Consider the following 55,228-nt stretch of genomic DNA (forward strand, 5'->3'; position numbering starts at 1 on the left):
CGCGCTCGGTGGCGGCCCGCGGTGCGCGGTCCAGCTCGCGCAGCGTCGGCAGGAAGATCGCGACGACCCCGAGCAGCACGATCGGCAGCGACAAGGCCAGAAACGTCGTCTGCAGCCCGGCGGCATCGGCCAACGGGCCGGCGACGATCAACCCCAGTGGGCCGGCGGCATAGGCGAGCGACCCCATCACCCCGACCACCCGGCCGCGCAGATGCCGTGGTGCGCGGGTCTGCATGACGAAGTTGTAGATCGGTTGGATCGGTCCGTAGGCGAAGCCGGCGAGCGCGGACAGCAGCAGGATCACCGGCAACGGTGGTAGGAACGCGATCAACGACATCGCGATGCCCAGCGTCAGCACGGCGGTCAGCATCGTGACCCGTCGGCTCATGAACTTCGATGTCACCGCGTAGCCCAGGGCGCCGACCAGACCGCCGATACTCAGCGCCATCAACACCCACCCGAGCTGTGCCGGCTCGTCGCGGTCGGTGAAGTACTTCGGAAACAGCACGCTCTCCATCGGCATGTACAGCCCGAACACCGCGAGATCGATCAGCGCCAGCAGCCGCAGCACCCGCAGGTTCCATACGAAACGCAGCCCCTCGACTACGCCGTCCCAGACGCCTTCGGGTAGCTCACCGCGGTCCGGCTTGCCCGCACCCTCCAACCGGAGCGCCGCCATCGCCAGGATCGACAGCACGAACACCGCGGCGGTCACCCACATCGTGTTCACCCCACCGATGGTGGCGATCAGCAGCCCGCCGATCCCCGGGCCGACTATGTAGGCGAGGTTGAACACCGCCTCGTAGGCACTGTTGGCCCGGTCCAGGGTCCACTCGGCACGTTCGGCGGCTTCGGGCAGCATGGTCTCGCGTGCCGTCATGCCCGACGGGTCGAAGAACGCGCCCAGCGCCGCCAGGCCGGCCAGCACCGCGACGTTGAGCGCCTCGACGCCGAACGTCAACGCCAGCACCGGCACCGCCGCCACCGACAGCGCAGAGAGCGCGTCGGAGATCATCGACACCCGTCGACGACCCAGGTAGTCGACCGCCGCGCCAGCGATGATCGTCGCCACCAGCAACGGCAGCGACCCCGCCATGGCGACAATCGATGCGTCCACCGCAGACCCGTTGCGCTGCAGGACAAGCCATGGGAACGCGATAAGGGAGATGCCGTTGCCCGCGCCGGCCGTCAAGGCGGAGAACAGAATCAGCACCATCGGTCCGCGCTTGCTGTTCACCAGAGTATCTAACATCGCACAGGGCCGGTCGGCACCTGATTTTGCCGCCCGTGCACAGTGGTGTTGTGAAGTTGGCCCATCCGCGTACTGGAAAGCTCTTCGATTCCCCGGTGCCACCCGGTAGCGGTTGGCCCGGTGACACGGCGACCCCGGACACCGCGGTGGCTACGACGGCTGCTCAGGTGGCGTCGATGGCGGTCGCCGCGCAGACCATCGAGGAGTTGGACGCCGCGATGTCGGTGTGCCGTGCCTGTCCACGGCTGGTGCAGTGGCGCGAAGAGGTGGCTGTGCTGAAGCGGAAATCCTTCGCGGGCGAACCCTATTGGGGGCGTCCCATACCGGGGCTGGGGGCAAAGCGGCCGCGGGTGATGATCGTCGGGCTGGCGCCCGCGGCGCACGGCGCGAACCGCACCGGCCGGGTCTTCACGGGCGACCGCTCCGGGGATTTCCTCATCGCCGCGATGCACCGCACCGGGCTGGCCAATCAGGCGCTGTGCGTGGACGCGGCGGACGGGTTGCGGCTCAACGAGACCCGGGTAGCCGCTGCGGTCCGATGTGCGCCTCCGGGTAACGCGCCGACGCCTGCTGAACGGGCCACCTGTGCGCCGTGGCTCGATGCCGAATGGCGGCTCACATCCCCGACCGTGCGGGTGATCATCGCGCTGGGTGGGTTCGCATGGCGAGCAGCACTACAGATGGTGCGCACCGGAGGGGGAACGGTGGCCAAGCCCGCGCCCCAATTCGGCCACGGCGCAACGGCGAAGCTGGGCGACCTCACGCTGATCGGCTGCTATCACCCGAGCCAGCAGAACACGTTCACCGGCAAGCTCACCGCGCCGATGCTCGACGACGTGTTCCGGCAGGCCGCCGCTCTAGCATCCGTCGGATAGTCGCGAACTGCGCGTCGGCCAGCCCGCCCAGCTCGGTCTGCGCGATCTCCTCGTAGCGGGCCACCGTCCATTCGTCGAACACCTGCAGAACCCGAAACACCAGCGCGATTTGCAGCGCTTCGGGCAGGTCGTCGCGCACCGCGCCGGACCGCCGCCCGACATGCAGCACCTCGGCCACCCAGGTGTGCACCGCGGCCAGGGTGTCGTTCACGGCGGCCTTCGCCGCAGCGGGAGCTTCGCCGTAGAACATCCGGCCCAACGTCAGGAACTCCTGTTGGCCTTGGGAGAGGTCGACCAACTCGGCGAAGAACTTCTCGAGCTGCTCCCAGAATGTGTCCCCGCGAAATTGTTCTGGATGGGGAACAGCGATATTTGCGCCGACCGAATCGACTAATTCACCGACGACGAAATCGAATAGCTCAGCTTTTGACGAAAATACGTAGTAGAACGAACTCTTGCTCATCGCGCAGCGTTCGATGATGCGGTTCAGCGACGCGTCTTCGTAACCAGCCAAGGCGAATTCGGCTGCAGCCACGTCGACGAGACGCCGGCGTCGCTCCGGTGGCATGCGCTTGAGTCGGCTGGCGGTCACACCTAATCCTAACTGAGTGGACCGGATGGTCCAGTCAATGGTAGCGTGGGAATATGTTCAGTCCGACCACCCTCGAAAAACAATATGCTCAAGCCGCCGGGGACACGCTGCGCGTGCTCGTCGTCGGCGCGGGCATCGCCGGCCTGACCGCCGCGCAACTGCTGCGCCGCGACGGCCACCAGCCGGTGCTCATCGAGCGGGGTGACCAGGGCTCGTCGGCCGGCTACATGCTGGCGCTGATGCCCATGGTCGACGTTGTGCTCGACGATCTGGGGGTACACGAGCGCTACCGGGCGGCCAGCACGCCGCTGAAGCGCTACGCCGTGCACGGGCACACCGGACGCAAGCTGCGGGAGGATTCGATGTCGGCGATCCTCGAGAGGTTCGGCGACTATCGGGGCATCGCCCGCGGTGTGCTCATCGACGTGCTGTCCGGCGACGGGTGCCCGGTCACCTTCGGCTCCACGGTCATCGAGCTGACGGAGAAATCCGAAAACGTCGAGGTGTCGGTGCGCACCCCTGAGGGCACCCACCGGCTGGCCTTCGATTTCGTCATCATCGCCGACGGAATGCATTCGGAGACCAGGGGATTGGTACTTCCTCCGCAGTCGACGGCGGTGGTCGACACCGGATGGGGTGGCTGGGTGGTTTGGGCTCCGAGCAACGACCCGGCCGGTGACCCAGACCTCGGCGAAGAGTGGTGGGGCGCAGGATTTTTCGCCGCCCTGTACCCCGTCAAAGACGAAGTCGGCGTGTTCGTCGGCGGCCCGCGCGCCGATACGGCGGCGGGACCGGCCGCTTTCGTTGCGCAAATCCGCCGCCAGCTCGACGAGATCAGCCCACGGCTGCAGCGTGCACTGCAGGCGGTGCTCGACGATCCCGAACCGTACTACTGGGCGTTGACCGACTGTCGGGCGCCGACGTGGGCCACCGGGCGCACGGTGCTGCTCGGCGACGCCGCCGCAGGGTTTTTACCCACCGCCGGGATCGGAGCGGGTATGGCGATGGAGTCGGCGTGGACGCTGTGCCAACTGCTGCGCCAGTGCGACGACATCGACCTGGCGGACCTGCTGCGCGGCTACGAACGCGTCCAGCGTCCACGCGTCGAGGCCGCCCAAGACAACTCGCGCCGCCTGGCCTCGCTGATGTTTCGCCGCAGCAGGCTGTTGGCGGTGGCTCGTGAGGTGGCGATGCGCTTCGTCCGCGTGGAACGGGCACTTCGTCCGATCCAGCGGTTGCTGCAGGAGCAACCCGATGCGCACGCGCTGTTCAGGGCGGCCAGGGAACGTATAGGTGCGTCATCGCGTTGACGTAAGCATGCGGCTTTCTGTTCTTGACCTCGTACCGGTTCGTACCGATCAGTCGACCGCTGCTGCGTTGGCGGCGTCCACGCAGCTGGTGCAGACTGCCGACGGCCTCGGCTACACGCGTTTCTGGGTCGCAGAGCACCACAACATGCCGTCGGTCGCGGCGACCAGCCCGCCGGTGCTGATCGCGCACCTGGCTGCCCACACGACACATATCCGGGTGGGCTCGGGTGGTGTGATGCTGCCCAACCACGCACCGCTTGCCGTGGCCGAGCAGTTCGCGTTGTTGGAGGCCGCCCATCCCGGGCGCATCGACCTGGGTATCGGCCGGGCACCCGGTTCGGACCCGGTGACCTCCTGGGCCCTGCGCAACGCCGCCGGTCGCGATGATCGCGACATCGAAGCGTTCCCTGACTATCTCGACGATCTCGTCGCGCTGATGGGTCAGCGCGGCGTGCGGGTACCGATCCCCAACGAGCGCTACATCCTCAAGGCCACCCCGGCCGCGGTGACGGTGCCGAAACTGTGGCTGCTGGGCTCGTCGATGTACTCGGCGCACCTGGCCGCGGTCAAGGGGTTGCCGTACGTGTTCGCCCACCATTTCTCCGGTAAGGGCACCGCCGAGGCGCTCGAGGCGTACCGATCGAGGTTCCGCCCCAGCGATCACACTCCTGAACCGGTGACCTTCCTGACCGTCAACGCGGTGGTGGCTGAAACGCCGGAGGAGGCAAGGGCTTTGATGTTGCCGAACCTGCACATGATGGCGCAGCTTCGCACGGGCCAACCCCTCGGTCCGCTTGAGATCGTCGAGGACGCCGAAGCGGCGACGTTGACGCCGCACGCGCAGCGGATCGCCGAAGACGCCTTACAGCGTGCGGTCGTCGGCACCCCGGCGCAAGCAGCCGAGCAGATGCGCGCCTTGGCCGCCGAGTTCGACGTCGACGAGATCATGGTCAACCCGGTCGCCTCCGCGCGACGCGGCACCGACCCGGCCACCGCGCCCGCGCGCGACAAGACGTTGGAACTGCTCGCCAAAGAACTGTTCTGACACCAGGCATCGACTCTGCGGTGAGGGCGTGAATGCCGCGGAATTTGCGCCCTGTGTGCAGAGTCAACCTCGAGGCGTCAGAACGACGACGGGAATCTGGCGCGACGTCCGCTTCTGGTAGTTCTGGTAGCGGTCGGCGTTGTTCTCGTTGACGATGCGCCACAGCCGCGGGTAGTCGGGATCGTCGGCAAGCACCGGCTTGGCCGTCACCGCGAACCGCTTGGGCCCGACGTTGATCTCGACGTTCGGGTCGGCCTTCAGATTGTGGTACCAGCCCGGGGATTTGGGATCCCCACCCTTGGACGCGACAACGAGGTAACTGTCACCGTCCTTGGCGTAGGTCAACGAGTTGGTGCGCTGGATCCCGGTCTTGGCGCCGACGGTGTGCAGCAGCAGGTTGGGCGGGGTACCGGGCAGGATGCGGTGCCCGATGCGGCCGTTGGTCCTTTTGTAGATCTTGTCGTGCAGCCTCAGCATCGGCAGGCCGATGTATCGCTCCCACAGGGGCATGCTCATGTGCTCAGTCTTGCGCAGCCTCGTCGAGTTGCGCCAGTGCCTCCCGCAGCAGCCGTCCGCTCTCCTCACGGTCGGGATCGTGGCGCAGCAGCATGCCCTTGGCAAAGGAGAGCTTGTCGCCGGAGCGACGCGGCAACACGTGCAGGTGAATGTGGAACACGGTTTGGAACGCGGCCTTTCCGTCGTTGATCACGACGTTGTTGCCGTCGGCGTGCAGCCCGGAGTTTCGGGCGGCCCGCGCGATGCGTTGGCCGAGCTTGACCATCGCCGCGACGGTCTCCGGCGGGGTGTCGGTCAGATCGACCGTGTGACGCTTGGGAATGACCAGCGTATGACCCCGGGTGAACGGTCGGATGTCGAGCACGGCGAGGTAGCCGTCGTCCTCGTAGATCCGGATGGCCGGGGCCTCACCGGCGACGATCTGGCAGAACACACAAGACATTCCGCCACGTTAGCGGTTATGTGTTCGCCGTTGCCCACTCGGCCAGCCGGCGGTCGCGTTCCTCGGGTGAGACGTCCTCGACCCGAGTCATCACCGTCCAGCGCTGGCCGAATGGGTCGAGGATCGACGCGAACCGGTCACCGGTGACGAAGGTCTGCGCGGGCTCACGAACGGTGGCGCCCGCGCGCTCGGCCTTGACGACGACAGCGTCGACGTCTGGGCAATACAGCGCGAGGCAATGGGTGGCCGCGGCGCTGGGATCGGGTGCGGCGATGTCATAGGCCTGCGCGGGGTCACCGAGCTGGAGCCGGCCGTTGCCGAAATCCAGTTCGGCGTGCACCACGCCGTCGGGGCCGTCCATCCGGTCGACGACCGTCGCGCCGAACACCGACACGTAGAAGTCGATGGCGTCCGCCGCGCCGTCGACGCACAGGAACGGGGTCAGGCTGGTGTATCCCTCAGGAATCGGTTTCACGCTCATGTCGGCAAGTCTCGTAGCCTGACACGCATGGGTGCTTGGAAAAATGCGACAACCGGTGCGCCCATGCGCGGCGTGGTCGGCCGGGCGCACACCGCGTCGACGTTCGACCTGGACAAGTGGGCTCCGTCCGATGCGACGGCCCGGTTCGTCGAATACTTCTGGTCGGTGCAGTGGGACCTTCGTGACCAAGAGCCGTTCGACAGCACGGTGATCACCTTTCCTTCGATGCACATCACCCACGAGTGGGGAGATGACAGCCCACGGCACGGCTTCTCGTTACCGAACACGTTGGTGCACGGCGTGGTCGAACGGGTCTTTCACACGACGATCGCCGCGCGCGGCACCGTCGTCGGCGCGCGGTTCTTGCCCGGCGGGTTCGCCGCCCGGTTCGGCCGCGACGCCGCCGAGTTCACCGGCCGCATAGCGCCGGTCGACGCCGAGTTGTTCGACGAGCCAATCGATCTCGACGATGAAATCGGCGCGGCATCGAAAGGTCTGGACAATGCGATCGGTGCGTATGACGGACCGCTGAACCCCACGTACCAAGCCGTGACCGCGTTGCTCGACCGGATCCGTGACGACGGTCAGCTACACCGCGTAGAGCAGGTGATGCAGCTTTCCCCGTGGAGCCCCCGAACGACGCAGCGCATCGTCCGCCGTTATGTCGGAGTGCCCGTCAAGTGGGTGTTGTGCCGCTACCGGCTGCAGCACGCCGTGCTGGCGATTGAAAGCCACGCCGACGTGGACTTCGCCGACCTCGCGGCTCGCCTCGGCTGGTACGACCAAGCCCATTTCATCAACGACTTTCGCGCCATGCTGGGTTGCACACCCGGCGAATACGCCACCCGTTACGGGGCCTGAGCCGCTACGCTGCCGCGGATGGACACCCGTGAGCTCGCTTTCGCAGGTGCCGCCGAACAAGCCAGGCGACTGGCGGCGGGCACGATCACCGCTCCGGAGTTGCTGGAGCGCTACCTGAACCGCATCACGCAGCTCGACCCACTGCTGAGGACCTATCGCGTCGTCCTCGCCGACTCGGCACGCCAGGAAGCCGGTGTCGCGCAGGATCGGCTCAACGCGGGGGAGCGGCTTCCGCTGCTTGGCGTGCCGATCGCCATCAAGGACGATGTCGATGTCGCCGGCGCGACGACGACGTACGGCAGCGCGGCCCACGGCCCCGCGCGTACCAGGGACGCCGAGGTGGTGCGAAGGTTGCGTGACGCGGGCGCGGTGATCATCGGCAAGACCGCGGTGCCCGAGATGACGATCTGGCCGTTCACCGAGACCATTACGTACGGCGCGACGCGCAATCCGTGGAACACCGACTACACCCCGGGTGGTAGCAGCGGAGGCAGCGGCGCGGCGGTCGCGGCGGGCCTGACGGCGATGGCGCTGGGATCCGACGGCATGGGGTCGATCCGCATCCCCTCGACGTGGTGTGGATTGTTCGGCATCAAACCCCAGCGGGATCGGGTGCCGATGGCGCCGCACGACGATGCGTGGAACGGGTTGAGCGTCAACGGGCCGATCGCCAGAACCGTCGAGGATGCCGCGCTGTTCCTTGACGTGGCGGCCGGCGAATCGGGGTTCGTCGCTGCGGTAGGCAAGGAGCCGGGTCGGCTGCGGATTGCGTTGAGCACCAAGGTTCCACCGCCGTTGGTCGCACCGATCGGCAAGGCGCAGCGGGCCGCCGTGCACGAGGCTGGTGCGCTGTTGCGCGAGCTCGGCCACGACGTGATCGTCGCGGATCCGCACTATCCGCGCACGGCGGTGGCCCACGCGTTGGCCCGCTACTTCAAAGGCGTCTACGACGACGTGCAGACGCTTCCGCACCCCGAGCTGCTCGAAGCGCGCACCCGGGCGTTCGCCAGGGTCGGCGGCCTGATCTCCGATCAGCGGATGCGTCGTATCCGCGGCACGGAAAGCCAACTCGCCGAACATGTCCAGTCGATCTTTGACGATGTCGACGTTGTCCTCACGCCCGGCACCGCGACCGGACCGTCGCGCATCGGCGCCTACCAACGCCGAGGAGCGATGTCGACCCTGACCCTGGTGGCCGCACGCGTACCGTTTCAGGCGATCTTCAACGTGACGGGACAGCCCGCGGCCGTCGTGCCGTGGGATGTGGACGGCGCCGGTGTGCCGACGTCGATTCAGTTGGTCGGCCGCGCGTTCGACGAGACCACGCTGCTGTCGCTGAGCGCACAGATCGAGAAGGCGCGGCCGTGGGCGCACCGCCGCCCGCCGGTGTCCTGACCCCAATTTTTCGCGAGCGTGCGTGTTCCCCGCGCTTCGCGGTGGGCCCAGCGGGCCGACACGCCGTCAAAATGCGCGAGTTTGCCGCACGCTCGCCGCAGCTAGCCGCGGATGACCGAACGCCAGGCCGCCAGTTTGTCTTCGAAGCGCATCGTCTGCGCGGGGCTGGTCGACGGCAGCCGGTGATTCCGCAGAGCCGGTGCGGCGCCGACGAGACGGTGGTAGTTCTTCTCCGCTGCCGCTCCGTTGAACAGCACCCGGGCGATACCCGGATACTCGGCGAACAGCTTCTGAAAATCGTTGGGCACCATGCTGTTCCGTTCCACCGCGGAATCGAGGCTGCCGACCCGCCAGCAAGACCGCAGCACATCCCACACCGCTATCCCGTGCGCGGTCAGCGCGGCGATCCGCTCGTCGTACGGATCGTCGGCGCCGAATCCGAAAATCTCACCGCTGATCCGCCAGAACGCGTTGCGCGGGTTGCCGTAGTACTGCTGCACGGCCAACGACATCGCGCTCGGCATGTTGCCGAGGATCAGCGTGTGCGCGCCCTCCGCGATGATCGGTGGGAACCCGTGCAGCAGCAGCGTGGCCATGAGTCGAATATGACACGGCGCCGGGGTATACGTTGGGCCGGTGGCCGATGATCTCGACATCGCGGCGTCCGGGCTGCTCGATGGCCTCGACGGCGACGCCCGCACCGAACGCGCCGAGCTGATCGAATGGCTGTCGGGCCAGGGTTTCACCGTCGAGCAGATCCGGGGCGAGGTCTCGCCGATGCTGCTGCCGGCAGGCCGTCTCGTCGGCAACGACGGCGTGCACGTCTCGGCGCGACAGATCTGCGAAGAAACCGGTATCGACCTGGAACTGCTGGAGGCCTTGCAGTCCGCCCTGGGGCTGCCCCGCGCCGATGACCCCGATGCCGTCGTGCATCTGCGCGCCGACAGCGAAGCGGCTGTGCGCGCGAAGGTCTTCCTGGACATGGGGTTGAGCCGAGAGCAGGTGGTCTCGGTGGCCAGGGTGCTCGGCCACGGCCTCGCGCAGACCGCCGAAGCCATGCGTGAAGTCGTGCTCGAGGCGGTGATCACCCCCGGCGCCACCGAACTGCAGCTCGCGCAGGCCTACGAGAGCCTGGTGCGGCAGGTCTCGCCGCTGTTGGGCCCGCTGTGCGACGACGTGCTGCACATCCAGCTGCGGCACACGTTGGAAACCGAGGCCGTCAGCACCGCTGAACGCGCCGCAGGCGCATTGCCCGGTGCACGCACGATCGCCGTGATGTTCGCCGACCTCGTCGGTTTCACCCGCCTCGGCGAGGCGGTGCCGCCGGAGGAACTGGAAACCCTGGCCAGCCGGCTGGCCAACCTGACCCGCGACGCGGTCACACCGCCGGTCCGGTTCGTCAAGACCATCGGGGACGCGGTGATGCTGGTCAGCACCGATCCGGTGGCGTTGCTCGACACGGCGCTCGAACTGCTTGCCGCAGCGGACAAGTACGAGGACTTCCCGGCACTGCGCATCGGCCTCGCGCTTGGCTCTGCCGTCAGCAGGGCCGGCGACTGGTTCGGTAGCCCGGTGAACGTGGCCAGTCGCGTGACGAGCGTGGCACGCCCGGACTCCGTGCTTGTCGCCGAGAGCGCGCGCGACGTGATCGGCTCGGCCGACGGGTTCGCATGGTCATTCGCGGGTGCGCGTCGGCTCAAGGGCGTCAAGGGCGACGTCAAGCTGTTCCGGGCCCGACGAGAAGCCGGCTGACATACCATCCACACATGATCCGAGCGGCCACGGCTCTTTGGGTATCGACCGTCGCGCTGGCCGGTATGGCGAGCGCAGCCACCGCGCACGCGCAACCACCACCGCTGCCGGGACCGTGCAACTTCACGCTGTCACCCCCGCAGGTCGTGCAGGTGTCGGGCGCCGACATGGTCACGGCCACCGTGACCCCCGTCGGCTGTGCGGGCATGTTCGAGCCGAAGTTCGGTGTGGCGTGCCTGCACGTCCAAGGCGGTCCGGGCAAGTGCACACAGTCCAGGGGTGCCGGCACGGCGCAGGTGTACGAGCCGTATCAGCCTGGCACCACGTACGTCTCGTCGGGGCGGGGCTGTGGCGCGATGTTCGATTTCACCACCGACCCGAACTGCCTGTTGCTGGGCCCGGTTACCGCGACGCTGTGAAACCGCGCAGTCGCAGGCTGTTGCTGACCACGAAGACAGAGCTGAAAGCCATTGCGGCGCCTGCGATCATTGGGTTCAGTAGCCCGGCGGCGGCCAACGGCAGCGCGGCGACATTGTAGGCGAACGCCCAGAACAAGTTGCCTTTGATGGTTGCCAACGTCTTGCGCGACAGCCGGATCGCGTCGGGGACGGCACGCAGGTCATCGCGCACCAGCGTCAGGTCGCTGGCCTCGATGGCGACGTCGGTGCCGCTGCCCATCGCCAGACCCAGATCGGCCTGCGCCAGCGCCGCGGCGTCGTTGACGCCGTCGCCGACCATCGCCACGACCCTGCCGTCGGACTGCAGCCGTTTGACCGCATCGACCTTCTCGTGGGGCAGTACCTCCGCGATCACCTCGCCGATGCCGACCTGGTGCGCCACCGTCTCGGCGGCTGCCCGGTTGTCGCCGGTCAGCATCATCGGCGTCAGCCCGAGCGCGCGCAGTTCCGCGATGGCGTCGGCGGATGTGGACTTGACCGCATCGGCGACCACCAGCACGCCGCGTGCGGTGCCGTCCCATCCGACGACGACGGCGGTGCGCCCTTCCGCTTCCGCGCGCCGCACGGCCTGATCGAGCACATCGGAAACCGGGACCACCAACCGCTTCCTGCCGACCACGACGGTGTGTCCGTCGACCGCACCCTGCACGCCGAGACCGCGCAGGTTGGTGAACTCTTGCGCGACGGGCAGTTCACCGAGCTTGTCGCGTGCGGCGGTGGCGATCGCCTTGGCGATCGGATGTTCGGAGTTGTTCTCCAGCGCGCCCGCGAAGCGCAGCACCTGCTCGGGTTCCTCGCCGTCCGCAGCGATCACGTCGAGCAGCGTCATCAACCCGGTGGTGACCGTGCCGGTCTTGTCCAACACGATGGTGTCGATGCGCCGCGTGGACTCCAACACCTCAGGGCCCCTGATCAGAATGCCCAGCTGTGCGCCGCGGCCGGTACCGACCATGAGCGCTGTCGGCGTGGCCAGCCCCAGCGCACACGGGCACGCGATGATCAGTACTGCCACCGCAGCGGTGAACGCGGTTGCGGCTGATCCCGTTGTGACCAGCCAGGATCCGAGTGTCGCCAGCGACAACGCGATGACGATCGGCACGAAGACGCCCGAGATCCGGTCGGCCAGCCGCTGCACCCGGGCCTTTTCGTTCTGCGCATTTTCGACCAGCCGGGCCATCTGCGCCAGCTGGGTGTCGGAGCCGACCCGGTTGGCCCGCACCAACAGCCGGCCGTCGACGTTGATCGTCGCACCGATCACCTGATCGCCAGGACCGACGTCAACGGGCACCGACTCGCCCGTCAACATCGACGCGTCCACCGCCGAATCACCTTCGACGACAACACCGTCGGTGGCCACCTTCTCGCCCGGACGCACCACGAACTGGTCTCCAACCACCAATTGTTCGAGCGGAATGCGTTGTTCTGCACCGTTTCTGACGACAACGACGTCTTTGGCGCCCAGTTTCAGCAGCGCGCGAAGCGCCGCACCCGCCCGGCGCTTGGCTCGGGCTTCGAAATACCGCCCTGCCAAAACGAATGTCGTCACCCCGGCCGCCACCTCGAGATAGATATTGCCGCTGCCGTCGGACGGGCTGATCGTTAACTCGAAGGGGTGGGTCATGCCCGTAACACCCGCGGTGCCCCAGAACAGCGCGTAGATCGACCATCCGAACGCCGCCAGGGTGCCCATCGAGATCAGCGTGTCCATCGTCGCGGTGCGGTGCCGCAGATTGGCCCAGGCGGCCTGGTGGAAGGGCCACCCGCCCCAGACAACCACGGGCGCGGCCAGCGTCAGCGACAACCACTGCCAGTTCGGAAACTGCAGTGCAGGCACCATCGCCATCGCGATCACCGGAACCGTCAGCGCCAACGAGATCAGCAGCCGGCGTCGCAACGCCGCGGCTGGGTCTTCCTCCGCCGCGGCAGCGCGGTCCTCGGTGGCGGACAGATGCGCCTGGTAACCGGCCGCTTCGACCGTACGCACCAAGGACTCCGGTGCCACGTCGTCGTTGTAGGTGATGCGCGCTTTCTCGGTCGCGAAGTTAACGGTCGCACTCACGCCGTCAATTTTGTTGAGTTTCTTCTCGATCCGGTTGGCGCAGGACGCACACGTCATACCGTCGATCGACAGCTCGATCGTCGACATGTCAGCCGGCCAGCTGGTAGCCGGCTTCTTCGACGGCGCTCTGGATTACGCCGCGGTCGACCGGGGTATCGCTGTCGATGGTCACCGCGCCGCTTTCGACGTCAACGTCGACGGCTCGGACACCTGCGATCTCGCCGATCTCCTCACGGACCGACGCGGCGCAGTGGGCGCAGGTCATCCCGGTCACGGTGATGGTCGTCGTGCTCATGACTCCAGCGTACCCATACCCCCATGGGGTATGCAACCGAGGCCGGGGGGCCGCGGCTGCGACGTGCGTGGCAGCATCTGCGGTCATGCGTGTCCTGGTGCAACGGGTGGTTTCGGCCGCGGTGAAGGTCGACGGCGCGGTGGTCGGAGAGGTGTCGCGCCCCGGTGGGCAGAGCCTACTCGCGCTCGTCGGCGTCACCCACGACGACGACGCGGCCAAGTCCGCGCGACTCGCCGAAAAGCTATGGCAGCTAAGGATTCTCGACGACGAGAAGTCCGCATCTGACGTCGGTGCGCCGATCCTGGTCGTCAGCCAGTTCACGTTGTACGCCAACACCGCCAAGGGCAGGCGGCCCGCCTGGAACGCCGCGGCGCCCCGTCCCGTCGCCGAGCCGCTGGTGGACGCCTTCGCCGACGCCTTGCGGGCGCTCGGCGCGCAGGTTGCGACCGGCGTGTTCGGCGCGCACATGCGCGTCGAACTCGTCAACGACGGCCCGGTGACGCTGCTGCTCGAGTTGTGACTACTGGGCCGGCGTAACCGCGACGCCCTCCGAGGGCTGCACGATCACGAAACCCGGCCCGTAAAACGACACCTGCACGGCTTCGCCGGAGCCGCGGCCGATCAGCGCACCCGCCTTGAAGCTCATCTTCAGCTGCGTCTGCAGGTTTGCCGACCACGCCACCACCGCGTTGGTGTCGGCGAACGTCGGCGCCTCGGCGGCGTTGAGCACCACCGGCGGACCGTCGGTGGTCAGCGCCACCCAGCCGGTGCCGCGCAGCGTGGTGTTGAACAGCCCGCCCGTCGCGATGCTGCCGCCCTTCACCCGTTCGATGTTCCAGTCCAGGCTCGACGAGAACGCCAGTACGTTCTTTCCGCTGATCGACAGCCCGGAATTGGTGAGGTTCAGCAGGTGCACGTCGAACGCGCGGTCGGCGAGGAAGACGTCGCCCTGGCCTTGGCAGCGCATCAGCGGAAGGCCTTCGCCGGTCAACGCCTTCTTGAGGAACTTCGACGCCCCGCCGCCCTCGAACGCGAAGTCCACATTGCCCTGGTAGGCGACCATGGACCCCTGCCGGGCCATGAACGGCTCGCCGAGGCGTACGCGCAGCATCTTCGTGTTCTGGTTCGCGATCGCCTTGGCCTCTTTCTCGCTGAACCGGCCGTCGACGAGATCGCCTGAGATGCCCTCGAACTCACCGCCCGACGGTACGGCCTGCGCAGGCGTGCCCAACGGGGCCCGCCCGACCTGGCCTTGATGTGACACCTGATCGGTCCACCGCTGGCCGTCCCACCAGCGGTACTCGTAACGTCCCTCCGGGTCGGGACGCCAACTTGCGCTGTCGCGTGGTCCCGTCATGGCAACAAATCTAGGCACGCACTGGCATCCTGGTCACATGGCGAAGGAAATCGATCGGACCCGTGCCCGCGGCGCGCTCGCAGTGATCAAGCAGCACCCGGCGATGGTGCTGTTCGCGGTGTCACCGGTGCTCGTCGCGGTGGGACTGGTGTGGTGGCTGGTCAGCCCGGCGTTGGCCATCCTGCTGTTGATCGCCGCGGTGGCCGGCGGCGCCGCGGTCGTGCTGCGCCAGCGCAACTAATCTCGCGCGCCTTAGCCCGCGCGATTGCAAATCCGCTGCCTACTGGCACTTGTCCTGCGAATTTGCAGTTTCGCGGTAAGCAAAGCCGTACCACCAGCGATGTAACAGTGTAATCATGTAATCATGAGACATACTGTTCACGGCCGCCGCCGACCCGGCGGCTGGCAGCCGACACCGCAAGCCGACGCCAGCGAGGCACCCGGCTGGTTCGCCGGCCGACTACCGCAGGGCTGGTTCGACGGCGACCCGGCCGTCGTCGTCGACCGCGAGGAGGTCACCGTCATCGGGCGTCTGCCCGACGCCGAAGGCACCGAGACATCGGAGAGCGAGGCCCACGCGTCGGGCCGGGTGGCGCGGTTCCGCGAGGAAACTCGCTCCGAGCGCATGCGCATCGCCGACGAAGCCGAAGCGCGCTACGCGCGCAAGGTGGCCTGGGGCGTAGAGATCCGGGCCGGCGACGGGGAAACCTATGAACGGATTCTGTTCACCCGCCTCGCCGTACCGGTCATGACGCGGCTGCGGCAGCCCGAGCGTCAGGTGCTCGACACGCTGGTCGACGCCGGGGTGGCGCGCTCGCGCTCCGATGCGCTGGCGTGGTCCGTGCGGCTGGTCGGGGAGCATGCCGACGAATGGCTGGGCCAGCTGCGGGAGGCGATGCGCAACGTCGACGACCTGCGCGCCCAGGGACCGCAGCTCTAGACGCGTTCGACCCCGACATACGACGAACTCAACGGGGCGGTCTGTGACAGCGGGTCCACCGCCCCGCCGGCAATGAGCAGGTTGCGGTTGACTCCGTGCGACACCGGCTGCGCTCCACCGCGCGGGTCGAAAACCCGTGAGCCCCAGCCATGGTCGATGATGACGACGCCCTGGCGCGGGCAGTCGCTGAGCACCGCCTTCATTTCGACCGCGCCGACCGGTGAGAACACCCGCACCAGATCGCCGTCGGCGACACCGAGATCGGCGGCGTCCTTGGGATGGATGACGACGTCGTTGCCCTTACCGCCCGGATGCAGGCCGGGCACATCGTTGAGCCATGAGTTCATCGAATGGCGGTGGCGCCGGTTGGCCAGCTGGAACGGATAGCCCAGCGGCGCCTCGGGGGGCGGTGCGGCGAGCAACTCGCGGGCTCGCTCGACGAATTCCGGTGGCGCGGCGTGCACCTTCTTGTCGTCGGTACGCAGCGCCCTCCGGAAATGTCCGAACTCCCTTGGCCCCAACACCATTCCATGCGGGTGGGATATGACATCGCGCCATTTGATCCGGCGGCCGTTGAACTTACGGCCTGTCGCGACCACCAGCCGGTCGATCCAGTGCGGGCCGAACTCCAGCCTCGGCCGCCCGGTGATGGCGGCCAACCTGCGGGTCGCCTTGATGAAGCCGTTGAGCCCCTTGGCCCCAAACAGCGGCGCGTTCATCGCGATCGCGAGGTCGGTGAAGATGCGCCACTCCTCGCGCGCACCGGGTGGCGGCTGCACGGCCCGCTCCCCGTACTGCAGGTACGGCTCGTCGTGCATGTTGCTGGTGAACGCCAGCAAGTCGTCGCGTTCGAGCCAGTGCACCGCGGGCAGCAGCCAATGCGCATGGCGATGGCTCTCGCGCTGCACGAAATCGATGGCCACCAAAAGATCCAACTGCGCCAGCGCGTTGTCGAGGCGCGCCCCGTCGGGCCCGGACACCACCGGGTTGCCGCTGTTGATGACCAGGGCGCGAATCTGGCCGCGGCCGGCTGTGGTGATCTCATCGGGCAGTTCGGACAAGGCGTGCGCGCCGGCGACCATCTCGCGGCCGAGCAGCCGGCTGCGGTGCGGCTTGGCCTTGACCATGCCCGCCATCCGGAGGGCGTCGACGTAACCCGGTTCGTACCTGCGACCGCCGGGACGGTCCATCCGCCCGGTGATCACGTTGAGCACGTGGCCCAGCCACTCGGCGACGGTTCCGGTCCGGTGCATCGACACACCCGTTCGGGTCACCACCATTGCGCCGCGCGCGGCGGCGAACTCGCGTGCCACCTGCTCGATCTCCCGGCGGGACAGATCGCACCGCGCGGCCAGGTCGTCGAGATCGGCGTCGGCGACCAACGTTCGCAAATCGTCGAACCCGGTGGCGAGTTCAGCGCAATCCAGGCGATGCTCGAGGCCATCGTCGAGAATGACCTTGACCAGCGCCAACAGTAGCGCCCAGTCCTGGCCGGGCCGCACTGCCAGATGAACGTCGGCCTTCTCGACGCTCTCGGTGCGCAACGGATCGACGATCACGATCTTGGCGCCCTGCTTCTGGCGCGCCAGCGCACGACGCCATCCGTTCGGCACGGTTTCCAGCCAGTTCCACGCGCTCACCGCGGGGTTGGTGCCGACCAGCAGGAAGTAATCGCAGTTGTCGATGTCGGACACCGGCGCCATCAGGATCGACCCGTACATCGCTTCAGCCACCACGTGCATGGCGTTCTGGTCGACTGAGCCCACCGCATAACGGTTCTGGGTGCCGATCGCGTCAAGCCAGCCGTTCATGAAGATGACGTTCGACGACGAAAAGCCGGCCGGGTTGCCGTAGTAAACGGCGACGCTGTCCGGTCCGCCGGCGTCGATGAGCGCGTTCATCCTGGCGGCGATATCGGCGATGGCCTCTTCCCAGGTGGCCTCGACGTAGGTGTCGCCGACGCGGCGCATCGGGTTGAGGATCCGGCGCGGATGCTCGACGACCTGGTTGGCGGTGCGCCCCTTGGCGCAGAAGTCCCGCCACGAGTGCGGGTTCTGTTTGTCGGCCGCGATCTTGGTGATGCGGTTGTGATCGACCGTCACCTCTAGACCACACGACGCCAGGCAGTACCGGCAGAACGTGTACACCGTTTCGCTCATCGGATCGAGGTTACGACGACTACACCTGCGTCATGGCCCAATAAGCACCACGCTTAGCCAGTAACTCGGCGTGGCTGCCCCGTTCGACGATGCGGCCCGCATCCAACACCACGATCAGGTCCGCATCGCGTATCGTCGAGAGCCGGTGTGCGATAAGAAAACTCGTGCGGTCCCGGCGTAGCTCGGCCATCGCCTGCTGGATCAACAGCTCGGTGCGGGTATCCACCGAACTGGTCGCCTCGTCGAGAACCAGCAGTCGCGGTTGCGCCAGCACCGCCCTGGCGATGGTGATCAGCTGCTTTTCGCCCGCGCTGATGTTGCCGCCGTCGTCGCTGACCCGGGTCTGATATCCGTCGGGCAGCGTGTGGACGAACCGGTCCACGTGGGCGGCCTTGGCGGCCGCGATCACCTCGTCTTCACCTGCGTCAGGCCGGCCATAGGCGATGTTCTCGTAGATCGTGCCGCCGAACAGCCAGGTGTCCTGCAGCACCATTCCGATCCGGGACCGCAGCGAGGCTCGGCTCACCGTCGAAATGTCCACTCCGTCGACGAGGATGCGTCCGGCGTCGACTTCGTAGAACCGCATCAGCAGGTTCACCAGCGTCGTCTTGCCGGCGCCGGTCGGCCCGACGATCGCCACCGTGCTGCCCGGTTCGGCCACCAGTGATACGTCCTGGATCACCGGGACGCCGGGACGGTAGCCGAAGCTGACATTCTCGAACTCCACCCGCCCCTTCACAGCGCTGCGCGACCGGCCCTCGCCAGCCGGGGTCTCCTCCTCTGCGTCCAACAAATCGAAAACCCGTTCCGCGCTGGCGATGCCGGACTGCAGCGTGTTGTACATCCCAGCCACCTGGGTCAGCGGCTGGTTGAACTGGCGGACGTACTGGATGAACGCCTGAATGCTGCCGAGGGTTATCTGCCCGGTGGCCACCTGCAGACCGCCGACCACCGCGACGGCGACATAGCTGAGGTTGCCGATGAACGTGGTGGCGGGCCCGACGAGACCGGAGAAGAACTGCGCACCGACGCTGGCCCGATACACGTCGTCGTTGAACTCACCGAACTGTTCGGTGGCCTTGGCACGGTGACCGAAGGTCTTGACAATCGTGAAGCCGCTGTAGGTCTCCTCGATGTGGGCGTTGAGCCGCCCGGTGTTGGTCCACTGCGCAACGAACAACCGCTGCGACCGGCGCGCGATCGCCTTGGTGGCCCACAGCGACAACGGCACGGTCACCACCGTGAGCAGCGTCAGCAGCGGTGAGATCGTCAACATCATCACCAGCACCGCGAACACGGTCAGCACCGAGGTCATGAGCTGGCTGATGGTCATCGACAGCGACGTCTGGATGTTGTCGACGTCGTTGGTGACCCGGCTGAGCACCTCGCCGCGCTGACGGGAATCGAAGTAGGACAACGGCATCCGGTGCACCTTGTCCTCGACGTCAGAACGCAGCTTCACCATCGTCCGCTGCACCACAACGTTGAGGATCCGAAACTGCAGCCAGACCAACAGCGCAGCAATCAGATACAGGCCGAGGGCAAGGAGCAGGGTGCGGCCGACGGCGCCGAAGTCGACGCCACGACCCGGTACGACGTCCATACCGGAGAGCAGGTCGGCGTAGGTGTTGTCACCGCGGGCGCGCGCGGCATCGATCGCCTGCTGTTTGGTGAGCCCCGCAGGCAGTTGCCGTCCGATCACACCGTTGAACAACAAGTCGGTGGCGTGCCCGAGGATCCGCGGCCCGATCACGCTGATCGCGATGCCGCCGATACCCAACAGGATCACAGTCGTGGCCAGTGCGCGCTGCGGCGTCAGCCATTTCACCAGCCGGACAGCCGAACCGGTGAAGTCGCGCGACCGTTCGGTCGGGGCCTGCACCACACCGCGGATGGGCCGCGCCATCGGCCCGGTCATTGCGCACCCCCGACGCCGGCGCTCAGCGATTGTGAGTCGGCGAACTGCGCGTACTGCGCGCACTGGGTCAACAGCATCTCGTGGGTGCCGACGCCCACCACGCGGCCGTCGTCGACGACGACGATCTGATCGGCTTGGGCGACCGTCGAAATCCGCTGCGACACAAGGATGACCGTTGCGGCCGACGATACGTCACGCAATGCGGTCCGCACCCGCAGGTCGGTGTGTACATCGAGCGCCGAGAAGGCGTCGTCGAACAGATAGATCGCGGGCCGGCGGATGACCGCACGAGCGATGGCCAGCCGTTGCCGTTGCCCGCCGGAGAAGTTGATGCCGCCCTGGGCGACCCGCATCGACAGCCCGTCGGGGTGGGCGCGGACGAAGTCGTCGGCGGCGGCCACCCGCAGCGCTTCCCACATCTCGTCAACGGTGGCCACCTGGCCGGGCGACACGCCCAGTTGCAGGTTGTCGGCCACCGTGCCGGAGAACAGGTAGCCGCGCTGGGGCACAAGGCCGATCGTCGACCACAGCTGCTCGGGGTCGTAGTCGCGGACGTCGACGCCGTCGATGCGCACCGAACCCGACGTCACGTCATACAGCCGGCAGATCAGCGCCAGCAGCGTCGACTTGCCCGATCCGGTGGAGCCGACGACGGCCGTCGTCGTCCCCGGCTGCGCGATCAACGAAACATCCTGCAGCACCGGGCGTTCAGCCCCGGGATACTGAAACGTCGCTGACTGCAGCTGGATCTGGCCGCCGATCGCGGCCGGCCTTACCGGATGTGGCGGGCTGGTGATCTGTGGTTCGGTGGACAGCACCTCGGTGATTCGTTCGGCGCACACCGATGCCCGGGGAACGATGACGAGGATGAACGTCGCCAACAGCACCGCCATCAGAATCTGCATGAAGTAGGACAAGAACGCGATCAAGGCGCCGACCTGCATCTGTCCGGCATCGATGCGCAAGCCGCCGAACCAGATCAGCGCGACGCTGGAGACGTTGATGACCAGCGTCGTCACCGGCAACATCAGCGCTTGCCAGCGGCCCGCTTCCACCGCGGTGTCGGCCAACGCGTGGTTGGCTTCGGCGAAGCGGTTGCGTTCGAAGGCTTCCCGGGCGAACGCGCGGATCACCCGGATACCGGCGAGCTGGTCGCGCATCACCCGGTTGACGCCGTCGATCTGGCGCTGGATGCGCCGGAAGACCGGCAGCAGACGCGAGACGATCCAGTAGTTGGCCGCGGCCAGCACGGGCACGGCGACCGCCAGCAGCCACGACAGGCCGACGTCGAGGTGCATGGCCATGACGATGCCGCCGATGGACATGATCGGCGCGGTGATCAGCATGGTGCAGGTCAGCTGCACTAGCACCTGGATCTGTTGGACGTCGTTGGTGGTGCGGGTCAGCAGCGACGGCGCGCCGAAGCGTGCCGTCTCCTCGGCGGAAAAGCTCGTCACGTGGTGAAACATCGCCGAGCGCAGATCACGGCCGAACCCCATGCCCGCCCGCGACCCGAAGAACACCGCACCTACCGCGCAGAGCACCTGCAGGGCGGTGACGGCGAGCATCACCCCACCCAGTTCCACGATGGTGGCCAGATCGCCCTTGGCCACGCCCTCGTCGATGATGGCCGCGTTGACCGTGGGCAGGTACAACGAGGCCAGCGTGCTGATCACCTGAAGCAGCGCGACGGTAGCGAGCAGCCGCCGGTACGGCCGCGCATACTGTCGCAGCAGCGCCCACAACATCTGGCTACTGTCGCACACCGGTTGCGGTCACCGTCTGATGCGAAACACCTGGGCTTCCGTGAACGACGCAGGTCAATGGGGATGTCGGTGGTTGACCTGATGAGCTGCCGCTACAGTGCATGACGTGACCCCCACCACCCGCGCGAATCTTCTGCGGCTTGCTGTGGCGGCTGCGGTTATCAGCCCACTGGTCGCCTGCTCGGATTCAGAGCCCACCGGCCCTGAGGTGCCGCAAACGTCGGCGCCGACGCAGAACGTCTCCCACGGTCCGTTCTTTCCGCAGTGCGGCGGCGTCAGCGACGAGGAGATCGGTGCGCAGACCCGGGTGCCCGGCCTGGTCAACACCGCCAAGACCTCGGTGGGATGCCAGTGGCTGGCCGGCGGCAACATCCTGGGCCCGCATTTCTCGTTCACCTGGTTCCGGGGCAGCCCCATCGGGCGGGAACGCAAGACCGAGGAGCTCACGCGGGCAAGCGTGGAAGACATCACGATCGAGGGCCACGACGGCTTCATTGCGCTGGGCGAGGACCCGATGCTGGGCAACAACCTGTGCGAGATCGGCATCCAGTTCGGTGACGACTTCATCGAGTGGTCGGTCAGCTACATCCAGAAGCCGTTTCCCGATCCATGCGATGTTGCCAAGGAACTGACCCGCCAATCGATTGTGAACTCGGAATGAGACGCCGCCCAATCCGTCGCGCCGTAGCCGCGTGCTTCGTGACGCTGGCCGGGCTTTCGTTGCTGGCCGGGTGCACCCAGACCGTCGAGGGCACCGCGGCCAAGTCCGGATCGGGCGGCGTCCCCAGGAACGAGACCTCCGAGCGGGAGTACCCGAACCTGCTCAAGGAGTGCGACGTGCTGACCGAGGACATCCTCGCCGAGACCGTCGGCGCCGACCCGCTCGACATCCAGAGCACCTTCGTCGGCGCGGTGTGCCGCTGGCAGGCCCTCAACCCGTCGGGGCTGGTCGACATCACCCGGTTCTGGTTCGAGCTGGGCGACCTCGAAAACGAGCGCGAGACCGCGCAGCGGTTGGACTACCGCATCGAAGACCGGTCGGTGGCCGGTATCCGCTCGATCGTGATGCGTCCCGACGATCCGAACGGCGCCTGCGGGGTGGCCAGCGACGCCGCGGGCGTGGTCGGGTGGTGGGTCAACCCGCAGTCACCGGGCATGGACGCCTGCGAGATGGCGCTGAAGCTGATGGAGCTGACGCTGGCGACCCGCGCTTAACCTGCGATTTGTGTGCGTCGTGTTGCGGTGTGCGCGCCTAAACGCACACGAACCGCTAGCGCGGCACGTGGAAGGCGACCAGGTGCGCACCACTGAGCGCCAATTCCGGCCACGGCTGCTCGGTGCGCAGCACCGCGATCGCCGAGGTCGGAAACTTGGTGGAAATGTGTTCGACCGCAGCGCTGTTGCTGCCGTCGGGACTGGCCAGCCCCAACGCGACAGATGACATCGCCGGCTCGTGTCCGACCACCAGCAGGGTCCGCACGCCGGATGGGAAATGTGACGGCGTCCGGTTGATGTCGCCGATGACGGTGCCGGGGGTCGCGTCGTAGAGCCGGTCGACGTATTCGACGGGCGCCTCGATACCGGTGCGCTGCAGCGTCTGGCGGGTGCGTACGGCCGTCGAGCACAGCACCGCATCGATCTCGGGCGTGTGTGCGCGCAGCCAGTCGCCGGCCAGCGCGGCCTCGCGTACCCCGCGCGCCGCCAACGGCCGCTGGTGATCGTCCACCCCCGGCGGATAGTCCGACTTGCCGTGACGAAGCAGCAGCAGCGTGCGGTGGGAGTCGCTCACCCGACCCACGGTAGGCCATGCCGTTGCACCTCCCCGGACTTGTCGGTGCCCGGTCATACACTCGCGATGCCCAGAGAAAGTACCGAGGGCGCCACGAGGGGAAGGGCTGAGCCGAGATGCGTTTCGTGCACACCGCCGACTGGCAGCTTGGTATGACCCGCTACTTCCTCAACGGTGAGGCACAGCCCCGGTATTCGGCCGCCCGCCGCGACGTGGTGGCCGGCCTCGACTCGGTGGCGGCCGACACCGGCGCGGAGTTCGTGGTGGTCGCCGGCGACGTGTTCGAACACAACCAGCTGGCCCCCCGCGATGTGAGCCTGTCGCTGGAAGCCATGCGCGCCATCGGTATTCCGGTGTACCTGCTGCCGGGCAACCACGACCCACTGGACGCGTCATCGGTGTACACCAGTGCGCTGTTCACCCAAGAATGCCCGGACAACGTGACGGTGCTGGACCGCGCGGGCGTGCACGAGGTGCGGCCCGGGTTGCAGCTGGTGGCAGCGCCGTGGACCTCCAAGGCTCCGCGCACCGACCCCGTCGCCGACGTGCTCGCCGACCTGCCCGCCGACGGGGTGACCAGGATCGTCGTCGGGCACGGCGCCGTCGACATCCACGTGCCCGACCAGGACCGGCCTTCGCTGATCCGGCTGGCGGCGCTGGAGGAGGCCGTCAACCGCGGCGCTGTGCACTATGTCGCGTTGGGCGACAAGCACTCTCGGATGCAGGTGGGCTCCACCGGCCGGATCTGGTATTCGGGGTCGCCGGAGGTCACCAACTACGACGACATCGAACCCGATCCGGGGCATGTGCTGGTGGTCGAGGTCGAAGAGGACGACCCCGCGCATCCGGTCCGGGTCGAACCGCACAAGGTGGGCCGCTGGCGGTTCGTCACGCTGCGCCGTTCGGTGGACAACAACCGCGATGTGGCCGACCTCGATATCAACCTCGACTGCCTGCCCGACAAGGAACGCACGGTCGTGCGGATCGCGTTGAACGGATCGCTGACCGTGACCGACAAGGCGGCGCTCGACGCCTGCCTGGACAAATACCTGCGGCGGTTCGCCGCGTTGACTGTGTGGGACAAGCAATCCGACATCGCGGTCGTGCCCGCCGACGGGGAATTCGACGATTTGGGCATCGGCGGCTTCGCGGCAGCCGCGGTCGACGAGTTGGTCACGACCGCGCGCGCGGACGGCACCGCCGCCGACGACGCGCGCGCGGCGCTGGCGCTGCTGCTGCGGCTGGCCGATAGGGGAGTGGCATGAAGCTGCACCGCATGGTGTTGACGAACTACCGCGGGATCACCCGCCGCGAGATCAACTTTCCCGACCGCGGCGTCGTGGTGGTCAGCGGCGCCAACGAGATCGGCAAGTCGTCGATGATCGAGGCGCTGGACCTGCTGCTGGAGGCCAAAGACCGCTCGGCTAAAAAGGAAGTCAAACAGGTCAAGCCGACGCACGCCGACGTCGGCGCCGAGATCACGGCCGAAATATCGACCGGCCCTTACCGCTTCGAGTACCGCAAGCGGTTCCACAAGCGCTGCGAGACCGCGTTGACCGTGTTCGCCCCGCACCGCGAACAACTCACCGGTGACGAAGCGCACGACCGGGTGCGGGCCATCCTCGACGAGACGGTCGACACCGGGCTGTGGCAGGCGCACCGCGTGTTGCAGTCGACGTCGACGGCCGCCGTGGACCTGTCGGGCTGTGACGCGTTGTCGCGGGCGCTGGATGTGGCCGCCGGCGAGGCGCAGCCGGACGCCTCGCAGCCCGGGGCGACGGGCGCCGAGGCGCTGCTGATTGACCGTGTCGAGGAGGAGTACCTGCGCTACTTCACCCGCACCGGCAGGCCCACCGGCGAGTGGGCGGCGGTGACCAACCGGTTGCGCGACGCCGAACAGGAGTTGGCGCGGTGCGCGGCCGCGGTCGCTGAGGTCGACGACGCGCTACGCCGCCATAACGAGTTGACCGAAAACCTCGGCCGGGCCGCTGTGCAACGTGCTGAGGCGGCAAAGCGGCTCGCCGCGGCGCAGCAGGCCGCGGAGGCCGTCGCCGAGCTGACGCGGCAACTCAAGGAAGCCGAGCTGGTGGCCGCGGCGACCGACGCCGCGCATCAGGCCGCGATCACCGCGGTGACCGAACGACGCCGGCTGCGCGCCGACATCGACGAGCGCGCCGCCGCGATCGCCGAACTGCAGGCCTCGGTCACCGAGGCCGCCGACGAGCACGCCACCGCCACCGAGGTGGCGCAGGCCGCTGACGTCGCGGCCGATGAAGCCAGGACGGCATTGGAAGACGCCCGGACCCGCGTCGAGGCGGCCAGGCAAGCTGTGCAGGCCCTCGCCGATCGTGAGGAGGCGGGCCGGCTTACGACCCGGATCGCCAAGATCGACGCGGCGCAGCGCGACCTCGAGCGGGTGCACACCGAGCTTGTGGACAACATGCTGACCGATGAGCTGATGCGTGCGATCGAGGCCGCCGACGTCGCCGTGCAACGCGCGGCGGGGCAAGCCGAGTTGACGTCGGCGCGGGTGGAGCTCACGGCGGTCGCCGATGTCGAGCTACGCGTCGACGGTGAACCGGTCGATTTGCAAGCCGGATCGATATGGTCGTCGAACCTCGGCGCGCCGACCGACATCGAACTGCCCGGAGTGATCACCGCGCGAGTGGTCCCCGGCGCCACGGCCACCGAGACACGCGCGCAACTTGTTGCCGCCCAAGAGGATTTGGCTGAAGCACTAGCCAAGGCCGGCGTCGACGATGTCGCAACGGCGCGGCTGCGCCACCAGCGGCGTCGCGAACTGACCGCCGAGCGCGACCGGTTGCGCGCCACCGTTGACGCGCTGACCGGTGACGACACCGCCGATGCGCTGAGGTCGCGGCTTGCCGAACTCGGCGAGCATGCTGGCGCCGACGTGGACGGATCTCGCGACGCCGCGCAGGTCCGTGCCGAACTCGACGCCGCGTCGGCCGCCTACCAACGGGCGGTCTCGGAGTGCGAAACACACCGCAAGGTCGCCGAGGAGGCGGCCAAACGGCTGGGCGAACGCACGGTGCGCGCTGCGGCGCTGCGAGAGAAACTCACCGCCGTCGAGGCCGAAATCGCTGCGGCCCGTGAGCGTTTGGCCGAGCAGCGGGCGGCGGCCTCCGACGACGAGCTGGCCGTCAACGCCGAGACGCACGGTGAAAAAGCGCAGCGGGCGGCCGGGCTGGTCGCGGAGTTGGGCGAAGAACTGACGGGCACCGCGCCGGAGACCGTCGCGACGACGCTGCGTGATGCCACCCAACGCGCCGATGAGCTGGGCACCCGCCATGACGAGTTGGCCGAGACCCTGCGGGAGCTGTCGGCTCAGTTGCGGGTCTACGGCACCCAGGGCCGCAAGAGCCAACTCGACGACGCCGAGACCGAGCGGGAACACGCCCACACCGAGTACGAGCGGGTCCGCCGCCGGGCGCGCGCCGCAGAACTGCTGCGTTCGGTGATCACCCGGCACCGCGACGCGACGCGGCTTCGCTACGTCGAGCCGTTCCGCGCCGAGGTGGAACGATTGGGCCGCATCGTCTTCGGCGACACCTTCGAGGTAGAAATCGACAGCGCGCTACGGATTTGCAGCCGCACGCTGTCGGGCCGCACCGTCCCGTACGACTCGTTGTCCGGCGGCGCCAAGGAGCAGTTGGGCATCGTCGCCCGGCTTGCCAGCGCGGCGCTGGTGGCCCACGAGGACACCGTTCCGGTGGTGATCGACGATGCGCTCGGGTTCACCGACGTCGACCGGCTGGCCAAGATGGGAGCGGTGTTCAACGCCGTCGGCGGCGACGGTCAGGTGATCGTGTTGACGTGTAACGCGCAGCGCTACGCCGGTATCGAGGGCGCCCAACACATCGAGTTGGCGGCGTCGGCATAGTTCGTCACGCTGACCTGGGCCGGGTTGGCGACGGGGCACAATATTGGCAATGACGATGAACGCCAGGCGCCGGCGGATGCACGCCAAACTCGCGGCGCTGCCAGGGGTGCGTCCGGTCCGGCGCCCGGTGCGTAGCGGTGCCGACGACCGCTTCGACCTGTACTACGTGCGCGCCGGCCGTAAGTCGACGCATCCGCTGCTGCTCATCCCCGGCGGGCCCGGCGCCGCATCGGTGGCGCTGTACCGGGGTTTACGGCGTCGCGCCGCGGCCGCCGGGCTGGACGTGATCATGGTCGAGCATCGCGGCGTCGGGCTGTCCCGCCACGACGACAGCGGTGCGGACCTTCCGCCCGAGGCCATCACCATCGACTCGGTCGTCGACGATATCGCCGCGGTGCTCGACTCGCCGGTGCTGTCCGCCGCCGATATCTACGTGGTGCGCGACGCGATCCGACGGCTGCTGTGGGACGGCGAAGCCGCCGAGACCGCCGACCTGGCGCCGAAGGTGCGCCGACTCGTCGATGACGGCTTCTTGTCGCCTGCCGCCACAAACCTCGCCACCGCGCTCTACGGGTTCGCAGGCCCGGACCCGCTGGAGCGTCACCTCGATCTGCTACTCGCGGGTCGACGCCGGCTGTGGTCCGCCATGGAGCGGGCCGGCCGGTTCGTCTTCGACCGCAAGGCGCCGTATCGCAACGAACCCGACCTGGTGGCCCGCATCGCCTACCGGGAGCTCAACTACGGCGCCGCCCCCGACGGCCGACCACTGGACTCGGCGGTCGCCTACCGCGAAAACGCCTTGGGCGCGCCGGACTTCGTCGCCGAACCCTATGACCTGGCCAGCGAAATGCCGAACTTTCGCTGGCCTACGGTGGTGGTCTGCGGTGGCCGCGACCTGATCACCCCGCCGGCGGTGGCCCGCCGCATCGCCTCGCTGATACCGGATGCGGTGCTGGTCACCCTCGCGACCGCGGGCCACAGCATCGTGGACTCGCGCGAACGGGCGGCATTGGACATCATCGACGCCCTCTATGCGGGTTGGGCCCGGGGGCTGCCCGCTCGCTCGGCAACCCTGGATTCGCGACCGCCCGGGCTGGGCATCCGCGCCCTGCTATGGGGTATGGCGGCCGCGACGGCACTGGAGTCAGCGCTGCCCGGCGCAGCGCCACAAACCCCGCAGCGCGTTACTTCATGAAGCCGATCTTCGTGTAGTCCGCGTCGGCCAGGCCGAACGCGCCGAAGTTCGCCAAATCGCTTCGCACGGCGATGTTTCCGGTCGACTGTGTCAGCGGCAGGCTGAACACCTCTTCGAACAGCATCTTGTCCAGCTCGTTGGCCAGCGTGCGGGCCTTGTCCGGATCCAGTTCTGAGACCGTCTGTTCGATCTTCGCGTCGATCTCCGGGCTGCTGATCTTGCCGAAGTTGCTCTCGGCGTCGGTGCGGTAGATCTGCGTCAGGCTCGCCAACGGGAACGCGTCACCGCTCCAGGCGAATTGGGCGATGTCGAAGTTGCCGACGGTGACGAAGTCGGTGAAGAACCCGGCCGCCGGTCGGACGTCGAGCTCGAGTTTGACGCCGATCTGGGCCAGGTTGTTCTGCGCGATCTGCCCGTACTGGCGGGTGCCCAGGGAGTCGAACAGCACGTCGCGGATCACCAACTGACGACCGTCCTTCTCGCGGAACTGCCCGTTGAGTGTCCAACCCAGCTCGTCGAGTTCCTTTCTGGCCTGCTCCGGATCGAATGCGACGACCCCGCTGTTGTCCTGGTAGCCTTCCTGGCCGGCGACGAAGATGTGGTTGTTCAGCGGCACCGGGTTGTCGGCCAGCCCGCGCATGGTCACCGCGGCGATCGTCTCGCGGTCGATGCCTTTGGCGATCGCTCGGCGCAGCGCAGGATCTTCCAGGATCTTGCCGGGCGCCCCGTTGAACGTGAAGTGGTACCAGGCCAGCCCCGGTGCGCGCCGGATCGCGATATCGGCGGTGCGCCGGGCGATCTCCATCTCGTCGAGCGTGGCCAGGCCGGTGGCGTCGATGGTGTTGTTCTGCAACGCAGGTATGCGCGCGGCATCGTCGAGCACCAGGAAGGTGATGCGGTCCAGCAGCGGCGGCTCACCCCACCATTTCGGGTTGCGGGTCAACGTGATTCGCTTGGCGCCGCGGTCGAGCTCGGAAATGATGAACGGGCCGGCCGACGGGCCAGGACGGTCCAGTTGGCCGGTGTTGAACGCTTCCGGGGTGGCCGTCGTACTCTTCGGCGTCAGCACGCTGGTGCCGGCGAACATGCCCTGCCAGTCGGCCCACGGTTGGGCGAACGTGATCACGGCCTGCCGGTCGTCGACGCCCCGTTCGACCGAGGCGACCCGGTCGCTGCCGTTGGTCGCCGCGATGGCGAACTGATCGCTCTTACCGCTGGTGGCATCGATCTGGGATTTGATGTCTTCCCAGGTGATCGGTGTGCCGTCGCTCCACACCGCTTCGGGGTTGATCGTGTAGGTGACGATCTGCGGGTCGGTGCTGGTCAGCTCAACGCTGGTGAAGTAGTCGGTGTTGACCGTCGCCGAACCGTCGGCGGCGATCCGGAACGCGCGCGGCATCGTGGGCCGCATCAGCGAGGCGACATCACCGACGTTGCCGTCGATATGCAACGAGTTGAAGTTCGGCGGAAAGTCGTTGAGCGCCAGCCGCAGATTTCCGCCCTCGCGCAGGTTCTCCCGCGGTTGCGGATTGATGTCGTTGGTGGTGCCGACCTCGGCCTCCCCGCCAGCCGACGGGGCTTCCTCGTTGCCGCTGGAACAGCCGGACAGCACCAGCGCAGTTGCCAAGGTCGCCACAGCGAAGCGTCGGATCTTCATGTCGCTCGACTCTAGCCGCGATTCACCTCGGGCTGCGGCACGGCAGCCAGCAACCTGCGGGTGTAGTCGTGGCGGGGGTTGGTGAAGACCTGATCACCGTCGCCCTGTTCCACGATGCTGCCCTTGTACATCACGGCGACCCGGTGGGCGAGGTGTTTGACGACGGACAGGTCATGCGACACGAACAGGTACGACAGCCCGAAGCGGTCCTGCAGGTCCAACAGTAGGTTGATGATGCCGGCCTGAATCGACACGTCCAGCGCCGATACCGGTTCGTCGAGCGCCAGAATCTTGGGTTGCAGCGCGAGCGCCCGCGCGATCCCGATGCGCTGCTTCTGCCCGCCGGAGAACTCCGCCGGATACCGGGCGGCGTCGTGGGCGCGCAACCCGACGATATCGAGCAGCTCACGGACCCGGTCTTCGGTCTCGCTCTTGCCGAAGCCGTTGGCCCGCAACGGCTCTGACAGCACGTCGGACACCGGCATCCGCGGGTCCAGCGACGCCACCGGATCCTGGAACACCACCTGAAGATCCCCGCGCAAGGACCGACGCGCCCGCCGATCCAACGATGCGACGTCGGACCCGAGCACCTCGATCGAACCCGACTGCGGGGCAGCCAGTTCCAGGATCTCGTGCAGGGTGGTCGACTTGCCCGACCCGGATTCGCCGACGATCCCCAGCGTGCGGCCGCGCGGCAGCTCGAAGCTGACACCGTCGACCGCGCGCACCTCACCGACCTGCCTGCGCAACACCACCCCCTTGGTCAGCTTGTAGGTCTTGACCAGGTCCTGCACCCGCAGCACGACGGGTACGTCCTCGGCGGGCTCAACCGCGGGCGGCTCGGTGGACACCCCGTAGAGTTCGGCGGCGCTGCGGCCGACGACGTGTTCGGTGCGGATGCACGCGGCCAGGTGATCGGGGGCTTGCGGGTTCACCGCGGCGAGCTCCGGTTCGGCGGCGCTGCACTCCTCGATGGCCAACGGGCAGCGGGGCGTGAACGGACAACCGGGCGGCAGCGCGACCAGCGACGGCGGCGCACCCGGTATAGGCACCAGACGCGAGCCCTGCGCGGCGTCGAGGCGCGGTACCGAGCCGAGCAGCCCGGCGGTGTAGGGCATCCGGCGGTTGCGGTACAGCTCCTCGACGGAGGCCACCTCGACGGCGCGGCCCGCGTACATCACCAGCGCGCGGTCGGCGAACTCGGCCACCACGCCCAGGTCGTGGGTGATGATCAGCACCCCGGCGCCGGTGACGTCGCGCGCGGTCTTGAGCACTTCGAGGATCTGCTGCTGCACGGTGACATCCAGCGCGGTGGTCGGCTCGTCGCAGATCAACAGGTCGGGGTCGTTGGCGATGGCGATCGCGATGACCACGCGTTGGCGCTCACCGCCGGACAGCTCGTGCGGAAACGCCCGCGCCCGCTGTTCGGGCTGGGCGATGCCGACCAGCTCGAGAAGCTCGACCGCACGGGTCCGGGCCGCCCGCCGGCTGGTGTCGCGCTGGTGGACGGTGATCGCCTCGGCGATCTGGTCGCCGACGGTGTAGACCGGCGTCAACGCCGACATCGGGTCCTGAAACACCGTGCCGATGGTCTTGCCCCGGATGTTCGACATCCGCGCGTCGGGCAGCCCGATCAGCTCGTCGTCGTGCAGCCGGATCGAACCGGACACCTCGGCGTATTCGGGCAGCAGCCCGACGACTGCCATCGCGGTGGCCGACTTGCCGGCACCGGATTCACCGACGAGAGCCACCACTTCGCCCGGCTCGACGGAGAAGTTCATGCCGCGCACCGCGTTCACCGAGGCGGTGTCCGTCGGAAACGCGACGGTCAGGTCGCGCACCTGCAGCAGGCTCACTTGCGCCGGCCCTTCCGCAGTGGCTGCGCGCTGGGATCGAGGGCGTCGCGCAGCCCGTCGCCAACCAGGTTGGCGCACAAGATGATCAGCACCAGCACACCGGCGGGGAACAGGAACAGCCACGGGAAGGTGGTCGCCGATTTGGTGCCGTCGGCGATCAGCGTGCCCAGCGACACGTCGGGCGGCTGGATACCGAATCCCAGGAAGCTCAAACCTGTTTCGGCCAGCACGGCCACACCCACGTTCAGTGCGGTGTCGATGATGATGATCGACGCGACGTTGGGCAGGATGTGACGCAGGATGATGCGGTGGTCGCGCACCCCCATATACCGTGCGGCGGCGACGTATTCGCGGTCGCGCAAGCTCATCGTCAAACCCCGCACGATGCGGGAGCTGATCATCCAGCTGAACACGGCCAACAACACGATCATCCACACGATGTCGCCCCTGGTGCGCTGGACGACGATCGTGATCAGCAGGAAGCTCGGCACCACCAGCATCAAGTCGACGATCCACATCAGGCTGCGGTCGCGCCAGCCGCCGAAGTAGCCGCTGATCGTGCCGACCGCCGCGGCGATCACCGTCGAGATGAACGCCACGCAGACCCCGATGAGCATCGACTTCTGCATGCCGCGAAGCGTTTGCGCCAGCAGGTCCTGGCCCAGCGCGTTGGTGCCGAACCAGTGCTCGAGGCTGGGTGGCTGGCGCAGCGCGTAGTAGTCCAGTTCGTGGTAGCTGTGCGGCAGCAGGGGCGGCAGGGCGTAACAGCCGATGAACAGCAGCACGAGCAGCACCAGCGATGCCACGGCGGCCTTGTTGCGCAGGAAGCGGCGCCACACCAGGACGCGCCGCGAGGCGAACCTGCGCATGTCCACACCGGATTCGGTCATCGCACCCGCACCCTCGGGTCGAGGGCGGCCAGGATGATGTCGGAGAGCACCCCGGCCACCAGCACGATCACCCCGGCGAACACCGTGATCGCGACGGTGATGTTGGTGTCTTGGGTGTTGACGCCGTGCACGAACCATTCACCGATGCCGTGCCAGCCGAAGATCATCTCGACGAACACCGCGCCGGTGAACAGTCCGGCGACGCTGTAGGCGAACAGCGTGGCCATCGGGATCAACGCGGTGCGCAGCCCGTGTTTGAACAGCGCCTGCTGCCGGGTCAGCCCCTTGGCGCGGGCGGTGCGGATGAAATCCTGGCCCAGCACGTCGAGCATCGCGTTGCGTTGGTAGCGGCTGTAACCGGCGATTGCGGTGAGCGCCAGCGTGACCGACGGCAACACCAGATGCTGTAGCCGGTCGAGGATCTGGTTCCACGTACCGACGATGGCGTTCGGCGACGTCTCGCCGATGTATTCGAACAACTGAAACCCGACCAGGCTGTTGACCCGCTCCGCCGACAGCATCAACAGCGGCGCCAACACGAATGTCGGCGTGCTGATGAGCAGAAACGACAACAGCGTGATGACGCGGTCGCTCATCTGGTACTGCCGGATCGCGCTCCACGCGCCGGCGATGACCCCGATGGCCGCCCCGAACACCGACCCGATGACCACCAGGCGCAGGCTGACCCCGATGCGCCGCCACAGTTCGTCGGTGACCGGCTGCCCGCCGATCGTGGTGCCGAAGTCGCCGCGGATCGCCCCGGACGCCCAGTGCACGTAGCGCACGGGTATCGGCTTGTCGAGGTTCAGCTCGAGCCGCTTGTTGTCGATCACGGCCTGCGGCGGACGCGGGTTCCGCTGCAGCAGGTTCTCCAACGGGTTGAAGGCCACCGAGGCCAACCCGAACGTCAGAAACGACGCCAGGACCAGCAGCACGACATAGTTCAGCAGCCGACGGGCCAGATACCGCGTCATGCGGTCGCTCCGTCGGTCCGCGCCATGACGCACAGGTTAGGAGATGGGCGGGGTACTGGCGGTGCGACGCGGCGTGCGACGGCGTTTGACCTGGACCGGCTTGGGCTATTCGTAGCGCAGGAGATCGGAGGTGTCAGGTGAGCGCGAAGCAGATCAAAGTCGTATCCGCGGCGGTCGGGGCGGCCGCCTTGCTGAGCATGGGTGCGCTCACCGTCGCGGCGGAGCAGACCAGCGCCGCAGAACCGTTGCCGCTTCAACCCGCGACGACCACGCCGCAGGCCACGCTGGGCGAGACCAGCACGGAGGCCCCAGCGCCGCGGGCGCCGGTGACGTCGGTCGCGACACCGTCGATCACCACGCCGCCGTCGACGATCGGGCAGGAACCCGCCGAGTAGATTCACAGCCGGCACATAGGAAACGCTCAGCCACCACCCATGCGCCGTGCGAATAATGAAGCCGTGCCAGCTGCAGACGGCTCCGTCAACGAGCGCATCGTCATGCGTCGGGCAGACGGGGAACCCATCCACGTGCTGGTGGTCGACGACGAGCCGGTGCTGGCCGATCTGGTGTCGATGGCGTTGCGCTACGAGGGGTGGGAGACCCTCACGGCCGGCGACGGAGCCAGCGCCATCGCGTCCGCCCGCCAGAACCCGCCCGATGTCGTGGTGCTCGACGTGATGCTGCCCGACATGAGCGGCCTCGATGTCCTGTGCCGGCTGCGCGAGCAGCTCCCCGGGCTGCCGCTGTTATTGCTCACCGCGAGAGATTCCGTCGAGGACCGCATCGCGGGCCTTACCGCGGGCGGTGATGACTACGTGACCAAGCCGTTCAGCATCGAAGAGGTGGTGCTGAGGCTGCGGGCGTTGCTGCGCCGCACCGGGGTGGCCAGTGAAACGGGCGGGGCCCAGATCGTCGTCGGCGACCTGGTGCTCGACGAGGACAGCCACGAGGTGACCCGCGACGGTGACCTGATCTCCTTGACCGCCACCGAATTCGAGCTGCTGCGGTTCCTGATGCGCAACTCCAAGCGGGTGCTGAGCAAGGCACAGATCCTCGACCGGGTGTGGAGCTATGACTTCGGCGGCCGGTCCAACATCGTTGAGCTGTACATCTCGTATCTGCGCAAGAAGATCGACAGCGGGCGCGAGCCGATGATCCACACCCTGCGTGGTGCCGGGTATGTCCTCAAACCCGCCCGTTGAGCGACGGTTGATGCGGCATCGCACGCCGCGGACATGGTCGCTACGGGCACGGCTGCTGGCCACCCAGATCATGTTGCTAGCCGTGGTGTGTGCCGCAATCGGAGTGGGCACCGTCACCGCGCTGCAACACTTCCTGACCAACCAGCTCGACGCGCAGCTGGCGGAAACCGGCCGTCGCTCCGCGGACATCTTCCAACTGGGCCCACCCCCGCCGGCGTTTCCCCACCCGCCCGGGCTTCCGCGACGGATGATCCCCCGCGACGACCGTGGCCCGGGACCCGCCTTTCTCAACGCGCCCGGTCAGGCTGCGCGGACGGTCGGTGCGGTCGTCTCGCGAGGCGCGCCCGTCGACGCGGCCGTCATCACCGCAGACGGCACACGTGCCCCGATCAGCACGCAGGCAACGCTACAGCTGGCGCGCGTCGCGCCCGACGACACGCCGACCACCGTCGAGCTCTACGGACTCGGCCGCTACCGCGTCATTGCCATGCCTGCGCATCGCCCCGGACAGACGATCGTGACCGGGTTGCCCACCTCCGACGTCGACTCCACGTTGCTGACGGTGGTGTTGATCTTCTGCGTGGTGGGTGCGTTGGCGCTGGTCGGGGGCACGACGGCGGGGATCTTGATCATCCGTCGCCAACTGGCGCCGCTGGCACGGGTTTCGGATGCGGCCGCGCAGGTGGCCGACCTCGAGCTCGACCGCGGCGAGGTGCGGCTGCCGACGCCGATCGTCGAGGTCGATCCGGCCGCCGCGCACACCGAAGTGGGGCAACTGGGGTCGGCGCTGAACCGGATGTTGGACCGCATCGCGTCGGCGTTGTCGGCGCGGCACGCCAGCGAGACGCGGGTGCGTCAGTTCGTCGCCGACGCTAGCCACGAGTTACGCACCCCGCTAGCCGCCATCCGGGGTTACACCGAGCTGGCGCAACGCAGGCGCGACGACGTGCCCGAGGACGTCGCACACGCGATGGGCCGGGTGGAGTCCGAGGCGGGGCGGATGACTCAGCTCGTGGAAGACATGCTGCTGCTGGCCCGGCTCGACACCGGTCGGCCACTGCAGCGGGAACCGGTGGACTTGTCGCGCCTGATCGCCGACGCGGTCAGTGACGCCCACGTGGCAGGCCCAGAGCACCGGTGGTTGCTGGACCTGCCGGACCAACCGGTCCTCACCGTCGGCGACGAGGCCCGGTTGCACCAGGTCCTCGCCAACCTGCTCGCCAACGCCCGGCTGCATACTGCGGCGGGTACCTCGGTCACCACGTCGCTGACCGTCACGGACGGTTCCGCGGTGGTGACGGTGGCCGACGACGGCCAAGGCATCCCGGACTGGCTGCAGCCGGAGATCTTCGAGCGGTTCGCGCGTGGTGACTCTTCGCGATCCCGGCGCGGCGGGAGCACGGGGCTGGGACTGGCAATCGTCGCGGCCGTCGTGAAGGCCCACCAGGGTCGCATCGCGGTGCACAGCGTCCCCGGTGATACGCGGTTTGTGGTGACGTTGCCGTACTAACTGTGCCGAGCAGACGTAAAAACCAAGGAGTCTCCTGCCGCGTTGGCCGCACGCACCCGAACTCATAGCGCACACACAGGTTGGGCCAACGTGGGACAAAACCTGCGCCTCGACCATTAGTGCCATGACAGATATCGCCCTGGACGGGCCGGCCTCCGAGCGCTCACGTTTCGAATCCCGACCCAACGCCGCAGCGGCCGCGCGTGCGGCGGGCGCACCGGTGCTGGACGTCGTGATCCCGGTGTACAACGAGCAGACCACCCTGGTCGCTTCGGTGCACCGGTTGCACCGGCATCTACAGGACGACTTTCCGTTTGCCGCGCGTATCACGATTGCGGACAACGCCAGCGACGATGGCACGGCGCGTCTGGCCGCTGAGTTGGCGGATGTACTCGAAGACGTGCGGGTGGTGCGGCTCGAGCAGAAGGGTCGCGGCCGCGCACTGCACGCGGTGTGGTCCGATTCCGACGCGCAGGTACTGGCGTACATGGACGTCGACTTGTCGACCGATCTGAACGCGCTCGCGCCGCTGGTGGCGCCGCTGATCTCCGGCCACTCCGACCTCGCGATCGGCACCCGGCTGGGCCGCGGCGCCCGGGTGGTACGAGGATTGAAGCGCGAGGCCATCTCTCGCTGCTACAACTTGATCCTCAAATCCACACTGGCGGCCGGCTTCTCGGATGCGCAGTGCGGGTTCAAGGCGATCCGCGCCGATGTCGCGCGGCCACTGCTGCCGCACGTCGTCGACACCGGCTGGTTCTTCGACACCGAACTGCTAGTGCTCGCTGAACGCAGCGGGCTGCGCATCCACGAGGTGCCGGTCGACTGGGTGGACGACCCGGACAGTCGTGTCGACATCCTGGCCACTGCGGCCGCCGACCTCCGCGGGATCGCCCGGCTGGTGCGCGGGTTCGCCGACGGCTCGGTGCCGGTGCACACCATCGCCGCCCAGCTCGGTGCGGCCGGCGAGCCTGCGCGCTCATTGTTCCGCCAGGTCGTGAGATTCGGGGCCGTCGGCGTCGTCTCCACGGCCGCCTACGTCGTACTGTTCCTGCTCCTGCAAGGCTGGTGCGGTGGCCAGCTGGCCAACCTGATCGCGCTGCTTGTCACCGCGATCGGCAACACCGCCGCCAACCGGCGGTTCACGTTCGGGATCGGCGGGCTGCGAAGGATGACTCGCCACCAGGTCGAAGGCCTGATCGTGTTCGCGATCGCCCTTGTCATCACCAGCTCATCGCTCGCCGTTCTGCACGCGGTCGTGCCCGAACCGCATGATCTGATCGAGCTGACGGTGCTAGTGGCGGCCAACCTGGTGGCGACGCTGGTCCGGTTCGTGCTGTTGCGCGGCTGGGTGTTCCATCCGCACCGGACCCGTTGACAAAAAGGAACTTTCGATGATATTGACCGCCGACGCGCGACCCGCCGTCTCCGGCACACGAACGGAAACCGCCCGTTGGGTGCGCCCGGGCTTGGTCGCCCTGCTCGTGGCGACCGCGGTGCTGTACCTGTGGGGCCTCGGCTCATCCGGCTGGGCCAACAACTACTACGCCGCCGCCGTCCAGGCCGGCACCCAGGACTGGAAGGCCTGGCTTTTCGGCTCACTGGATGCCGGCAACGCGATCACCGTCGACAAGCCACCCGCGGCGCTGTGGGTGATGGCGTTGTCCGGCAGGCTGTTCGGTTTCAGCGCGTTCACCATGTTGGTGCCACAGGCGTTGATGGGCGTCGGGTCGGTCGCGGTGCTGTACGCGGCGGTGCGCCGGGTGAGCGGCCCGGCCGCTGGCCTGATCGCCGGCGCCGCGTTGGCGTTGACGCCGGTCGCCGCGTTGATGTTCCGGTTCAACAACCCCGACGCGCTGCTGGTGCTGCTTCTCGTGGTGGCGGCGTTCTGCACGGTGCGAGCGATCGAAAATGCCGGCAACCGGTGGATTGTGCTGGCCGGCTGTGCGCTCGGCTTCGCCTTCCTCACCAAGATGATGCAAGCATTTCTCGTCGTACCCGGTCTGGCGCTGGCGTTTCTCGTGGCGGCGCCGGTGGGCCTGTGGCAGCGCATCGGCAAGCTGGCCCTCGGCGCCGTCGCGATGGTGGTCTCCGCGGGGTGGTACATCGCGCTGGTCGAGCTGTGGCCCGCCGGGTCGCGACCGTATATCGGCGGTTCGACGGACAACAGCCTGCTGCAGCTGGCGTTGGGCTACAACGGAATCGAGCGGGTTATCGGCGGGCAGGGACCGGGCGATGGCCCTCCGGGAGGGCCGGGAGGGCCGGGTAGCGGGCCGGGAGGGCCGGGCAATCTGTTTTTCGGCGGTGAACCGGGCATCGGCAGGATGTTCGGCGAATCGATGGGCGCCCAGGCCTCGTGGCTGTTGCCCGCAGCACTGATCGGGCTGGTCGCCGGCCTGTGGTTCACCCGCGGTGCCGCACGGGCCTCGGCCGTGCGCGCCGCGCTACTGCTGTGGGGCGGCTGGCTGCTGGTGACCGCGGTGGTGTTCAGCTTCATGGACGGCATCATCCACCCCTACTACACGGTCGCGCTGGCACCGGCCGTGGCAGCGCTGGTCGGGATATCGGTGCGAGAGCTGTGGCGCGACAGGGACTCTCTGGCGCCACGGACAGTGTTGGCTCTGATGTCCTCCGCGACGGGGACCTGGACGTTCGGGTTGTTGAACCAAACACCCGACTGGTGGCCTGTGTTGCGTTGGATCGTGTTGTCGGGATCGATCGCCACGGCGTTGGTGCTGGTTCTGGGTGCCCACCGGCTTGGTCGCATGACCGTCGGATTGGGTGCAGCGGCAGTTCTTTTCGGTGTCGCAGGTGGCGGTGCGTACACGGTGGCGACGGTGGCCAATACTCACGTCGGTCCGATGGCGATGGCGGGGCCGAGCGGCAGCCACAGCCGCAGTGACGACACGCCCCGGTTTCCCGGTCCCGGCGAGCCAACCGGCGCTGTCGTCAACCCGGCACTGGCGGACATGATCCGGAGCACGCGGACACGTTGGGCGGCTGCGACTGTCGGGTCGATGACGGCGGGCAGTCTCGAGCTGAAAACGGGTGCCTCCGTGATGGCGATCGGCGGCTTCACCGGTGCCGACAATTGGCCGACCCTCGCACAGTTTCAGAGCTTCGCCGCCGACAACCAGGTGCGTTATTTCATCGCCGACCACCACGACCGCCCACCCGGCCCCCGGTCGGGAAGTGCGCACGAGATCGAGACATGGGTGCAGATGAACTTCACCCCGATCGATGTCGCTGGCACCACCGTGTATGACCTCACTCGATCCACGTGATCCAATCCGGCCGCAGCGCCCCACCACCGGGTTAGAGTCCAACTGTGTCCGTGATCGATGAGTACCTGAAGAACAACGAGGAATACGCGAAGACCTTCTCGGGTCCGTTGCCGATGCCACCCAGCAAGCATGTGGCGATCGTGGCGTGTATGGATGCCCGCCTCAATGTCTACGCGATGCTCGGCATAGGCGACGGCGAGGCGCACGTCATCCGCAACGCCGGCGGTGTGATCACCGACGACGAGATCCGCTCCCTGGCGATCAGCCAGCGGCTCCTCGGCACCAGGGAGATCATCCTGATCCACCACACCGACTGCGGGATGCTGACGTTCACCGACGACGAGTTCAAGCGGTCGATCCAGGAGGAGACCGGCATCAAGCCCGGGTGGGCGCCGGAATCGTTCCCCGATCCGGCCGAGGATGTGCGTCAGTCGCTGCGCCGAATCGAGGCCAGCCCGTTCGTCACCCTGCACGAATCGGTGCGCGGCTTCGTCTTCGACGTCGCGACCGGAAAGCTCAACGAGGTCAGGTTGTAACTTCTTTGGCGCGAGTGTGCGTGTTACGCCCGACACGCCGCGAGTTTTCGAGAGTTTGCGCACGCTCACGCCAAGACGAACGCGCGCTATCCGATCTCGTAAGTCGCGATCGCCCTTTGCCGCCGGCCCGCCGTCAGTGTCGACGATGTCGACCTCGCAGTCGACCAGTGCCTGCCCGCGGCGCAGTACCCGCCCGATCGAGAGCAGATCGCATTGCCGCGCCGGGGCCAGAAAGTGCACCGACATCGAGGTCGTCACGCCGCGCAGCGAGTCGGGCAGTTCGGCCTGCGCCCACGCCGCCGCCATCACCGCGACGTCGGCGAGCGATGCGATCGCGCCGCCGTGCACCATGTCCGAGACCGTCGCATTGGACGGATCCCATGGCAGCCGCAGCCGCAGCCGCGCCTCCTCACCCGCGAATTGCTCGGCGACGATCCCGAGCGTGGCCACGAACGGAGACTGGGGGAGGAGACTGGGGGAGGAACTGTGCCATGACGTCGGCGCCGGTTCGCGGCGGGGTAGCGGTGCTCACAGCTCGAGTATCGGCGGAATTCCGACCGGCTCACCTACCTCACATGTAAGCGTGCGGCAACAGGTTTCCCTGCCCACGTGGCGGTCGAGCGTGCACGAACTCTCAGAATATCGCGGCGTGTCCGGCGCGGACACGCACACTCGCGCAACAGTTGGCGCACCCCGCGTTGACACCCGTGATGGCCCGGGTGTCTAATGTCGGGTAATGATCGTAAATATGGTCATTTCAACCAACTTTACGAGGAAATGATGACCGTCATCGACGAGACCGAGCGCGCCAGCGCGGGCCGCTACGAGCTCAGCCACCTGCGGGCCCTGGAGGCCGAGGCCATCCACATCTTCCGAGAGGTGGCCGCGGAGTTCGAGCGGCCCGTGCTGCTGTTCTCCGGCGGTAAGGACTCCATCGTGATGCTGCACCTGGCGATGAAGGCGTTCAAACCCGGCCGGCTGCCGTTTCCGGTGATGCACGTGGACACCGGCCACAACTTCGACGAGGTACTGCAGACCCGTGACGAACTCGTCGCCGAGCACGGGGTGCGCCTGGTCGTGGCGAAGGTGCAGGACGACATCGACGCGGGCCGGGTCGTGGAGAACGGCTCGTCGCGCAACCCGCTGCAAACCGTGACGCTGCTGCGCGGCATCCGGGAGAACAGGTTCGACGCCGCGTTCGGTGGCGCCCGCCGCGACGAGGAGAAAGCCCGCGCCAAGGAACGGGTGTTCTCCTTCCGTGACGAGTTCGGCCAGTGGGATCCCAAGGCGCAGCGACCCGAACTGTGGAACCTCTACAACGGGCGCCACCACAAAGGCGAGCACATCCGGGTGTTCCCCCTGTCGAACTGGACCGAGTTCGACATCTGGTCCTACATCGGCGCAGAGAACGTCAAGCTGCCGTCGATCTACTACGCGCACCCGCGCAAGGTGTTCAAGCGCGACGGGATGTGGCTGGCCGTGCACCGGCATCTGCAGCCCCACGACGACGAGGAGATCGTCGAGAAGACCGTCCGGTTCCGCACCGTCGGCGATGTCACCTGCACCGGCTGCGTGGAATCCACGGCGGCGACGGTGGCTGAGGTGATCGCCGAGACGGCGGTGTCGCGGCTGACCGAACGCGGCGCGACCCGCGCCGACGACCGCATCTCGGAAGCCGGTATGGAAGACCGCAAGCGCGAGGGCTACTTCTGATGACCACCACCGATACGCAGCACGCCGCGGCCACTGTCGCGCTCCCGTCTGCCACCCTGCTCCGGATCGCCACGGCCGGCTCCGTCGACGACGGCAAGTCCACGCTCATCGGGCGGCTGCTGTTCGACTCCAAGGCCGTCATGGAAGACCAATTGGCTTCCGTCGAGCGGACTTCCAAGGAACGCGGACACGACTACACCGACCTCGCCCTGGTGACCGACGGCCTGCGCGCCGAACGCGAGCAGGGCATCACCATCGACGTCGCGTACCGCTACTTCGCAACGCCCAAGCGCAAGTTCATCATCGCCGACACCCCTGGCCACATCCAGTACACGCGCAACATGGTCACCGGGACCTCGACGGCACAGCTGGCGATCGTGTTGGTCGACGCGCGCCACGGCCTGCTCGAGCAGTCCCGCCGGCACGCGTTCCTGGCGTCGCTGCTGGGCATCCGCCACATCGTGCTCGCGGTGAACAAGATGGACCTGATCGACTGGGACAAGGCCAAATTCGACAAGATCCGCGACGATTTTCACGAGTTCGCCGCGCGTCTGGACGTCCACGATGTGACGACGATTCCGTTGTCGGCGCTGCTGGGCGACAACGTCGTCACCAAGTCGGAGAACACACCGTGGTACGAGGGTCCGTCGCTGATGACGCACCTGGAAGAGGTGTACATCGGCGGCGACCGCAACCTGGTCGACGTCCGCTTCCCGGTCCAGTACGTGATCCGGCCGCAGACCCACGAGCATCGCGACCACCGCAGCTACGCGGGCACGGTGGCCAGCGGCGTGATGAAGGTAGGGGACGAGGTCGTCGTGCTGCCGGGGGGCAAGTCGTCGCGCATCGCGGCGATCGAGGGTCCCGGCGGGCCGGTCGAGGAAGCGTTTCCGCCGATGGCCGTTTCGGTCAGCCTCACCGATGACCTCGACATCTCGCGCGGTGACCTGATCGCGCGGCCGAACAACCAGCCGCGGGTGGCCCAGGAATTCGACGCGACCGTGTGCTGGATGGCTGACCAGTCCTCGCTGGAGCCCGGCCGCGACTACGTGATCAAACACACCACCCGCACCACCCGGGTCAAGGTGACGGGGCTGGACTACCGGCTCGACGTCAACACGCTGCATCGCGACAAGTCCGCGACTGCACTGAAACTCAATGAGCTGGGCCGTATTTCGCTGCGAACCCACGTGCCGCTGCTGCTCGACGAGTACAGCCGTAACGCGACCACCGGGTCGTTCATCCTGATCGATCCGGCGACCAACGGCACCGTGGCGGCCGGCATGGTGCTGCCGCACGTGGCGTCGCGCACCTCGAGCCCCAACACCGTGCGCCACGAGTCGCTGTGCACGGCGGCCGACCGGCTCTCGACAGGGCGCACGGTGTGGTTCACCGGGTTGTCCGGCTCGGGCAAGTCGTCGATCGCGGTGCGCGTTGAGCAGAAGCTGCTCGAAAAGGGCATTCCGGCATACGTTCTCGACGGCGACAACCTGCGCCACGGGCTCAACGCCGACCTCGGGTTCTCGATGGCCGACCGCGCCGAGAACCAGCGCAGGCTGGCCCACGTCGCCGCGCTGCTGGCCGAGTCCGGTCAGGTGGTGCTGGTGCCCGCGATCAGCCCGCTGGAAGAACACCGCGCGCTGGCGCGGCGGGTGACCAACGAAGCCGGCCTCGACTTCTTCGAGGTGTTCTGCGACACCCCGATCGAGGACTGCGAGCGGCGCGACCCGAAAGGCTTGTACGCCAAGGCACGTGCCGGTGAGATCACCCACTTCACCGGGATCGATAGCCCGTATCAGCGGCCGAAGAAGCCCGACCTGCGGCTCACCCCCGACCAGGGCGTCGACGAGCACGCGGACATGGTGGTCGAACTCCTGGAAGGCAGGCGATGAGCCGCTTGCGCGAAGAGCAGAAGGAATCGTGAGCGGCGACCACGGCGTCGCCGCGCGACTGGCCACCGGCGCGGGCAGGTTGCTGCTGAAGGTGCGCGAGGAATTCGCCGATGCCAGCCAGGCCGAACGGAAAGCCGCGGGGGACAAGCGCTCCCACGATTACCTGATGGAGGCGCTGGCCACGGAATGTCCGGGTGACGCGGTGCTGTCCGAGGAGGGCGCCGACGATGCGGTCCGCCTGAGCGCCGAGCGGGTGTGGATCGTCGACCCGCTCGACGGCACCCGGGAGTTCTCCGAGCCGGGGCGCGACGACTGGGCGGTCCACGTGGCGCTATGGGAATCCGGGGCACTGGTCGCCGGCGCTGTTGCGCTTCCGGCGCAAGGCATCACGCTGGCCACGCCGACGGTCGGTGCGCCGGAAAGCTCGGCGGCCAAGCCGAGGATCGTGGTGTCGCGCACCCGGCCGCCGGCGCTCGCGTTGGCCGTGCGCGACGCGCTCGACGGCGAACTGGTCGAGATGGGTTCGGCGGGCGCCAAAGTCGCGTCGGTAGTGCAGGGACGTTCGGACGTGTACGTACATGCCGGGGGCCAGTACGAGTGGGACTCCGCGGCGCCGGTGGCGGTGGCGCGCGCGGCGGGTCTGCACACTTCGCGTATCGATGGGTCGCCGCTGGTGTACAACCAGGCCGACCCGCTGCTGCCCGACCTGGTGGTGTGCCGACCGGAGCTGGCCGACGCGGTCCTCGCCGTGACGCGCAACTGAGGGTATTATCGCCCAACGGGACATTTGGGCGGAAAAGTGCGAGTAAAACCCGCCGAAACGTCGGTCTCGGCAACAGCCGAACACCAGTAGGCTCGGCGACATGACTGGGCTGGTCCTGATCGACTGCCAGGACACCCCGTGCCGGCTTCGGCCGTGCATACGGCCAGCCTCGCCGCGGCCGCCGACACGTTCGCCGTGGTCGTTCCGGCCGCATCGGACATCCCCGACTAGCCTGACCTGATGCGGATGTCGGCCAAGGCGGAGTACGCCGTGCGGGCGATGGTCCAATTGGCTACAGCCGACGACGGAGCTGTGGTCAAGACCGAGGATCTGGCGAAGGCGCAGGGCATCCCGCCGCAGTTCCTCGTCGACATCCTCACCGCCCTGCGCACCGACCGGCTGGTCCGTAGCCATCGCGGTCGCGAAGGCGGATACGAATTGGCCCGGCCTGCAACCAGTATCAGCATCGCCGACGTACTGCGCTGCATCGACGGGCCGCTGGCCAGCGTCCGCGATATCGGTCTCGGTGACCTGCCGTACTCGGGGCCGACGGCGGCGTTGACCGATGTGTGGCGCGCGCTGCGCGCCAGCATGCGATCGGTCCTGGAGGAAACCAGCCTGGCCGACGTCGCCGCAGGCACGTTGCCCGCCCACGTCGGCAAGCTCGCCGACGCCTACCGCCGTCAGGAGTCCACACGCGGGCACTCCGTCGAGTAGCGGCTGATCAGCCCGCGCCCGAACCGTACGGCCGGGTGAGAATCTCCAGGTAGTGGCCGGCGGGATCCAGGAAGTACACGCCGCGGCCGCCGTCGTTGTGGTTGATCTGGCCGGGGCGCGTTCGGCGGGGATCGGCCCAATGCTCCATGCCGCGCGCCTGAATACGCCCGTAGATCTCGGAGAACTCGTCTTCAGAGACCAGGAACGCGTAGTGCTGCGGACGGATCTCCTGGCCCTCCGGCATGTCGGCGTAGTCGAGGCTGACGTCGTGGTTGAGCGTCACCGCCATGAAACGGCCGAACGGTTGCGGATCGGGCAGCCCGAACAATTCGGTGAGAAACGCCGCCGACTGGGTCTTGTCTCTGGCGGCGACGATGGTGTGGTTGAACGTGATAGCCATACGAGTCCAGTCAACCACCGCAGCGCACCCCGCGCCAGGAGCCGACGAAAGGCGATGATGGAGACATGACAGATCCGGCGGTGTTGCGCGGGCCACGGGTCACGCTGCGCGCGCCCACGATCGATGACGCCGAGCCGCTTTTCGAACGCGTCACCTCCCACCCGGAAGTGTCGCGCTACATGGCATGGCCTACGCATCCCGACGTCGCCGAGACTCGTCGCGTGATCACCGAAGTGTTCAACGCGGGCGGTGAAACCACGTGGCTCATCGACCTGCGCGGCGGCGGCCCCATCGGCGCGTGCGGCTGGCACCACCCGAGCCCGCACAGCATTGAGTTCGGCTACTACCTGGGCCGGTGGTGGTGGCGTCGAGGCTTGATGTCCGAGGCGGTGTCGCTGCTGCTCGGGGAGGCCCAGCGCGACCCTGCCGTGTACCGCATCTGTGCGCACTGCCACCCCGACAACACCGCGTCAGCACGGCTCCTAGAACGCAGCGGGCTGAAGCTCGAAGGCCGGCTCGCTCGATATGCCGTGCTACCCAACCTCAGCGATGAGCCACAAGACTGTCTGCTGTTCGCCAAGGCCGTGCGGTAGCCGCTAACGCGAATCATCGACGACCACGTCGCCGTTCTCGGACCGCACGGTGACGACTGCCGCCGCGGTCTCTCGATCGGTCGCTCGGGGTACTCGCACGACGGTCTCACCGTTGTTGGTGCTCGCGTCCACCGCATACTCGTCACGCGCGGGCAATCCGATGACAATCTCACCGTTGTCACTGGTCGCATCGACCGTGCGCGGCGCCTCGGCGAAGTCCACGATGATCTTCCCGTTACCCGTGGTAGCGCTGAACGATTCGGACACGGAGATGGGATCTCTAGTCGACACTTCGCCGTTGTCGGTGTGGACCTCGATCCGGCGGGCAGATCCTTCGAGAATGACCGCCCCGTTGTCGGTGCGCGCGATGAGCCGATCGAGATCCGCCTGCGCTCTCACCACACCGTTGTTCTGCTGGGTGATGACGGTCAGTCCGCGCGCAAGGTCAGGGGGCAGCACGACGGTGATCTCGCCGGCGCGGCTCCACTGCAGGAACGCCGACGGCTCACCGTTGATGGTTATGCGAGCGTCCGCGCCGTCGGCGTTGACCGACAACGGTTCTGCACCGGCAGCCGTCGAATTGACCATCCGCAGATCGACTCTAGGCTCACGTGCTTCGCGATCGCTGGTGATGCTGATGGCAGCTGGTACGGACCCGGTGTCGACGACCAGCGATCGCACCGCGGACGGCAGCGGTTTGGAATCGGTGACGACACGAAACGAGCCGATGCCCCACGCTGCCACACCGAGCGCGACGAGCGACCCCACCACCAGCACGGCCGCCGCGACGATCAACGTGGCACGGATGGCGGTGCGCCCACCCGGGGACAGCGACGGCGGCGGGGCAGGGGTCTGCGGCGGCGGAGCGGTGGTGGTCACGATGGAAATCCTTCCAGCAGTTCAGGACTCGAGAAAGCGCAGCACCGCCAGCACGCGGCGGTTCTCGCTTTCGTCGGGAACCAGATCCAGTTTGGTGAAGATCGACGCAATGTGCTTTTCCGCCGAACCGATCGAGACGTGCAGCGCGGCCGCGATCGCCGAGTTCGTCTTGCCCTCCGCCATCAACTGCAGCACCTCACGTTCCCGAGGGGTGAGCTGATCCAGCGCGCTGTGGTGTTGTGAGCGCACCAGAATCTGCGAAACCACTTCGGGGTCGAGCACGGTGCCGCCGGCGCCGACGACCTCCACGGCGTCGAGGAAAGCGGGCACGTCGGCCACCCGGTCCTTGAGCAGATAGCCGAAACCTTTGGTGTCCGAGGCGATCAACTCGGCTGCGTAGCGTTCCTCGACGTAGTGAGATAGCACCAGCACCGCCGACTCCGGGTTCTGACTGCGCAGCAGCGCGGCGGCCCGGATGCCTTCGTCGGTGAACGTGGGTGGCATGCGCACGTCGACGATGGCCAGGTCCGGACGCTTCTCGTTGACCAGGCGCAGCAGGTTGCCGGCGTCGGGCACGCCGGCAACCACCTCATGGCCGGCGTCGATGAGAATGCGTTCGATCCCGGCCCTCAGCAGGGCGGAATCCTCGGCGATCACGATGCGCATGGCAATACCGCTGTCACGATCGTGGGGCCTGCCGCCGGGCTGGAAACGGTGAACGTGCCACGGGCCGCCCGCACCCGTTCCGCCAAACCCCGCAACCCCGTCGCGTCGTCGGCGTCGGTGATCTGCGCCCCGCCACGACCGTTGTCGAACACCGACACCGACAACTGGCTCGACGCCTCATCGAACCGCACGGTGACCACGGCCTGGTTGGCGTGCGCGTGCTTGGCGACGTTGGTCAGCGCTTCGGCGACAACGAAGTACGCACAGGCCTCGGCCTCTTCGGGCAACCGGTGCGGCAGATGGAGGTTGAGCGTGGTGGGTACCGGGGACCGTTGCACCACCGACGAAAGCGCCGCGTCGAGGCCGCGATCGGACAAGATCGTCGGTGCGATCCCGCGCACCACGTTGCGCAACTCGACGAGCGCGCTCTTGGCGTCATCGTGCGCCTCGGCGATCAGCGTCTTGGCCGCGGGCAGGTCGGTATCCAGCTTGGTCTGGGCCAGCCCGATCGTCATCGCCAGCGACACCAACCGCGGTTGCACGCTGTCATGCAGGTCGCGCTCGATGCGGTGCCGCTCCGTCTGCGCCGACGACACCGCACCCGCGCGGGCGTCGGCCAGCGCGTTCACCTGGTGCTGCAGCGCCGCCGTGGACGACGGCGAGAGCAGCCACCGGTCGATCGAGGCGTCCAGCTTCGGCGCGAAGACCAGGATCGCCAGCGCCGCGGCGACGGCGACCACGGCCAGCGCCCACGCCAACGGCACCGGCAGGAACGAGATCCCCGCGTCGTCGTCGCTCTGCTGGACGGCCATCGCACCCGCCGGGCCCACAAAGGCGAACACCAACAGAGCGAACGCGATACCGGTCGCCAACATGTCGTAGCTCATCCGCAGGTAGTGGTGGGCCACGGCCTTCCATAATCGGGAACCGCTGATGTCCAGCCACAACTGGTGCAACCACCGCTGAATGCCCTCGTGCGGCGACATCCGTCGCGGCGGAACGCCGATACCCAAGCTGAATACCGCTTCACTGCGGACCCGCTCGACCCAGTCCACGCCGCGCATCAGGTAGACGAAAACCACGACGGCCAGGGCAAATCCAATGCCGCTGGGGATCGACGAGATGCCGAGGATGAGGATGCCCAACGGGATCCAGAACCACACCAGGGCCAGCGCCGCGCCGGTCATCATCGATGCGGTCGGCACCACACCGATGTGCCTGCTCGACACGTTCGTGTGTGTGTCGACGGGCGCGGTGGCTTCGGGACTCGTGTCGGTGACGGCGACCATGCACCCAACCTATGGACTCAGCGCGGCGGGCAAAACCGCGTTATCCGTAGACTCCGGTGGGGGTAAACCCCCGCTGCGATTTCGGCGCGGCCATGCCCCCTCACTCAGGGTGCATGAGCGCGCCGAAGTCACTTCGGGGCTGTCAACTCCAGCGCGATGTTGTCCGGATCGCGGAACTCCAGGATGTACATCGGCCCGATGTCCTTGACCGGCTCGTGTTCGACGCCAAGCGCATCGAGATGTTCTGCTGCCGCGTCCAATTCGGCCTTGCTGTCCAGGCGGAATGCCAGGTGATCCAGGCCGACCCGGTTCTCATCGAAACGGTCGGAGGCGACGGGCCGCAGCCCCACCAGCATGCCGCCGAGGTCATAGATGACGCCGCCGAAGAGAAAGCCGAGGGCCTCGCGGGTGGCTTCGTCGGCCTTGTCGGGTATCTCGAGCAGGACACCCCAGCCGAACACGCTTTCGTAGAACTGTCGTGACCGCTCGATATCGGTGACGGTGAGCCGAACATGTGCGACGGACCGGGTGTTGATCGCCATGGCTGCCATGCTGCCAGCGGACACGATTCGTCGAGGTCAATCCGGGGGCATCGGGTCGGGCGTGCCAGAATCGGCCTCGTGCAGATCGGGATGACCATGCCGGTGATGGAAGCCGACCTCGATGCCGCCACGCTCAAGGCGTGGGCCCGGACCATCGACAACGGACCGTTCTCGTCGCTGTGCTGGGGGGAGCGGATCGCGTTCGACAATCCCGAGAGCCTGACGTTGCTGGGTGCGCTCGCGGCGTGGACCGACCGGGTGCGGTTGGTGACGACGGTGGTCGTGCCGCAGTTGCACGACCCGGTCATGCTGGCCAAGCAGTTGGCGACCGGTGACATGCTGTGCGACGGCCGGTTGACCGTCGGCGTCGGTGTCGGCGGCAGGCACGAGGACTACCACGCTGTCGGTGCGGACCCGGCGACGCAGACCATGCGGGGGATGGCCGAGCGCGTCGCGGTGATGAAACGCGTATGGGCCGGCGAGACAGTGACCGACTCCGTCGAATCCGTCGGGCCGCCACCGGTTCAGGCCGGCGGTCCGCCGCTGCTGGTCGGCACCATCGGACCGAAAACCGTGCGCAGCGCCGCACAATGGGCCGACGGTATGGCGGGCACCACCCTGGACCTCGACGTCGCCAGCCAGAACGAACTGTTCGACGTCGCACGCGAGGCATGGGCTCATGTTGGAAAGCCCGGCCCGCACCTGGCCACCTCGTTCTGGTTCGCGATCGGTGACCGCGACGACGCGCGGGCGCAGGTGCACCGCCATCTGCGGCGTTACATGAACTGGATTCCCGCCGAGTATGTCGACGCGATGGCCCCCAGCACCGGATGGGCCGGCGCCGATGACGAGTTGGCGGAGGTGCTGCGCAGGTTCAACGAGATCGGTGCCGACGAAATCCACCTCATCCCAACCAGTTCCGACACCGACCAACTGCGACGGGTCGCCGACGTGGTGAAGGACTTCGCGTAACGTCTCGTCAGGCGTTGCCGCCCGCGGGGGGTCCGCCCAACGGCGGGTCATAGATGGAGGCCAGCCGGGCAAGCGTCAGCGCGCCGATTAGGAGCCCGAAGTCACGCAGTGCGACGTCGTAGTAGCCGGACAACGTCAGCAGGTTGACGATGATGCCGGCGAGCCAGGCGGCCACGATGTAGGCGGCGTAGCGCGGTTTGATCGCCACCGCGATGCCTGCGACGATTTCGATCACACCGACGACCGCCATCGTGTGCGCGGCGCTGAGCGGGCTCAGGTCTGCGATCCAGCCTGCCAAGTAACCCTCCCAGTTCGCCGGCGACGTGATGAGCAGGTTGAAGAACTTGTCGAGGCCCATGACGATCGGCAGCACCGTAAACCCCACCCGTAAGAGTGCGAACGCACCGTATGCGGGCTCGCGTCGGGCTCGATCGAGCATGCCGGTCGGAGCGGTTGCACGTGAAGTGGTCATGTCGAACTCCTTCTAAAAGTAGCAATATGCATTTTTAGAATCTCCCTGCGGGTTTAATTTGTCAATATCTTTTGGTGTTAGAGTTGGGGTATGCCCGTCCGTCGACCCAGTGACTTGGCCGCGCTGACCGGGTTGAGCCATCTGGAAGATCCGGTCCGGCGTCAGTTGTATGAGTGCGTGGCTGAAAGCGAGGCAGCGATCTCGCGAGAGCAGGCGGCCGCGGTGGTGGGCATCGGACGCACCTTGGCCGCCTATCACCTCGACAAGTTGGCCGACGCCGGCTTGCTCACGATCAGCTATCAACGCCTCACCGGGCGCGACGGGCCAGGGGCCGGTCGTCCGGCGAAGCTGTACGCGCGGGCACCGGGGGAGATGACGATCAGCGTGCCGCCGCGCGACTACGAACTGCTGGCGAGGTTGCTGGTGGGAGCCGTCGAAAAGGATCACAGCGGCGCAGTGAAGGCGGCAGTGGACGGCGCCGCCTTCGAAGCCGGCAGGACCGTTGGAACCGAATCAGCGCCAGACATCGTCGGGGCGCTGCGTCGGTGTGGCTACCAGCCCCACGTCGACGACGATTGCGTCAGCCTGCGAAACTGCCCGTTCCATATGGTCGCTCGTGACCATATGGAGGTGGTCTGCGGTCTGAACCTGCGACTCGTCGAGGGGATTCTCGCGGGTTGTGACCAACCGCGGGCCCACGCCGAACTCACCCCGCACCCTGACCGGTGCTGTGTGGTGGTGCGCGGCGTGGGGCCCCACGATTGAGCCACGCGCTCGAGCCGAATCAGTCAGTGCCGCCGTCGGAGTCGCTGCCCGAGTTGTCGCTCGAGCCGGATTCGGAGCCGGAGTCCTGGCCCGCGTCGCTGGCGTCCGTGCCCGAGCTGTCATCCCCGACGTCAGTGCCGGAACCGACGTCGGTGGGATCCTCGGCGCCGACGGTGTCTGCGTCATCGGTGACGACTTCTTCGACATCGACGACCTCGTCGACGACCAGTGCTGTCGACGTCTCGGTGTCTGCGGCGTCATCCACGGAAGCCTCGGAGGCCGCGCCGACGCTGTCGTCGTCGGCAGGACCGCTCGAATCCGTTTCGCCGGCACCGCTTTCGACGCTCATCGCGAATGTCTGCGCCCCGGGATCTGGAAGGTTCTCGGGCCCGCCGGCCGAGGCGCGCAATGCGGTGTCGGCGGCCGGTGTCACCATGGCATCGGGTGTGACGCCGTCGATGATCGACACCAGGGCGTCGGCGATGGCGGTGCTGAAGAACGCCCCGGTCTCAGCGGCAGCGGTGATGAGGCCGCCGAACAACTCCGCGCCCGCAGTTGCGAAGCCAGTGATCAGCTCTGCGCCGAAGGCGACCGCCGCTGCTGCTTGCGCAATCCCGAAGCCGACGAGTCCTGCGGTCTGCGCGGTGGCGAAGACCACCAACTCGGCCAGGGAGTCGACGACGAACGCGCCGACCTCCACACCTGCTGCCGTGAGGCCCGCGACTGTGGCGGCACCGGCTGCGACCAGACCGACGAACGCGTCGACGCCGGATTCCAGGCCGGTGGCCGCGGCGGCGATGCCGAAGTTCACCAGCCCCGCTCCTTGCGTCACGAGGAATTCGAGCGGCGCTGCGAAGGGCGCGGGCAGCACCGAGTTCAATGCGAACGCAACGAGTTCGGCAGCACCGCTGATGTAGAACGTGCCGGCTTCGGCCGCTGACCCGATCAGGTCGACGAAGGCATCCGCACCCGAGGCCAACAGGCCGACTAGTCCCGCTCCGGCTCCAGCCAGAGCGACCGCCGCCTGCGCGACGGCGAAGTTCACCAACCCCGCGGCCTGGGTCACGCCGAAGATGATGAGCTCAGCCAACTGGGTATTGAAATACACGCCGGCTTCCGCGCCCGCTGCCACCAACTCGGTGACCGTGGTGGCCCCCGCTGCGATGAGCCCTGCGAACTGTGTGGCGCCGAAGGTGACGCCCTCGGCGACCGAGATCAGGCCGAAGTTCACCAACTCGGCGGTCTGCGTGATCAAGAACGTCAACGCCGATGCGGCGTCGGCGGGATCAAACAGCGCGGGGCTGGGGGCGATATCCAGGATGGAGGCCAGCAACTCGTTGTTGGCCGAAACGGACGGCAATGACGGGATCGCGACCTCGGACGCAGGCGCTGCGATGGGGCTGGCGATCAAAGCGGTGGCGCCGACGATAGCGACGCCGGTGGTGATGAGTGGGCGGGCTGCGATTTCCATGAGATGTTCCTACTGTGGGGAGGGCCAGAGCAAATGTTGTACGGATCACAGTTCCCGCAATTAGCAAAGCCAAACCAGATTTATTGACGGATTTGTCGGACGGGGCATGGGCGTGTTGCATGGCTTGGTTAACACGAAACCCTTCCGCGCGATCAAGATTGGTTGTATCCAACCGATCACTGATGGTGAATGGGGCGCGGAGAAGGAAACTATGGCAAAGAGCAGTTGGCGGCATCACGGGCTTATTGGCGGCGGACACCGGTCCGCTGACGATGAGATTGCAGTGACGACGATCAGCAACCTGAATCCTTGCCAGCAAAGGCAATGAACCGTACGATCTGATCGCCGGTCAAGATCCGGCGGGGATGCTCAGCTCTCGTTATCTCGCCGATCAAACCCTCCGTCAGATGAGCTCCAATTTGTGGTACCGAATCGGTTCGGTGACCGGGGTGCGGGGTCTGTTTCCGTAGCCGAGAGCAATCAAACATCGCGGGCCCAGGCGGGCATCCATCGTGCGTGGGCGAACTGGTATCAGAGACAACCAGGCGCGCGGTGTGGTTAACGGCGTGATCCGGTGGGACGATAAACCTATTGGGAAGAATCACAGGCTTCGCCGGGTTGAGCCCGAGAACGGTGAACGTCTTCCTGATAGCGGCGGGTAAACCGGCCGATAGGAGTATTTCCATGAATAGATCAACACTGAAAGCGATCGCCGCAGGGTTCGCCCTCACCGGTGCACTGGGTCTCGCGTCCGTCGGGCTCGGCGCCGGGCAGGCTCATGCTGACCACGACTGGTGGTGGCACCCGCCATCACCTGGCCACCACCACCACGTCCTTCCGCCACCGGGGCATGTCGGGCAGCTACCGTTCGTGCCGCCACCCGGGCACCTCGCGAAACTCCCGTTTGTGCCGCCGCCTGGGCACTGGGACAAACCCTGGAAGTGGTGAAAGCAGTCGCCCGCCCGATGGCCGCCCCGCGTCAGCGAGGCGGCCAGCCGGTTAATCTGCCACCGTGTCTACAAACTGGTCGCCGGCCCGACTCGGCAATCTGAGCGGCAAGCGCATCATCGTCACCGGCGCCACCAACGGTGTAGGTCTCGCGACGGCTACCGCGCTTGCCCGCGCGGGCGCGCAGGTGATTCTCGCGGTCCGCAATCTCGAGCTCGGTGCACAACGCGCTGCGGAGATGGGCGGCGACACGTCCGTCGTCAAACTCGACCTCGCCGATCAGTCCTCGGTGCGGGCCTTCCCCAGCTTGTTCGATGGTGACGTCGACATCCTGATCAACAACGCCGGCATGGTGGCGCAGCGGCGAAGCAACACGGTCGATGGCTTCGAAATCACGCTGGGCACAAACTTCCTGGGCCCGTTCGCCCTGACCAACCTGTTGTTCGAACGGGTGCGTTCGCAGATCATTAACGTTGGCTCCGACGCGCACAAGATGGCCAGCATCGCGTTCGACGACCCGCACCTGCGCACCCGTCGCTGGTCGGCGTTTCCCGCCTACGCGCGCTCAAAACTTGCCGTGATGCTGTGGGGCCTCGAACTCGACCGACGGCTGCGCGCAGCACGTTCACCGGTCTCGACCTACTTGACGCATCCGGGCTGGGTGGCGTCGAACTTGTCTCAGGTTTCGGAGCAACGGTTGATGTCGACGTTTCATACGGTGGTCAAGTCGGTGGCCGGCGTGCTTGCAAACGACCTCGACGCAGGCGCAGCTCCGACGCTGTACTGCATCACCGAACCGATTCCGCCGGGCAGCTACGTCGGTATCGACAGCAGGCTCGCGTTGAAGGGCGGCCCGACGCTCAGCGGCCGCGCGGC

Annotated in this window: 55 protein-coding genes and 1 pseudogene (2 of these 56 running past the window's edge); 31 read left to right on the forward strand and 25 right to left on the reverse strand. The window is 67.3% G+C overall.

Going from position 1 to position 55,228, the window contains the following annotated elements:
* Positions 1–1,240: the 5' portion of a multidrug efflux MFS transporter Tap gene (locus tag ABQE44_RS19585; RefSeq protein ID WP_448393582.1), read on the reverse strand. It extends 11 nt beyond the left edge of the window; 1,240 of the gene's 1,251 nt are visible here — the first part of the coding sequence; its start codon is at positions 1,238–1,240; its stop codon lies off the left edge, out of view.
* Between the two features lie 62 nt (positions 1,241–1,302).
* Between ABQE44_RS19585 and ABQE44_RS19590 the strand changes: the two genes are divergently transcribed.
* A complete protein-coding gene (locus tag ABQE44_RS19590; protein ID WP_448393465.1) occupies positions 1,303–2,127 on the forward strand; it encodes a uracil-DNA glycosylase in 825 nt (274 codons plus the stop codon).
* Here the strand turns inward: ABQE44_RS19590 and ABQE44_RS19595 are convergent.
* A complete protein-coding gene (locus ABQE44_RS19595) occupies positions 2,066–2,719 on the reverse strand; it encodes a TetR/AcrR family transcriptional regulator (RefSeq protein WP_448431429.1) in 654 nt (217 codons plus the stop codon). The two genes, ABQE44_RS19590 and ABQE44_RS19595, sit on opposite strands and share 62 nt — an antisense overlap.
* 53 nt (positions 2,720–2,772) lie before the next feature.
* On the opposite strand from ABQE44_RS19595, the gene ABQE44_RS19600 reads away from it, so the two are divergent.
* Positions 2,773–4,029, forward strand: a complete 1,257-nt coding sequence (locus ABQE44_RS19600; RefSeq protein ID WP_448393467.1) for an FAD-dependent oxidoreductase — start codon at positions 2,773–2,775, stop codon at positions 4,027–4,029.
* 7 nt (positions 4,030–4,036) lie between these two features.
* Complete coding sequence (locus ABQE44_RS19605) at positions 4,037–5,074, forward strand: LLM class flavin-dependent oxidoreductase (RefSeq protein WP_448431431.1); 1,038 nt, start codon at positions 4,037–4,039, stop codon at positions 5,072–5,074.
* A 63-nt stretch (positions 5,075–5,137) separates the two neighbouring features.
* Here ABQE44_RS19605 and ABQE44_RS19610 read toward each other — a convergent pair whose 3' ends face one another.
* The 3 genes from ABQE44_RS19610 to ABQE44_RS19620 are packed head-to-tail and all read right to left on the reverse strand — an operon-like array spanning position 5,138 to position 6,513.
* The gene (locus ABQE44_RS19610) at positions 5,138–5,590 is read right to left on the reverse strand and encodes a nitroreductase family deazaflavin-dependent oxidoreductase (RefSeq protein WP_448393468.1); all 453 of its coding nucleotides are present in this window, start codon (positions 5,588–5,590) and stop codon (positions 5,138–5,140) included.
* A gap of 4 nt (positions 5,591–5,594) precedes the next feature.
* Positions 5,595–6,032: an HIT family protein gene (locus tag ABQE44_RS19615; protein ID WP_448393469.1), complete on the reverse strand. Its 438-nt coding sequence runs from the start codon at positions 6,030–6,032 to the stop codon at positions 5,595–5,597.
* Between the two features lie 16 nt (positions 6,033–6,048).
* Positions 6,049–6,513, reverse strand: a complete 465-nt coding sequence (locus ABQE44_RS19620) for a VOC family protein (RefSeq protein ID WP_448431433.1) — start codon at positions 6,511–6,513, stop codon at positions 6,049–6,051.
* Between the two features lie 27 nt (positions 6,514–6,540).
* Between ABQE44_RS19620 and ABQE44_RS19625 the strand changes: the two genes are divergently transcribed.
* Entirely contained in the window at positions 6,541–7,374 is an 834-nt protein-coding gene (locus tag ABQE44_RS19625) for an AraC family transcriptional regulator (RefSeq protein WP_448393471.1), read from the forward strand.
* 18 nt (positions 7,375–7,392) lie between these two features.
* Positions 7,393–8,769 (forward strand): amidase, encoded by a 1,377-nt coding sequence (locus tag ABQE44_RS19630; RefSeq protein ID WP_448431435.1) that lies wholly within the window; start codon positions 7,393–7,395, stop codon positions 8,767–8,769.
* A 101-nt stretch (positions 8,770–8,870) separates the two neighbouring features.
* On the opposite strand, the gene ABQE44_RS19635 is transcribed toward ABQE44_RS19630, so the two are convergent.
* The gene (locus tag ABQE44_RS19635) at positions 8,871–9,365 is read right to left on the reverse strand and encodes a DNA-deoxyinosine glycosylase (protein WP_448393473.1); all 495 of its coding nucleotides are present in this window, start codon (positions 9,363–9,365) and stop codon (positions 8,871–8,873) included.
* A gap of 40 nt (positions 9,366–9,405) precedes the next feature.
* Between ABQE44_RS19635 and ABQE44_RS19640 the strand changes: the two genes are divergently transcribed.
* Both ABQE44_RS19640 and ABQE44_RS19645 read left to right on the forward strand, forming a co-directional pair.
* Positions 9,406–10,521: an adenylate/guanylate cyclase domain-containing protein gene (locus ABQE44_RS19640; RefSeq protein ID WP_448393474.1), complete on the forward strand. Its 1,116-nt coding sequence runs from the start codon at positions 9,406–9,408 to the stop codon at positions 10,519–10,521.
* 14 nt (positions 10,522–10,535) lie between these two features.
* Entirely contained in the window at positions 10,536–10,940 is a 405-nt protein-coding gene (locus ABQE44_RS19645; protein WP_448393475.1) for a hypothetical protein, read from the forward strand.
* On the opposite strand, the gene ABQE44_RS19650 is transcribed toward ABQE44_RS19645, so the two are convergent.
* Complete coding sequence (locus tag ABQE44_RS19650) at positions 10,924–13,125, reverse strand: heavy metal translocating P-type ATPase (RefSeq protein WP_448431437.1); 2,202 nt, start codon at positions 13,123–13,125, stop codon at positions 10,924–10,926. The genes ABQE44_RS19645 and ABQE44_RS19650 overlap by 17 nt on opposite strands.
* Before the next feature lies 1 nt (position 13,126).
* The gene (locus tag ABQE44_RS19655) at positions 13,127–13,333 is read right to left on the reverse strand and encodes a heavy-metal-associated domain-containing protein (RefSeq protein ID WP_448393477.1); all 207 of its coding nucleotides are present in this window, start codon (positions 13,331–13,333) and stop codon (positions 13,127–13,129) included.
* An 85-nt stretch (positions 13,334–13,418) separates the two neighbouring features.
* Here ABQE44_RS19655 and dtd point away from each other — a divergent pair, with 85 nt between their 5' ends.
* Positions 13,419–13,853 (forward strand): D-aminoacyl-tRNA deacylase, encoded by a 435-nt coding sequence (gene dtd, locus ABQE44_RS19660; RefSeq protein WP_448393478.1) that lies wholly within the window; start codon positions 13,419–13,421, stop codon positions 13,851–13,853.
* Here the strand turns inward: dtd and ABQE44_RS19665 are convergent, their stop codons facing one another.
* Positions 13,854–14,690: an AIM24 family protein gene (locus ABQE44_RS19665; protein ID WP_448393479.1), complete on the reverse strand. Its 837-nt coding sequence runs from the start codon at positions 14,688–14,690 to the stop codon at positions 13,854–13,856.
* 37 nt (positions 14,691–14,727) lie between these two features.
* Between ABQE44_RS19665 and ABQE44_RS19670 the strand changes: the two genes are divergently transcribed.
* Positions 14,728–14,931 (forward strand): hypothetical protein, encoded by a 204-nt coding sequence (locus ABQE44_RS19670; RefSeq protein ID WP_448393480.1) that lies wholly within the window; start codon positions 14,728–14,730, stop codon positions 14,929–14,931.
* Between the two features lie 123 nt (positions 14,932–15,054).
* Positions 15,055–15,630, forward strand: coding sequence for an ATP-binding transcription factor AbmR (locus tag ABQE44_RS19675; RefSeq protein WP_448431439.1), 576 nt, complete (start codon positions 15,055–15,057; stop codon positions 15,628–15,630).
* Here the strand turns inward: ABQE44_RS19675 and ABQE44_RS19680 are convergent.
* The 3 genes from ABQE44_RS19680 to ABQE44_RS19690 are packed head-to-tail and all read right to left on the reverse strand — an operon-like array spanning position 15,627 to position 21,455.
* Positions 15,627–17,789 (reverse strand): molybdopterin-containing oxidoreductase family protein, encoded by a 2,163-nt coding sequence (locus ABQE44_RS19680; RefSeq protein ID WP_448393482.1) that lies wholly within the window; start codon positions 17,787–17,789, stop codon positions 15,627–15,629. The two genes, ABQE44_RS19675 and ABQE44_RS19680, sit on opposite strands and share 4 nt — an antisense overlap.
* Before the next feature lie 19 nt (positions 17,790–17,808).
* A complete protein-coding gene (locus ABQE44_RS19685; RefSeq protein WP_448393483.1) occupies positions 17,809–19,707 on the reverse strand; it encodes an ABC transporter ATP-binding protein in 1,899 nt (632 codons plus the stop codon).
* Positions 19,704–21,455 (reverse strand): ABC transporter ATP-binding protein, encoded by a 1,752-nt coding sequence (locus tag ABQE44_RS19690; protein WP_448393484.1) that lies wholly within the window; start codon positions 21,453–21,455, stop codon positions 19,704–19,706. The genes ABQE44_RS19685 and ABQE44_RS19690 overlap by 4 nt, the downstream gene beginning before the upstream one ends.
* A gap of 115 nt (positions 21,456–21,570) precedes the next feature.
* On the opposite strand from ABQE44_RS19690, the gene ABQE44_RS19695 reads away from it, so the two are divergent.
* Together ABQE44_RS19695 and ABQE44_RS19700 are read left to right on the forward strand one after the other, a co-directional pair.
* Positions 21,571–22,134 carry a DUF3558 domain-containing protein gene (locus tag ABQE44_RS19695; RefSeq protein WP_448393485.1) on the forward strand — a complete coding sequence of 188 codons (564 nt, stop codon included), beginning with the start codon at positions 21,571–21,573 and terminating at the stop codon, positions 22,132–22,134.
* Positions 22,131–22,688: a DUF3558 domain-containing protein gene (locus ABQE44_RS19700; protein WP_448393486.1), complete on the forward strand. Its 558-nt coding sequence runs from the start codon at positions 22,131–22,133 to the stop codon at positions 22,686–22,688. The genes ABQE44_RS19695 and ABQE44_RS19700 overlap by 4 nt, the downstream gene beginning before the upstream one ends.
* 55 nt (positions 22,689–22,743) lie before the next feature.
* Here ABQE44_RS19700 and ABQE44_RS19705 read toward each other — a convergent pair whose 3' ends face one another.
* A complete protein-coding gene (locus ABQE44_RS19705) occupies positions 22,744–23,262 on the reverse strand; it encodes a SixA phosphatase family protein (protein WP_448393487.1) in 519 nt (172 codons plus the stop codon).
* A 116-nt stretch (positions 23,263–23,378) separates the two neighbouring features.
* On the opposite strand from ABQE44_RS19705, the gene ABQE44_RS19710 reads away from it, so the two are divergent.
* From ABQE44_RS19710 to ABQE44_RS19720, 3 genes are read left to right on the forward strand one after another with little or no spacing between them, the layout of a single operon-like run.
* On the forward strand, positions 23,379–24,527 hold the full coding sequence (locus ABQE44_RS19710) for a metallophosphoesterase family protein (RefSeq protein WP_448431441.1): 1,149 nt from the start codon (positions 23,379–23,381) through the stop codon (positions 24,525–24,527).
* Positions 24,524–27,166: an AAA family ATPase gene (locus ABQE44_RS19715; protein WP_448393489.1), complete on the forward strand. Its 2,643-nt coding sequence runs from the start codon at positions 24,524–24,526 to the stop codon at positions 27,164–27,166. The genes ABQE44_RS19710 and ABQE44_RS19715 overlap by 4 nt, the downstream gene beginning before the upstream one ends.
* A gap of 49 nt (positions 27,167–27,215) precedes the next feature.
* On the forward strand, positions 27,216–28,361 hold the full coding sequence (locus ABQE44_RS19720) for an alpha/beta hydrolase family protein (protein WP_448431443.1): 1,146 nt from the start codon (positions 27,216–27,218) through the stop codon (positions 28,359–28,361).
* Here ABQE44_RS19720 and ABQE44_RS19725 read toward each other — a convergent pair.
* The 4 genes from ABQE44_RS19725 to ABQE44_RS19740 are packed head-to-tail and all read right to left on the reverse strand — an operon-like array spanning position 28,351 to position 33,738.
* On the reverse strand, positions 28,351–30,018 hold the full coding sequence (locus tag ABQE44_RS19725) for an oligopeptide ABC transporter substrate-binding protein OppA (RefSeq protein ID WP_448431445.1): 1,668 nt from the start codon (positions 30,016–30,018) through the stop codon (positions 28,351–28,353). The genes ABQE44_RS19720 and ABQE44_RS19725 overlap by 11 nt on opposite strands.
* 11 nt (positions 30,019–30,029) lie before the next feature.
* The gene (locus ABQE44_RS19730; RefSeq protein WP_448393492.1) at positions 30,030–31,874 is read right to left on the reverse strand and encodes an oligopeptide ABC transporter ATP-binding protein OppD; all 1,845 of its coding nucleotides are present in this window, start codon (positions 31,872–31,874) and stop codon (positions 30,030–30,032) included.
* Positions 31,871–32,764: an oligopeptide ABC transporter permease OppC gene (locus tag ABQE44_RS19735; RefSeq protein WP_448431447.1), complete on the reverse strand. Its 894-nt coding sequence runs from the start codon at positions 32,762–32,764 to the stop codon at positions 31,871–31,873. The genes ABQE44_RS19730 and ABQE44_RS19735 overlap by 4 nt, the downstream gene beginning before the upstream one ends.
* Positions 32,761–33,738, reverse strand: a complete 978-nt coding sequence (locus ABQE44_RS19740) for an oligopeptide ABC transporter permease OppB (RefSeq protein WP_448393494.1) — start codon at positions 33,736–33,738, stop codon at positions 32,761–32,763. The genes ABQE44_RS19735 and ABQE44_RS19740 overlap by 4 nt, the downstream gene beginning before the upstream one ends.
* Positions 33,739–33,875: 137 nt before the next feature.
* Here ABQE44_RS19740 and ABQE44_RS19745 point away from each other — a divergent pair, with 137 nt between their 5' ends.
* The 6 genes from ABQE44_RS19745 to ABQE44_RS19770 all read left to right on the forward strand — a co-directional run bounded on the left by ABQE44_RS19745 (position 33,876) and on the right by ABQE44_RS19770 (position 40,270).
* Positions 33,876–34,133 (forward strand): hypothetical protein, encoded by a 258-nt coding sequence (locus ABQE44_RS19745; protein ID WP_448393495.1) that lies wholly within the window; start codon positions 33,876–33,878, stop codon positions 34,131–34,133.
* A gap of 102 nt (positions 34,134–34,235) precedes the next feature.
* Positions 34,236–34,940, forward strand: coding sequence for a response regulator transcription factor (locus tag ABQE44_RS19750; RefSeq protein WP_448393584.1), 705 nt, complete (start codon positions 34,236–34,238; stop codon positions 34,938–34,940).
* Positions 34,918–36,450 (forward strand): sensor histidine kinase, encoded by a 1,533-nt coding sequence (locus ABQE44_RS19755; protein WP_448431449.1) that lies wholly within the window; start codon positions 34,918–34,920, stop codon positions 36,448–36,450. Before ABQE44_RS19750 ends, ABQE44_RS19755 begins: the two co-directional genes overlap by 23 nt.
* A 124-nt stretch (positions 36,451–36,574) precedes the next feature.
* Positions 36,575–37,828, forward strand: a complete 1,254-nt coding sequence (locus tag ABQE44_RS19760; RefSeq protein ID WP_448393497.1) for a bifunctional glycosyltransferase family 2/GtrA family protein — start codon at positions 36,575–36,577, stop codon at positions 37,826–37,828.
* A 16-nt stretch (positions 37,829–37,844) separates the two neighbouring features.
* Entirely contained in the window at positions 37,845–39,734 is a 1,890-nt protein-coding gene (locus tag ABQE44_RS19765; RefSeq protein ID WP_448431451.1) for an ArnT family glycosyltransferase, read from the forward strand.
* A 44-nt stretch (positions 39,735–39,778) separates the two neighbouring features.
* Positions 39,779–40,270, forward strand: coding sequence for a beta-class carbonic anhydrase (locus ABQE44_RS19770; protein ID WP_448393499.1), 492 nt, complete (start codon positions 39,779–39,781; stop codon positions 40,268–40,270).
* Positions 40,271–40,356: 86 nt separating this feature from the next.
* Here the strand turns inward: ABQE44_RS19770 and ABQE44_RS19775 are convergent.
* A pseudogene (locus ABQE44_RS19775) lies at positions 40,357–40,763 on the reverse strand (PaaI family thioesterase).
* A gap of 233 nt (positions 40,764–40,996) precedes the next feature.
* Between ABQE44_RS19775 and cysD the strand changes: the two are divergent.
* The 4 genes from cysD to ABQE44_RS19795 all read left to right on the forward strand — a co-directional run bounded on the left by cysD (position 40,997) and on the right by ABQE44_RS19795 (position 45,355).
* Complete coding sequence (gene cysD, locus ABQE44_RS19780) at positions 40,997–41,983, forward strand: sulfate adenylyltransferase subunit CysD (protein ID WP_448393500.1); 987 nt, start codon at positions 40,997–40,999, stop codon at positions 41,981–41,983.
* Positions 41,983–43,875 (forward strand): sulfate adenylyltransferase subunit CysN, encoded by a 1,893-nt coding sequence (gene cysN, locus ABQE44_RS19785; RefSeq protein WP_448431453.1) that lies wholly within the window; start codon positions 41,983–41,985, stop codon positions 43,873–43,875. Before cysD ends, cysN begins: the two co-directional genes overlap by 1 nt.
* 28 nt (positions 43,876–43,903) lie before the next feature.
* A complete protein-coding gene (locus tag ABQE44_RS19790; protein WP_448393502.1) occupies positions 43,904–44,638 on the forward strand; it encodes a 3'(2'),5'-bisphosphate nucleotidase CysQ in 735 nt (244 codons plus the stop codon).
* 240 nt (positions 44,639–44,878) lie between these two features.
* The gene (locus tag ABQE44_RS19795) at positions 44,879–45,355 is read left to right on the forward strand and encodes an Rrf2 family transcriptional regulator (protein WP_448393503.1); all 477 of its coding nucleotides are present in this window, start codon (positions 44,879–44,881) and stop codon (positions 45,353–45,355) included.
* 7 nt (positions 45,356–45,362) lie between these two features.
* On the opposite strand, the gene ABQE44_RS19800 is transcribed toward ABQE44_RS19795, so the two are convergent.
* Positions 45,363–45,755 carry a VOC family protein gene (locus ABQE44_RS19800; RefSeq protein ID WP_448431455.1) on the reverse strand — a complete coding sequence of 131 codons (393 nt, stop codon included), beginning with the start codon at positions 45,753–45,755 and terminating at the stop codon, positions 45,363–45,365.
* A gap of 65 nt (positions 45,756–45,820) precedes the next feature.
* On the opposite strand from ABQE44_RS19800, the gene ABQE44_RS19805 reads away from it, so the two are divergent.
* Positions 45,821–46,348: a GNAT family N-acetyltransferase gene (locus tag ABQE44_RS19805; protein WP_448393505.1), complete on the forward strand. Its 528-nt coding sequence runs from the start codon at positions 45,821–45,823 to the stop codon at positions 46,346–46,348.
* A gap of 3 nt (positions 46,349–46,351) precedes the next feature.
* Here ABQE44_RS19805 and ABQE44_RS19810 read toward each other — a convergent pair whose 3' ends face one another.
* The 4 genes from ABQE44_RS19810 to ABQE44_RS19825 all read right to left on the reverse strand — a co-directional run bounded on the left by ABQE44_RS19810 (position 46,352) and on the right by ABQE44_RS19825 (position 49,724).
* Positions 46,352–47,227 (reverse strand): DUF4097 family beta strand repeat-containing protein, encoded by an 876-nt coding sequence (locus tag ABQE44_RS19810; protein ID WP_448393506.1) that lies wholly within the window; start codon positions 47,225–47,227, stop codon positions 46,352–46,354.
* A 21-nt stretch (positions 47,228–47,248) separates the two neighbouring features.
* Positions 47,249–47,893, reverse strand: a complete 645-nt coding sequence (locus ABQE44_RS19815; RefSeq protein WP_448393507.1) for a response regulator transcription factor — start codon at positions 47,891–47,893, stop codon at positions 47,249–47,251.
* A complete protein-coding gene (locus tag ABQE44_RS19820) occupies positions 47,881–49,182 on the reverse strand; it encodes a sensor histidine kinase (protein WP_448393508.1) in 1,302 nt (433 codons plus the stop codon). Before ABQE44_RS19820 ends, ABQE44_RS19815 begins: the two co-directional genes overlap by 13 nt.
* A gap of 128 nt (positions 49,183–49,310) precedes the next feature.
* Positions 49,311–49,724, reverse strand: coding sequence for a VOC family protein (locus ABQE44_RS19825; protein ID WP_448431457.1), 414 nt, complete (start codon positions 49,722–49,724; stop codon positions 49,311–49,313).
* A 90-nt stretch (positions 49,725–49,814) separates the two neighbouring features.
* Here ABQE44_RS19825 and ABQE44_RS19830 point away from each other — a divergent pair, with 90 nt between their 5' ends.
* Positions 49,815–50,696 carry an LLM class flavin-dependent oxidoreductase gene (locus ABQE44_RS19830; protein ID WP_448393585.1) on the forward strand — a complete coding sequence of 294 codons (882 nt, stop codon included), beginning with the start codon at positions 49,815–49,817 and terminating at the stop codon, positions 50,694–50,696.
* Positions 50,697–50,703: 7 nt separating this feature from the next.
* Here the strand turns inward: ABQE44_RS19830 and ABQE44_RS19835 are convergent, their stop codons facing one another.
* Positions 50,704–51,168 carry a hypothetical protein gene (locus tag ABQE44_RS19835; RefSeq protein WP_448393510.1) on the reverse strand — a complete coding sequence of 155 codons (465 nt, stop codon included), beginning with the start codon at positions 51,166–51,168 and terminating at the stop codon, positions 50,704–50,706.
* A 90-nt stretch (positions 51,169–51,258) separates the two neighbouring features.
* Between ABQE44_RS19835 and ABQE44_RS19840 the strand changes: the two genes are divergently transcribed.
* Positions 51,259–51,933 (forward strand): helix-turn-helix transcriptional regulator, encoded by a 675-nt coding sequence (locus tag ABQE44_RS19840; RefSeq protein ID WP_448431459.1) that lies wholly within the window; start codon positions 51,259–51,261, stop codon positions 51,931–51,933.
* 19 nt (positions 51,934–51,952) lie between these two features.
* Here the strand turns inward: ABQE44_RS19840 and ABQE44_RS19845 are convergent, their stop codons facing one another.
* A complete protein-coding gene (locus ABQE44_RS19845) occupies positions 51,953–53,404 on the reverse strand; it encodes a hypothetical protein (protein WP_448431461.1) in 1,452 nt (483 codons plus the stop codon).
* Positions 53,405–53,510: 106 nt separating this feature from the next.
* Here ABQE44_RS19845 and ABQE44_RS19850 point away from each other — a divergent pair, with 106 nt between their 5' ends.
* The 3 genes from ABQE44_RS19850 to ABQE44_RS19860 form a co-directional block, all read left to right on the forward strand.
* Positions 53,511–53,732, forward strand: coding sequence for a hypothetical protein (locus tag ABQE44_RS19850; protein ID WP_448393513.1), 222 nt, complete (start codon positions 53,511–53,513; stop codon positions 53,730–53,732).
* A gap of 356 nt (positions 53,733–54,088) precedes the next feature.
* A complete protein-coding gene (locus ABQE44_RS19855; protein ID WP_448393514.1) occupies positions 54,089–54,352 on the forward strand; it encodes a hypothetical protein in 264 nt (87 codons plus the stop codon).
* Between the two features lie 64 nt (positions 54,353–54,416).
* Positions 54,417–55,228, forward strand: partial view of an SDR family NAD(P)-dependent oxidoreductase gene (locus ABQE44_RS19860; RefSeq protein WP_448393515.1) — the 5' portion only. It continues 112 nt past the right edge of the window; only the first 812 of its 924 coding nucleotides appear in the window; it begins with the start codon at positions 54,417–54,419; the stop codon falls past the right edge of the window.

The organism is Mycolicibacterium sp. XJ2546 (assembly GCF_053483195.1).

What these genes read in the sequence shown, in the direction of transcription:
- ABQE44_RS19720 (WP_448431443.1), top strand. Translation starts at nt 27,216, where the DNA reads ATGACGATGAACGCCAGGCGCCGGCGGATGCACGCCAAACTCGCGGCG.
- ABQE44_RS19715 (WP_448393489.1), top strand. Translation starts at nt 24,524, where the DNA reads ATGAAGCTGCACCGCATGGTGTTGACGAACTACCGCGGGATCACCCGC.
- ABQE44_RS19760 (WP_448393497.1), top strand. Translation starts at nt 36,575, where the DNA reads ATGACAGATATCGCCCTGGACGGGCCGGCCTCCGAGCGCTCACGTTTC.
- ABQE44_RS19680 (WP_448393482.1), bottom strand. Translation starts at nt 17,789, where the DNA reads ATGAGCGAAACGGTGTACACGTTCTGCCGGTACTGCCTGGCGTCGTGT.
- ABQE44_RS19735 (WP_448431447.1), bottom strand. Translation starts at nt 32,764, where the DNA reads ATGACCGAATCCGGTGTGGACATGCGCAGGTTCGCCTCGCGGCGCGTC.
- ABQE44_RS19805 (WP_448393505.1), top strand. Translation starts at nt 45,821, where the DNA reads ATGACAGATCCGGCGGTGTTGCGCGGGCCACGGGTCACGCTGCGCGCG.
- ABQE44_RS19840 (WP_448431459.1), top strand. Translation starts at nt 51,259, where the DNA reads ATGCCCGTCCGTCGACCCAGTGACTTGGCCGCGCTGACCGGGTTGAGC.
- ABQE44_RS19620 (WP_448431433.1), bottom strand. Translation starts at nt 6,513, where the DNA reads ATGAGCGTGAAACCGATTCCTGAGGGATACACCAGCCTGACCCCGTTC.
- cysD (WP_448393500.1), top strand. Translation starts at nt 40,997, where the DNA reads ATGTCGGGTAATGATCGTAAATATGGTCATTTCAACCAACTTTACGAG.
- dtd (WP_448393478.1), top strand. Translation starts at nt 13,419, where the DNA reads ATGCGTGTCCTGGTGCAACGGGTGGTTTCGGCCGCGGTGAAGGTCGAC.
- ABQE44_RS19670 (WP_448393480.1), top strand. Translation starts at nt 14,728, where the DNA reads ATGGCGAAGGAAATCGATCGGACCCGTGCCCGCGGCGCGCTCGCAGTG.
- ABQE44_RS19625 (WP_448393471.1), top strand. Translation starts at nt 6,541, where the DNA reads ATGGGTGCTTGGAAAAATGCGACAACCGGTGCGCCCATGCGCGGCGTG.
- ABQE44_RS19605 (WP_448431431.1), top strand. Translation starts at nt 4,037, where the DNA reads ATGCGGCTTTCTGTTCTTGACCTCGTACCGGTTCGTACCGATCAGTCG.
- ABQE44_RS19675 (WP_448431439.1), top strand. Translation starts at nt 15,055, where the DNA reads ATGAGACATACTGTTCACGGCCGCCGCCGACCCGGCGGCTGGCAGCCG.
- ABQE44_RS19710 (WP_448431441.1), top strand. Translation starts at nt 23,379, where the DNA reads ATGCGTTTCGTGCACACCGCCGACTGGCAGCTTGGTATGACCCGCTAC.
- ABQE44_RS19665 (WP_448393479.1), bottom strand. Translation starts at nt 14,690, where the DNA reads ATGACGGGACCACGCGACAGCGCAAGTTGGCGTCCCGACCCGGAGGGA.
- ABQE44_RS19750 (WP_448393584.1), top strand. Translation starts at nt 34,236, where the DNA reads ATGCGTCGGGCAGACGGGGAACCCATCCACGTGCTGGTGGTCGACGAC.
- ABQE44_RS19825 (WP_448431457.1), bottom strand. Translation starts at nt 49,724, where the DNA reads ATGGCGATCAACACCCGGTCCGTCGCACATGTTCGGCTCACCGTCACC.
- ABQE44_RS19855 (WP_448393514.1), top strand. Translation starts at nt 54,089, where the DNA reads ATGAATAGATCAACACTGAAAGCGATCGCCGCAGGGTTCGCCCTCACC.
- ABQE44_RS19845 (WP_448431461.1), bottom strand. Translation starts at nt 53,404, where the DNA reads ATGGAAATCGCAGCCCGCCCACTCATCACCACCGGCGTCGCTATCGTC.
- ABQE44_RS19635 (WP_448393473.1), bottom strand. Translation starts at nt 9,365, where the DNA reads ATGGCCACGCTGCTGCTGCACGGGTTCCCACCGATCATCGCGGAGGGC.
- ABQE44_RS19755 (WP_448431449.1), top strand. Translation starts at nt 34,918, where the DNA reads ATGTCCTCAAACCCGCCCGTTGAGCGACGGTTGATGCGGCATCGCACG.
- ABQE44_RS19690 (WP_448393484.1), bottom strand. Translation starts at nt 21,455, where the DNA reads ATGTTGTGGGCGCTGCTGCGACAGTATGCGCGGCCGTACCGGCGGCTG.
- ABQE44_RS19700 (WP_448393486.1), top strand. Translation starts at nt 22,131, where the DNA reads ATGAGACGCCGCCCAATCCGTCGCGCCGTAGCCGCGTGCTTCGTGACG.
- ABQE44_RS19830 (WP_448393585.1), top strand. Translation starts at nt 49,815, where the DNA reads ATGACCATGCCGGTGATGGAAGCCGACCTCGATGCCGCCACGCTCAAG.
- ABQE44_RS19615 (WP_448393469.1), bottom strand. Translation starts at nt 6,032, where the DNA reads ATGTCTTGTGTGTTCTGCCAGATCGTCGCCGGTGAGGCCCCGGCCATC.
- ABQE44_RS19795 (WP_448393503.1), top strand. Translation starts at nt 44,879, where the DNA reads ATGCGGATGTCGGCCAAGGCGGAGTACGCCGTGCGGGCGATGGTCCAA.
- ABQE44_RS19850 (WP_448393513.1), top strand. Translation starts at nt 53,511, where the DNA reads ATGGGCGTGTTGCATGGCTTGGTTAACACGAAACCCTTCCGCGCGATC.
- ABQE44_RS19610 (WP_448393468.1), bottom strand. Translation starts at nt 5,590, where the DNA reads ATGAGCATGCCCCTGTGGGAGCGATACATCGGCCTGCCGATGCTGAGG.
- ABQE44_RS19835 (WP_448393510.1), bottom strand. Translation starts at nt 51,168, where the DNA reads ATGACCACTTCACGTGCAACCGCTCCGACCGGCATGCTCGATCGAGCC.
- ABQE44_RS19650 (WP_448431437.1), bottom strand. Translation starts at nt 13,125, where the DNA reads ATGTCGACGATCGAGCTGTCGATCGACGGTATGACGTGTGCGTCCTGC.
- ABQE44_RS19800 (WP_448431455.1), bottom strand. Translation starts at nt 45,755, where the DNA reads ATGGCTATCACGTTCAACCACACCATCGTCGCCGCCAGAGACAAGACC.
- ABQE44_RS19740 (WP_448393494.1), bottom strand. Translation starts at nt 33,738, where the DNA reads ATGACGCGGTATCTGGCCCGTCGGCTGCTGAACTATGTCGTGCTGCTG.
- ABQE44_RS19645 (WP_448393475.1), top strand. Translation starts at nt 10,536, where the DNA reads ATGATCCGAGCGGCCACGGCTCTTTGGGTATCGACCGTCGCGCTGGCC.
- ABQE44_RS19820 (WP_448393508.1), bottom strand. Translation starts at nt 49,182, where the DNA reads ATGGTCGCCGTCACCGACACGAGTCCCGAAGCCACCGCGCCCGTCGAC.
- ABQE44_RS19655 (WP_448393477.1), bottom strand. Translation starts at nt 13,333, where the DNA reads ATGAGCACGACGACCATCACCGTGACCGGGATGACCTGCGCCCACTGC.
- ABQE44_RS19630 (WP_448431435.1), top strand. Translation starts at nt 7,393, where the DNA reads ATGGACACCCGTGAGCTCGCTTTCGCAGGTGCCGCCGAACAAGCCAGG.
- ABQE44_RS19725 (WP_448431445.1), bottom strand. Translation starts at nt 30,018, where the DNA reads ATGAAGATCCGACGCTTCGCTGTGGCGACCTTGGCAACTGCGCTGGTG.
- ABQE44_RS19685 (WP_448393483.1), bottom strand. Translation starts at nt 19,707, where the DNA reads ATGACCGGGCCGATGGCGCGGCCCATCCGCGGTGTGGTGCAGGCCCCG.
- cysN (WP_448431453.1), top strand. Translation starts at nt 41,983, where the DNA reads ATGACCACCACCGATACGCAGCACGCCGCGGCCACTGTCGCGCTCCCG.
- ABQE44_RS19815 (WP_448393507.1), bottom strand. Translation starts at nt 47,893, where the DNA reads ATGCGCATCGTGATCGCCGAGGATTCCGCCCTGCTGAGGGCCGGGATC.
- ABQE44_RS19765 (WP_448431451.1), top strand. Translation starts at nt 37,845, where the DNA reads ATGATATTGACCGCCGACGCGCGACCCGCCGTCTCCGGCACACGAACG.
- ABQE44_RS19600 (WP_448393467.1), top strand. Translation starts at nt 2,773, where the DNA reads ATGTTCAGTCCGACCACCCTCGAAAAACAATATGCTCAAGCCGCCGGG.